Origin of the sequence: Roseateles sp., from assembly GCF_047654785.1 — a bacterium.
Lineage (GTDB): Bacteria > Pseudomonadota > Gammaproteobacteria > Burkholderiales > Burkholderiaceae_C > Pelomonas.
This window is the reverse complement of record NZ_JASGKQ010000002.1, coordinates 454,260-509,729: the sequence shown is the minus strand read 5'-3', so window position 1 is coordinate 509,729 and position 55,470 is coordinate 454,260. Positions and strand designations below refer to the sequence as shown.

At 70.7% G+C, this 55,470-nt stretch carries 52 protein-coding genes (2 of these 52 running past the window's edge); 24 read left to right on the top strand and 28 right to left on the bottom strand.

Features of this window, described 5'->3' with window-relative positions; all coding sequences use genetic code 11:
• From QM788_RS06810 to pyrF, 4 genes are all read left to right on the top strand, one after another.
• A protein-coding gene (locus QM788_RS06810) for a M48 family metallopeptidase (protein ID WP_415660726.1) crosses the window boundary here: on the top strand, positions 1–47 show its 3' portion. Its footprint begins 982 nt before the window's first position; 47 of the gene's 1,029 nt are visible here — the last part of the coding sequence; the start codon falls outside the window, past its left edge; it ends in the stop codon at positions 45–47.
• A gap of 40 nt (positions 48–87) precedes the next feature.
• A complete protein-coding gene (gene purB, locus QM788_RS06805) occupies positions 88–1,464 on the top strand; it encodes an adenylosuccinate lyase (RefSeq protein ID WP_415660725.1) in 1,377 nt (458 codons plus the stop codon).
• Positions 1,465–1,624: 160 nt separating this feature from the next.
• Entirely contained in the window at positions 1,625–3,781 is a 2,157-nt protein-coding gene (locus QM788_RS06800; protein WP_415660724.1) for a putative bifunctional diguanylate cyclase/phosphodiesterase, read from the top strand.
• Entirely contained in the window at positions 3,778–4,578 is an 801-nt protein-coding gene (gene pyrF / locus QM788_RS06795; RefSeq protein WP_415660723.1) for an orotidine-5'-phosphate decarboxylase, read from the top strand. The genes QM788_RS06800 and pyrF overlap by 4 nt, the downstream gene beginning before the upstream one ends.
• Before the next feature lie 34 nt (positions 4,579–4,612).
• Here pyrF and QM788_RS06790 read toward each other — a convergent pair whose 3' ends face one another.
• From QM788_RS06790 to QM788_RS06780, 3 genes are all read right to left on the bottom strand, one after another.
• Complete coding sequence (locus QM788_RS06790; protein ID WP_415660722.1) at positions 4,613–6,358, bottom strand: Wzy polymerase domain-containing protein; 1,746 nt, start codon at positions 6,356–6,358, stop codon at positions 4,613–4,615.
• A 41-nt stretch (positions 6,359–6,399) separates the two neighbouring features.
• Positions 6,400–7,731, bottom strand: coding sequence for an O-antigen ligase family protein (locus QM788_RS06785; protein WP_415660721.1), 1,332 nt, complete (start codon positions 7,729–7,731; stop codon positions 6,400–6,402).
• A 136-nt stretch (positions 7,732–7,867) separates the two neighbouring features.
• A complete protein-coding gene (locus QM788_RS06780) occupies positions 7,868–8,317 on the bottom strand; it encodes a pilin (protein WP_415660720.1) in 450 nt (149 codons plus the stop codon).
• Between the two features lie 300 nt (positions 8,318–8,617).
• On the opposite strand from QM788_RS06780, the gene QM788_RS06775 reads away from it, so the two are divergent.
• Entirely contained in the window at positions 8,618–8,833 is a 216-nt protein-coding gene (locus QM788_RS06775) for a hypothetical protein (RefSeq protein WP_415660719.1), read from the top strand.
• A complete protein-coding gene (locus QM788_RS06770; RefSeq protein ID WP_415660718.1) occupies positions 8,830–9,099 on the top strand; it encodes a hypothetical protein in 270 nt (89 codons plus the stop codon). Before QM788_RS06775 ends, QM788_RS06770 begins: the two co-directional genes overlap by 4 nt.
• Positions 9,100–9,127: 28 nt before the next feature.
• Here QM788_RS06770 and QM788_RS06765 read toward each other — a convergent pair whose 3' ends face one another.
• The 10 genes from QM788_RS06765 to recA form a co-directional block, all read right to left on the bottom strand.
• Positions 9,128–9,916: an MBL fold metallo-hydrolase gene (locus QM788_RS06765; RefSeq protein WP_415660717.1), complete on the bottom strand. Its 789-nt coding sequence runs from the start codon at positions 9,914–9,916 to the stop codon at positions 9,128–9,130.
• A gap of 176 nt (positions 9,917–10,092) precedes the next feature.
• A complete protein-coding gene (locus QM788_RS06760; protein ID WP_415660716.1) occupies positions 10,093–10,749 on the bottom strand; it encodes an FHA domain-containing protein in 657 nt (218 codons plus the stop codon).
• A 48-nt stretch (positions 10,750–10,797) separates the two neighbouring features.
• Positions 10,798–11,595 carry a Stp1/IreP family PP2C-type Ser/Thr phosphatase gene (locus QM788_RS06755; protein WP_415660715.1) on the bottom strand — a complete coding sequence of 266 codons (798 nt, stop codon included), beginning with the start codon at positions 11,593–11,595 and terminating at the stop codon, positions 10,798–10,800.
• The gene (locus QM788_RS06750) at positions 11,592–12,677 is read right to left on the bottom strand and encodes a serine/threonine-protein kinase (protein WP_415660714.1); all 1,086 of its coding nucleotides are present in this window, start codon (positions 12,675–12,677) and stop codon (positions 11,592–11,594) included. Before QM788_RS06750 ends, QM788_RS06755 begins: the two co-directional genes overlap by 4 nt.
• A 17-nt stretch (positions 12,678–12,694) precedes the next feature.
• The gene (locus QM788_RS06745; protein ID WP_415660713.1) at positions 12,695–13,381 is read right to left on the bottom strand and encodes a TerC family protein; all 687 of its coding nucleotides are present in this window, start codon (positions 13,379–13,381) and stop codon (positions 12,695–12,697) included.
• A gap of 63 nt (positions 13,382–13,444) precedes the next feature.
• The gene (sucD, locus tag QM788_RS06740) at positions 13,445–14,338 is read right to left on the bottom strand and encodes a succinate--CoA ligase subunit alpha (protein WP_415660712.1); all 894 of its coding nucleotides are present in this window, start codon (positions 14,336–14,338) and stop codon (positions 13,445–13,447) included.
• A 19-nt stretch (positions 14,339–14,357) separates the two neighbouring features.
• On the bottom strand, positions 14,358–15,518 hold the full coding sequence (sucC, locus tag QM788_RS06735; protein ID WP_415660711.1) for an ADP-forming succinate--CoA ligase subunit beta: 1,161 nt from the start codon (positions 15,516–15,518) through the stop codon (positions 14,358–14,360).
• 25 nt (positions 15,519–15,543) lie between these two features.
• Complete coding sequence (locus QM788_RS06730; protein ID WP_415660710.1) at positions 15,544–16,116, bottom strand: DUF2889 domain-containing protein; 573 nt, start codon at positions 16,114–16,116, stop codon at positions 15,544–15,546.
• 206 nt (positions 16,117–16,322) lie between these two features.
• Complete coding sequence (locus QM788_RS06725) at positions 16,323–16,901, bottom strand: regulatory protein RecX (RefSeq protein ID WP_415660709.1); 579 nt, start codon at positions 16,899–16,901, stop codon at positions 16,323–16,325.
• A gap of 22 nt (positions 16,902–16,923) precedes the next feature.
• Positions 16,924–17,961 carry a recombinase RecA gene (gene recA / locus QM788_RS06720; RefSeq protein ID WP_415660708.1) on the bottom strand — a complete coding sequence of 346 codons (1,038 nt, stop codon included), beginning with the start codon at positions 17,959–17,961 and terminating at the stop codon, positions 16,924–16,926.
• A gap of 176 nt (positions 17,962–18,137) precedes the next feature.
• Here recA and QM788_RS06715 point away from each other — a divergent pair, with 176 nt between their 5' ends.
• Positions 18,138–18,809 (top strand): response regulator, encoded by a 672-nt coding sequence (locus tag QM788_RS06715; RefSeq protein ID WP_415660707.1) that lies wholly within the window; start codon positions 18,138–18,140, stop codon positions 18,807–18,809.
• A gap of 3 nt (positions 18,810–18,812) precedes the next feature.
• A complete protein-coding gene (locus tag QM788_RS06710) occupies positions 18,813–20,330 on the top strand; it encodes a sensor histidine kinase (protein WP_415660706.1) in 1,518 nt (505 codons plus the stop codon).
• Here the strand turns inward: QM788_RS06710 and rodA are convergent.
• The 5 genes from rodA to QM788_RS06685 form a co-directional block, all read right to left on the bottom strand.
• The gene (rodA, locus tag QM788_RS06705) at positions 20,320–21,471 is read right to left on the bottom strand and encodes a rod shape-determining protein RodA (RefSeq protein WP_415660705.1); all 1,152 of its coding nucleotides are present in this window, start codon (positions 21,469–21,471) and stop codon (positions 20,320–20,322) included. The two genes, QM788_RS06710 and rodA, sit on opposite strands and share 11 nt — an antisense overlap.
• Complete coding sequence (mrdA, locus tag QM788_RS06700; protein WP_415660704.1) at positions 21,468–23,480, bottom strand: penicillin-binding protein 2; 2,013 nt, start codon at positions 23,478–23,480, stop codon at positions 21,468–21,470. Before mrdA ends, rodA begins: the two co-directional genes overlap by 4 nt.
• Positions 23,481–23,492: 12 nt before the next feature.
• On the bottom strand, positions 23,493–24,014 hold the full coding sequence (gene mreD / locus QM788_RS06695) for a rod shape-determining protein MreD (RefSeq protein ID WP_415660703.1): 522 nt from the start codon (positions 24,012–24,014) through the stop codon (positions 23,493–23,495).
• A complete protein-coding gene (mreC, locus tag QM788_RS06690; RefSeq protein ID WP_415660702.1) occupies positions 24,011–25,012 on the bottom strand; it encodes a rod shape-determining protein MreC in 1,002 nt (333 codons plus the stop codon). Before mreC ends, mreD begins: the two co-directional genes overlap by 4 nt.
• 61 nt (positions 25,013–25,073) lie before the next feature.
• Positions 25,074–26,117, bottom strand: coding sequence for a rod shape-determining protein (locus tag QM788_RS06685; RefSeq protein ID WP_415660701.1), 1,044 nt, complete (start codon positions 26,115–26,117; stop codon positions 25,074–25,076).
• Positions 26,118–26,329: 212 nt separating this feature from the next.
• On the opposite strand from QM788_RS06685, the gene gatC reads away from it, so the two are divergent.
• Genes gatC through gatB form a run of 3 tightly spaced genes read left to right on the top strand, consistent with a single transcriptional unit; the run spans position 26,330 to position 29,564 of the window.
• A complete protein-coding gene (gatC, locus tag QM788_RS06680) occupies positions 26,330–26,629 on the top strand; it encodes an Asp-tRNA(Asn)/Glu-tRNA(Gln) amidotransferase subunit GatC (protein ID WP_415660700.1) in 300 nt (99 codons plus the stop codon).
• Complete coding sequence (gene gatA / locus QM788_RS06675; RefSeq protein ID WP_415660699.1) at positions 26,626–28,113, top strand: Asp-tRNA(Asn)/Glu-tRNA(Gln) amidotransferase subunit GatA; 1,488 nt, start codon at positions 26,626–26,628, stop codon at positions 28,111–28,113. The genes gatC and gatA overlap by 4 nt, the downstream gene beginning before the upstream one ends.
• Positions 28,114–28,115: 2 nt before the next feature.
• Entirely contained in the window at positions 28,116–29,564 is a 1,449-nt protein-coding gene (gatB, locus tag QM788_RS06670) for an Asp-tRNA(Asn)/Glu-tRNA(Gln) amidotransferase subunit GatB (protein ID WP_415660698.1), read from the top strand.
• A 36-nt stretch (positions 29,565–29,600) separates the two neighbouring features.
• Here the strand turns inward: gatB and QM788_RS06665 are convergent, their stop codons facing one another.
• The 5 genes from QM788_RS06665 to QM788_RS06645 all read right to left on the bottom strand — a co-directional run bounded on the left by QM788_RS06665 (position 29,601) and on the right by QM788_RS06645 (position 35,202).
• Positions 29,601–30,293, bottom strand: a complete 693-nt coding sequence (locus QM788_RS06665; RefSeq protein WP_415660697.1) for a hypothetical protein — start codon at positions 30,291–30,293, stop codon at positions 29,601–29,603.
• Positions 30,293–30,967: an orotate phosphoribosyltransferase gene (pyrE, locus tag QM788_RS06660; RefSeq protein WP_415660696.1), complete on the bottom strand. Its 675-nt coding sequence runs from the start codon at positions 30,965–30,967 to the stop codon at positions 30,293–30,295. Before pyrE ends, QM788_RS06665 begins: the two co-directional genes overlap by 1 nt.
• A gap of 76 nt (positions 30,968–31,043) precedes the next feature.
• On the bottom strand, positions 31,044–32,015 hold the full coding sequence (locus QM788_RS06655) for a nucleoside hydrolase (protein WP_415660695.1): 972 nt from the start codon (positions 32,013–32,015) through the stop codon (positions 31,044–31,046).
• Positions 32,012–32,959: an alpha/beta fold hydrolase gene (locus QM788_RS06650; protein WP_415660694.1), complete on the bottom strand. Its 948-nt coding sequence runs from the start codon at positions 32,957–32,959 to the stop codon at positions 32,012–32,014. The genes QM788_RS06655 and QM788_RS06650 overlap by 4 nt, the downstream gene beginning before the upstream one ends.
• Before the next feature lie 20 nt (positions 32,960–32,979).
• A complete protein-coding gene (locus tag QM788_RS06645; RefSeq protein ID WP_415660693.1) occupies positions 32,980–35,202 on the bottom strand; it encodes a TonB-dependent receptor in 2,223 nt (740 codons plus the stop codon).
• A gap of 100 nt (positions 35,203–35,302) precedes the next feature.
• On the opposite strand from QM788_RS06645, the gene QM788_RS06640 reads away from it, so the two are divergent.
• The 3 genes from QM788_RS06640 to QM788_RS06630 all read left to right on the top strand — a co-directional run bounded on the left by QM788_RS06640 (position 35,303) and on the right by QM788_RS06630 (position 40,017).
• Positions 35,303–36,085: an exodeoxyribonuclease III gene (locus tag QM788_RS06640; RefSeq protein WP_415660692.1), complete on the top strand. Its 783-nt coding sequence runs from the start codon at positions 35,303–35,305 to the stop codon at positions 36,083–36,085.
• Positions 36,086–36,149: 64 nt separating this feature from the next.
• The gene (locus QM788_RS06635) at positions 36,150–38,363 is read left to right on the top strand and encodes a diguanylate cyclase domain-containing protein (protein WP_415660691.1); all 2,214 of its coding nucleotides are present in this window, start codon (positions 36,150–36,152) and stop codon (positions 38,361–38,363) included.
• Positions 38,364–38,457: 94 nt separating this feature from the next.
• A complete protein-coding gene (locus QM788_RS06630) occupies positions 38,458–40,017 on the top strand; it encodes a peptide MFS transporter (RefSeq protein ID WP_415660690.1) in 1,560 nt (519 codons plus the stop codon).
• A gap of 40 nt (positions 40,018–40,057) precedes the next feature.
• Here the strand turns inward: QM788_RS06630 and QM788_RS06625 are convergent, their stop codons facing one another.
• Genes QM788_RS06625 through nirK form a run of 3 tightly spaced genes read right to left on the bottom strand, consistent with a single transcriptional unit; the run spans position 40,058 to position 44,324 of the window.
• Positions 40,058–42,337: a nitric-oxide reductase large subunit gene (locus tag QM788_RS06625; protein WP_415660689.1), complete on the bottom strand. Its 2,280-nt coding sequence runs from the start codon at positions 42,335–42,337 to the stop codon at positions 40,058–40,060.
• A gap of 11 nt (positions 42,338–42,348) precedes the next feature.
• Positions 42,349–42,888 (bottom strand): hemerythrin domain-containing protein, encoded by a 540-nt coding sequence (locus QM788_RS06620; RefSeq protein ID WP_415660688.1) that lies wholly within the window; start codon positions 42,886–42,888, stop codon positions 42,349–42,351.
• Positions 42,885–44,324 (bottom strand): copper-containing nitrite reductase, encoded by a 1,440-nt coding sequence (gene nirK / locus QM788_RS06615; RefSeq protein WP_415660687.1) that lies wholly within the window; start codon positions 44,322–44,324, stop codon positions 42,885–42,887. Before nirK ends, QM788_RS06620 begins: the two co-directional genes overlap by 4 nt.
• 154 nt (positions 44,325–44,478) lie before the next feature.
• On the opposite strand from nirK, the gene norR reads away from it, so the two are divergent.
• From norR to QM788_RS06600, 3 genes are all read left to right on the top strand, one after another.
• Complete coding sequence (norR, locus tag QM788_RS06610) at positions 44,479–46,020, top strand: nitric oxide reductase transcriptional regulator NorR (RefSeq protein ID WP_415660686.1); 1,542 nt, start codon at positions 44,479–44,481, stop codon at positions 46,018–46,020.
• 328 nt (positions 46,021–46,348) lie between these two features.
• Positions 46,349–46,807, top strand: a complete 459-nt coding sequence (locus QM788_RS06605; RefSeq protein WP_415149095.1) for a hypothetical protein — start codon at positions 46,349–46,351, stop codon at positions 46,805–46,807.
• Between the two features lie 343 nt (positions 46,808–47,150).
• Positions 47,151–47,435, top strand: coding sequence for a hypothetical protein (locus tag QM788_RS06600; RefSeq protein WP_415660685.1), 285 nt, complete (start codon positions 47,151–47,153; stop codon positions 47,433–47,435).
• Positions 47,436–47,582: 147 nt separating this feature from the next.
• Here QM788_RS06600 and QM788_RS06595 read toward each other — a convergent pair whose 3' ends face one another.
• Positions 47,583–48,596, bottom strand: a complete 1,014-nt coding sequence (locus QM788_RS06595) for a transposase (RefSeq protein ID WP_415660684.1) — start codon at positions 48,594–48,596, stop codon at positions 47,583–47,585.
• An 82-nt stretch (positions 48,597–48,678) separates the two neighbouring features.
• On the opposite strand from QM788_RS06595, the gene QM788_RS06590 reads away from it, so the two are divergent.
• The 4 genes from QM788_RS06590 (at position 48,679) to QM788_RS06575 (ending at position 52,554) form a co-directional block, all read left to right on the top strand.
• Positions 48,679–49,116: a hypothetical protein gene (locus QM788_RS06590; RefSeq protein WP_415660683.1), complete on the top strand. Its 438-nt coding sequence runs from the start codon at positions 48,679–48,681 to the stop codon at positions 49,114–49,116.
• Positions 49,103–49,576, top strand: a complete 474-nt coding sequence (locus QM788_RS06585; RefSeq protein ID WP_415660682.1) for a hypothetical protein — start codon at positions 49,103–49,105, stop codon at positions 49,574–49,576. The genes QM788_RS06590 and QM788_RS06585 overlap by 14 nt, the downstream gene beginning before the upstream one ends.
• Before the next feature lie 345 nt (positions 49,577–49,921).
• Positions 49,922–51,820 carry a phosphoenolpyruvate carboxykinase (GTP) gene (locus tag QM788_RS06580; RefSeq protein WP_415660681.1) on the top strand — a complete coding sequence of 633 codons (1,899 nt, stop codon included), beginning with the start codon at positions 49,922–49,924 and terminating at the stop codon, positions 51,818–51,820.
• A 47-nt stretch (positions 51,821–51,867) separates the two neighbouring features.
• Positions 51,868–52,554, top strand: a complete 687-nt coding sequence (locus tag QM788_RS06575) for a CAAX prenyl protease-related protein (RefSeq protein ID WP_415660680.1) — start codon at positions 51,868–51,870, stop codon at positions 52,552–52,554.
• Here QM788_RS06575 and QM788_RS06570 read toward each other — a convergent pair.
• Complete coding sequence (locus QM788_RS06570; protein WP_415660679.1) at positions 52,481–53,314, bottom strand: helix-turn-helix domain-containing protein; 834 nt, start codon at positions 53,312–53,314, stop codon at positions 52,481–52,483. The two genes, QM788_RS06575 and QM788_RS06570, sit on opposite strands and share 74 nt — an antisense overlap.
• Positions 53,315–53,476: 162 nt before the next feature.
• On the opposite strand from QM788_RS06570, the gene QM788_RS06565 reads away from it, so the two are divergent.
• The 3 genes in view from QM788_RS06565 to QM788_RS06555 are tightly spaced (each overlapping or abutting the next) and all read left to right on the top strand, a layout consistent with a single transcriptional unit that may run on beyond the window.
• Positions 53,477–53,905 (top strand): hypothetical protein, encoded by a 429-nt coding sequence (locus tag QM788_RS06565; protein WP_415660678.1) that lies wholly within the window; start codon positions 53,477–53,479, stop codon positions 53,903–53,905.
• Positions 53,902–54,702, top strand: coding sequence for a DUF2145 domain-containing protein (locus QM788_RS06560; protein WP_415660677.1), 801 nt, complete (start codon positions 53,902–53,904; stop codon positions 54,700–54,702). The genes QM788_RS06565 and QM788_RS06560 overlap by 4 nt, the downstream gene beginning before the upstream one ends.
• On the top strand, positions 54,699–55,470 hold the 5' end (the start) of the coding sequence (locus tag QM788_RS06555) for an MFS transporter (RefSeq protein ID WP_415660676.1). The gene runs 1,211 nt beyond the window's last position; the window shows 772 of its 1,983 coding nt (coding positions 1–772); the start codon lies at positions 54,699–54,701; the stop codon falls past the right edge of the window. The genes QM788_RS06560 and QM788_RS06555 overlap by 4 nt, the downstream gene beginning before the upstream one ends.

Below are 55,470 nucleotides of genomic sequence, written 5' to 3'. Positions count from 1 at the left end.
CGCATCCGGCGGACGCCGAGCGGGTGCGCTTCTTCAGCGAACCGTGAAACCTAGAATCGCGGGTTTTCCACGACCCGCCGGCCCGCCATGACCACGACCGACCTCTGCGCCATCAGCGCCCTCTCGCCGCTGGACGGCCGCTACGCCGCCAAGGTCGCGCAGCTCCGCCCGCTGCTGTCCGAGTACGGGCTGATGCACCGCCGCGTGCAGGTCGAGGTGGAGTGGTTCATCGCGCTGTCGGACGCGGGCTTCAAGGAGTTCAAGCCGCTGTCCTCCGCCGCGCGCGCGCGCCTGCGCCGGCTCGTGAAGAAGTTCAGCGAGGCCGACGCGGAAGACATCAAGGCCATCGAGCGCACGACCAACCACGACGTGAAGGCCGTCGAGTACTGGATCAAGCGCAGCTTCGAGGGCCACCCCGAGCTGCTCGCCGCCAGCGAGTTCGTCCACTTCGCCTGCACCAGCGAGGACATCAACAACACCAGCCATGCGCTGATGCTGAAGGCCGCGCGCGACGAGGTGATGCTGCCGGCGCTGGACGGCATCGTCGCGACGCTGCGCAGGATGGCCCACCAGTTCGCCGCCACGCCGATGCTGAGCCGCACGCACGGCCAGACGGCCAGCCCCACGACGGTGGGCAAGGAGATCGCCAACGTCGTCGCGCGGCTGCAGGCGGCGCGCGCGCGCATCGCCGCCGTCAAGCCGCTGGCCAAGATGAACGGCGCGGTCGGCAACTTCAACGCGCATCTGTCCGCCTGGCCCCGGCACGACTGGGAGGCCTTCTCGAAGCAGGTCATCGAGAAGCAGCTCAAGCTGACGTTCAACCCCTACACGATCCAGATCGAGCCGCACGACTACATGGCCGAGCTGTTCGACGCCTTCACGCGCGCCAACACCATCCTGATCGACTGGTCGCGCGACGTCTGGGGCTACATCTCGCTGGGTTATTTCAAGCAGAAGACCCGGGCCGGCGAGATCGGCAGCTCGACGATGCCGCACAAGGTCAACCCGATCGACTTCGAGAACGCCGAGGGCAACTTCGGCCTGGCCAGCGCGGTGCTGACGCACCTCTCGCAGAAGCTGCCCGTCAGCCGCTGGCAGCGCGACCTGACCGACTCCACCGTGCTGCGCAACATGGGCGTGGGCCTGGGCTATGCGCTGCTGGGCTACGACTCGCTGGCCAAGGGCCTCGGCAAGCTGGAGGTGAACGAGGCCGCGCTGGCCGACGACCTCGACGCCGCCTGGGAGGTGCTGGCCGAGCCCATCCAGACCGTGATGCGCCGCTTCGGCCTGCCCAACCCCTACGAGCAGCTCAAGGAGCTGACGCGGGGCAAGGCCATCACGCAGGAGTCCCTCCGCGCCTTCATCGAGGGCCTGGAACTGCCCAAGGCCGAGAAGGCCCGGCTGCTCAAGCTCACGCCGGGCAGCTACACCGGCCTGGCGCAGGAGCTCGCCAAACGAGTCTGACCGGGCGCTTCGGAGCGAAGCCGCGCGAAGGCGGCGTCCAGCGGTGTGAATTCACGCCGCAGCAGGCGCCCGGCGCCCAGGCGGGGCGGGGGTCAAGACAATAGCCGGTCTCCCCGATCCGCCCTGCCGGCGCCCGCCGGCTCCCGCCCACCGAGCCTGCATGAGCCCCGCGCCAGACCCCAGTGACCCGCCCGCGCTCCGCCAGGCGCTGCGCGAGCTGGACGTCATCATGGCCAACGCCGGCGTTGGCATCGTGTTCGTGAAGGCGCGCCGGCTGGTGCGCTGCAACCAGCGCTACGCGGACATCTACGGCCTCGGCAGCCCCGAGGCCGCCGTCGGCCGCAGCACGCTGGACCTCTACATCAGCCAGGAAGACGCCCGCAGCCTGGGCGCGCGGGCCTACCCGGCGCTGGCCGCCGGCGAGACCTTCCGCTGCGAGCAGCTGATGCGCCGCCTGGACGGCGTGCCGTTCTGGGCGCACCTGACCGGCCGCCTGATCAACCCCGAGGACCCGGCCGACGGCTCGATCTGGATCGCCGACGACGTCGGCGAGCGCCGGCTGGCCGACGCCGCGCTGGCCGAGCTGCACGCCGAGCAGCAGCTCATCTTCGACCACGCGATGGTCGGCATCGTCTTCCTGCGCGACCGCCGCGTGACGCGCTGCAACCGCGCCTTCGAGCAGCTGTTCGGCTACGCGCCCGGCGAGCTGGACGGCCAGCTCTCGCGCGCCTGGTACCTGAGCGACGCGGACTGGCAGGCCGCCGGCGACGCCTGCTACGCGCCGCTGGCGCGCGGCGACGCCTTCCATGCCGAGATGGTGCTGCGCCGCAAGGACGGCAGCGCCCTCTGGTGCGAGGTGCGCAGCAAGGCCATCGTGCGCGGCGACCTGTCGTGCGGCTCCATCTGGATCACGCAGGACATCAGCGCCCGCAAGCAGGCCGAGCAGGCGCTGGTGCAGGCCAAGGCGCAGCTGGAGGCGCGCGCCGAGCGGCTGGCGCTGTTCGACGGCCTGACCGGCCTGCCCAACCGCCACCTGCTGGCCGACCGCGCCAGCCAGGCGCTGGACATCGCGCGCCGCTGCGACGAGCCGCTGGCCGTGCTGTTCCTGGACCTGGACCACTTCAAGAACGTCAACGACACGCTGGGCCACCGCGCCGGGGACGCGCTGCTGGCGCAGCTCGCCGGGCGGCTGCGCGGCGCCGTGCGCGAGCAGGACACCGTGGCCCGCATGGGCGGCGACGAATTCGTGCTGGTGCTGCCGCTGACCGACGTGGCCGGCGCCGCCCACCTCGCCACCAAGCTGATGGCGCTGGCCGGCGCGCCCTTCCAGGTCGAGGGGCAGGAGCTGACCGTCACGCCGTCGCTGGGCATCGCGATGTTCCCGACCGACGGCGACGACTTCGACACGCTGTGCAAATGCGCCGACGCGGCCATGTACCGCGCCAAGAAGGACGGCCGCAACGCCTACCGCTTCTTCACGAGCGAGATGCAGGCCCAGTCCGCCCGCATGCTGCGGCTGGAGAACGCGCTGCGCCGCGCGCTGGAGCGCGGCCAGCTCAGCCTGCACTACCAGCCGCAGCTCGCCCTCGACGCCCAGGGCGGCGCGGCCCGCATCGTCGGCGCCGAGGCGCTGCTGCGCTGGCAGCACCCGGAGCTGGGCTGGGTGTCGCCGGCCGAGTTCATCCCGGTGGCCGAGAGCAGCGGCCTGATCCTGCCGATCGGCGAATGGGTGCTGACCGAGGCGCTCTCCCAACTGCGCCGCTGGGACGACGCCGGGCTGCCCGCGCTGACGCTGGCGGTGAACCTGTCGGCCGTGCAGTTCCGCCACCGCGACCTGCCGGCGCTGGTGGCGCGCGTGCTGGCCGACACCGGCATGCCCGCCGCCCGCCTGGAACTGGAGCTGACCGAAGGCGCCGCGATGGACGACCCGGCCGCGGCCATCGCGACGATGAACGAGCTGCATGCGCGCGGCGTGCGGCTGGCCATCGACGACTTCGGCACCGGCTACTCGTCGCTCAGCCACCTGAAGAAGTTCCGCGTCAGCAAGCTCAAGATCGACCAGTCCTTCGTGCGCGACCTGACCGACGACGCCGAGGACCGCGCCATCGTCGACGCCGTCATCCGCATGGCCGCTGCGCTGGGCCTGGAGACCATCGCCGAGGGCGTGGAGACCGAGGGCCAGCTGGACTTCCTGCGCCGCCAGGGCTGCCGGGCGGTGCAGGGCTACCTGTTCAGCCGGCCGCTGCCGGCCGAGGCGTTCGCCGGCTTCGTGCGCGCCCGCGCGCCGGCCCCGACCGCCGACAATCCCGCCCCATGACCTTCCTCGCCCAGCTCCAAGCCCGCTCCGACACCCGGCTCTGCGTCGGCCTCGACCCCGAACCCGCGCGGCTGCCCGGCGCCTGGGCGGGCGACGCCTCGCGCATCTTCGACTTCTGCGCCGCCATCGTCGACGCCACGCACGACCTCGCCTGCGCCTTCAAGCCGCAGATCGCCTACTTCGCCGCGCACCGCGCCGAGGACCAGCTCGAACGCCTGATCGCCCACATCCACGCCGTGGCGCCGGGCGTGCCGGTCATCCTCGACGCCAAGCGCGGCGACATCGGCTCCACCGCCGAGCAGTACGCCCGCGAGGCCTTCGTGCGCTACCAGGCCGACGCGGTGACGCTGTCGCCCTTCATGGGCCTGGACTCCATCGAGCCCTACCTCGCCTACGAGGGCAAGGGCGCCATCCTGCTGTGCCGCACCTCCAACAAGGGCGGCGACGACTGGCAGATGCGGCGACTGGCCGACGTGCCCGGCCAGCCGCGGCTGTTCGAGCACCTGGCGCACCTGGCCGAGACGCAGTGGAACCGCAACGGCCAGCTCGGCCTGGTGGTGGGCGCCACCTATCCGGAAGAGATCGCCCGCGTGCGCGCGCTGGCGCCCACGCTGCCGCTGCTGGTGCCCGGCGTGGGCGCGCAGGGCGGCGACGCGGCGGCCGTGGTGGACGCGGCGGGCCGCAGCGCGCCGCTGGTGGTCAGCTCGTCGCGCGCCATCCTGTATGCCAGCAGCGGCGCCGACTTCGCCGAACGCGCCCGTGCCGTGGCGCAGGCCACACGGACGGCGCTGCTCTGAGCCGACCTGAGCCGGGATGCTGCGCGGCGGGTTTCTACCTTGCGCCCCTCAGCGCCCGCCAGTCGATCACCTCGGAAGCCGGCACGCACTGCGGCATCACCGCCGCTGAGGCCGCACCCTCCGCCACGGCGCACGATGCGAACCAGGTGTCGCCCGTCGGGTTGCGGAACTCGCGCAGGCGGTCCGCCACGTAGCGTGCGGCCGCCACGTCGCCGGTGGCTTCCAGCGAGCGCGACCAGTGCATCAGCAGCCGCGCGTCGATGAGGCTGAACGCCGTGCGCCGCGCCGCGGCCAGCGCCTCGGGGCCGGGGGGCAGGCTGGTGGCGGCGGCGTAGTCGGCGTGGTGGCTGAACAGCGGCGAGCGCTGCCCCGCCGCGATGCGCGCCGGCAGCGGCGCGGCGTCGTGGCCGGGGGCGTAGATGACGACGATGCGGTGGTAGTCCCACAGCGCGAACGCGCTGCCGGCAACCAGCAGGCCGCCCAGCAGCCGCCACGGCCAGGCCGGCGCGGGCGGCCGTTCCGCCGCGGACCGGCCTGCGGCCTCGGCCGGCAGCGCCAGCCCCAGCGCGAAGCACGCGGGCAGCAGGAAATAGGCGTACCACAGCGGGTACTCCAGCAGGCTGTGCAGGCCGATGGTCAGCACCAGCATCAGCGCGGCGCGGCGCAGCGGCGCGTCGCCGCCCGCAGGCAGCGCGCCGCGCCAGGCCCGCCACAGCGCCCACGCCAGCAGCGCCAGCACCGCGCCGGCTCCCGGCAGGCCCAGCTCCACGGCCAGCTGCGCGGGCAGGTTGTGCGTGTGGTCGAAGAACGCGATGGGGCGGGTGGGGAAGGGCGTCAGGCTCCATGCGAAATTGAACTCGCCCCAGCCCACGCCCAGCAGCGGGTGCGCCAGCGTCAGCGCCCAGGCGTCGCGCAGGATGGCCAGCCGCGACGGCGAGCCCGCGCCCTCCGACAGGCGCGACGCCGCGCCGAACGCATGGCCGCCGTCGGCCCACAGCGACATCAGCCACCAGCTCAGGCCCAGCATCACCGGCGTGGCCAGCAGCGCCAGCCGCGCGCTGCGCGACAGCGTGCGGTCCACCAGCCCCCACACGGCCAGCATGGCAATGCCGATGAAGCCGGTGCGCGACGCGCTCATGACCACCGTGAACACGAACGCGAACAGCAGCGGCGCCAGCAGCGCGCGCCGGCCCTGCCGCTCGGTGAGGAAGACCGCGGCCACGGCCGACCACATCATCAGGCTGGCGAGGTGGTTGGGCTGGCGAAGGTTGCCCACGGCGCGGCCGGCGATGCCCGAGCGGGCGATCAGCCCGCCGCCGGCCAGGTCCGGCGCGAACACCTGCACCAGGCCGATGGCGACGCTGCACAGGCCGCCGGCCAGCAGGCCCCAGCACAGCGCCTCGGCCGCCCGGGCGCGCGCGTCGCGCGACAGGCCCTGCGCCAGCAGCAGCGCCGCCAGCCCGGCGCCGATCACGGCCGTGGCGTTCAGGCCCAGCGACAGTGGCAGCGCCCGCCAGGCCACCGACGTCATCGGCGCGGCGAGCAGCAGCGCCAGCGCGAGCGCGGCGGGGCTGCGCAGGCCGCCGCGCCAGCCCGGCGCAGCGCGCGCCCACAGCAGCAGCGCCAGGCCCCAGCCGGCGAGGGCCAGCAACTGGTTGTAGAGCGTGGCGGCGGGGGTCTGGTTGAAGGCCAGCAGCGGCGGCAGGGCGGCCGCGGCGGCGATGACGGCCATCGGGCCGGGCGGCGCGGTGTCGGCCGGGAGGGAGGGCTGGGTGGGCATGGGCGCGGATGATGGCATGGCGCGGCCGCCCGGCCGACGCTTCAAAACCAGCCGTCGCGCCAGAAGCGTGGCCGAGGCCTTTGCTCGGCTTCCGTCGTGGGACTCGATGCCGACATGCGTGGCGGGTCTTGATGCCATTGGCGCCATGCCTGCATGCACAGCATGGCCTGCAATGCCACCAGCAGCGCAACGCCCAGGCGGTGCGGGCCTGGCCTGCGCATTCGCTGTGAAGACGGCAGGGAACCCAGCAGCAGGCCGTAGACGACGGCGATCCACACTTGGGACACAGGCATCACGAAGTTGCCGGAGAACGCGGCATCGACCAGCGCCGCCAGCACGGCGGCGCCCAGTGCTGCCGTCATGGGCGGTGCGTTGGCGGGCGATTGGCGCAGCACGGTCGATGCCCGCCACAGTGGCAGCACGAGCAGCGGCAGCAGCAACAGCAGCGCCGGGAGCCCGAATTCGGCCGCCCACTGCAGATAGAAGTTGTGCGGGTGGGCCCCCTTGGGATGCGTCAACGCTGCGAAATGCATGGGGCCCGCGCCGAGCCATGGATGTGCATGGATCAGCTCGGCCGCTGCCGCCAGCAACTGGTCCCGCGAATGGGCGCTGCCGAGTTCCTGTGCGCTGGCGAACTGGCCGGTCCAAACGCGCCCGAGCACGGCCGGCAGCGCCATGAACAAGGCGGCATGGATGGCCGCGCCCCCCACCGCGCACAGCAGCAGCCTGCGCCAGAGCGACGCCGCGCCGACCCAGGCGAGCCATGGCACCGCGATGGCGAGGGCGAGCAGGCTCGCGCGGGCCAGGTCCATGAACAGCCACGCGAAATGCAGGCTCACCATGGCCAAGGCCGCACGGCGCTGCAGCCGGCTGGGCGCCACGACGGACCAGCCCAGCAGCACCGGAACCGCGACGGTCTGCACGTGGTTGAAAAATCGCGGGTTGTCGAAGCCGAGGTGCAGAAGCCTGGCGTCCAGAGGGGAATTGCCCGCCAGCGCGGCAACATAGACGCCGGTGAGCAGCGCCAGGTGGGCGCCGCTGCCAGCCAGCAGGCTTGCATAGGCCCAGGCAGGCGCGCCTGCGCTTGCGGCCCGGCCGATTTGCAAGGCCAAGCCGGCCAGTCCTGCCATCAGCGCGAATTCCTGCGCCGAGGCCGCACGATGCGGCGAGGCGAGGACGGCCAGCACCGACAAGGCCAAGCCGCCGGAGGCACTGCCTCTGAGCCAGCCCGGCAACGGCAGCTCGCCAGATCCACGGCCCGGCAGCGCGAGCAGGGCGGCGACCGCCAGCAGGACCACCTGAAGCAGCCGGCTCGCATCGTGGGCTGACGCGGCGGCAGGCGGCACCAGCGGCACCAGGGCCAGGTAGGCCACGGCGATGGCAAGTACGGCCGTTGCCGCCAGTGGGGCCGGGGCGCATCTCATGGCGATGCCCTGATGGAGAGGGGAAACGAAGAAAGGGCCCGAAGGCCCTTTCAGGTGATGCCGGCCAAGTGTCCGGCGCGTGAGATTACGAACTCGTGTTCGTCTTTTCCAGGGCCGACTTGACAGCATCTGGGAGGGCTGTGACCGCCACGACCCAATTGATACGTGCCGCTTGGGGGTTGGGCGTCAGCTCGATTTTTCCTTCTGCGGTGTTACCGATCGCGCCGATGGGCACGGTGGCGGTGATCTTGCCGTCGGCAACGGTAACCGCGCTCAGCAGCGGCGTGGCCGTCCAGGTCGGGATGCCGTCATAACCGGTGTCGCAGTTCGTGGCGACGCCGCCTTCGTTCTGGATGCAGATGGCCACACCCTTCTTGTAGGTGTCGATGCTGGCGATGGCCGAGGCACCCTTGGACTTGTTCGTGTAGTCGCGGTACTGCGGAATCGCCACCGCGGCCAGAATGCCGATGATCGCCACGACGATCATCAGTTCGATCAGGGTGAAGCCGCGTTGGGCGCGTTGCTTGAGTTGCATGTCGGTACTCCAGGTAGTGAGGGGAGGGAGGGCAGCCCCATTGAACGCAGGGGGCGTGCCAGCCGCCCCAGGCCGCCGGCGCGTGCGAAAGCGCACGGATCGCGCCCCTGGCGCCGCCGGGATGACAAGAAACGTCACTTCGGGGTGACGCTTTGCGTCACCGCCCGGGCTCGGGCCAGAAAACGTCAGGGGCAGACATGCCGCTCCAGCGCCAGGGCGCCGGTCGAGCCTTCGGCCCGGGAGCTGGCCTGGCGCCCGGGCCGGCTTACCATTGGCGGCCGATTCCTGCGGAGCAGTTCCATGACGCACGTTCTCGAAGTCGCATTGACGGAAGTCGCCAAGTTGCCGCCTGCGGAGCAGGAGGTGCTGGCGACGCTGCTCCTGGACGAGATCAAGTCGGAGCAGCGGTGGGCGGCGTCATTGGCCGCCTCCCCGGCCGCCCTGGCATCGCTGGCCGATGAGGCGTTGGCCGAGTTCAGGTCGGGCCAGTGCCGGCCGCTTGACGAGTTGCCTTGAAGTCCGTCACGACCGAGCGTTTCCGCCGCTTGTATGCGGCGGCCGGCCTTCAGCGGCAGGCGCAGATCAAGCGGTCGTACGGGTTGTGGCGCGACAACCCGGCCCATCCGTCGATCCGGTTCAAGAAGGTTCACGACACCAGGCCGATCTATTCCGCCAGGGTGGACTTGGACTGGCGGGCGCTCGGCATCCTGGATGGCGACACCATCGTCTGGTTCTGGGTCGGCCCTCACGACGCGTATGACGCGCTGGTGAAGCGCCTGTGAGCGGGCGCTTGGGCGGGGCCGGGTCGTGTCAGAACGCCATGCCCTGCCCCGCCTCCAGCGCGGTGATGCGGTGCGGGCTGCCCAGCGCCCGCACGCCCTGCATGACGGCCTCGACCTCGCCGGGCTTGATGTGGGTGATGCGCACGTCCACGCTGCCGGCCAGGTGCGCCAGTTCGCGGCCGAGGTCGGCGGGATGCAGGTGCTGGCTGATGTGGGCGAGTTCGGCCTCGTCGTCGCTGAAGGCGGTTTCGATGACGAGGTGGGACAGGCGCAGCCCGGCCAGCCGGCGCCACAGCGCCGGGTTGGGGCCGGTGTCGCCGGTGTAGACCCAGTGGGCGTGGCCCGCCGCGGCGCCGCCGTCGACGGCGAAGCCGACGGCCGGCACGGTGTGCACGGCGGGCAGCACCTCGACGACGCGGCCGCGCGTCAGGTCCAGGCGGTCGCCGGTCTGGAAGGGGTGCAGGCTCAGCACCGGGTGCTCGCGGGTGGGCAGCCGGGTGAAGTCGGGCCAGATGGCGCCGTTGAAGATGTGCTCGCGCAGCGTGGCGAGCGTCTCGGGCAGCGCGTGGACCTGGATGGGCGGCCGGGCGGCGGCGCGGCGCAGGCGCAGCACGGCGTCGGCCAGCAGCGGGATGCCCAGCACGTGGTCCAGGTGCGAGTGCGAGAGCAGGATGTGGTCGATGGCCGCGAGGGCGTCCAGCGGCAGGTCGCCCACGCCGGTGCCGGCGTCGATGAGGACATCGTCGTCGAGCAGGAAGGCGGTGGTCTTGTAGCCGGCGGCGATGGCGCCGGAGCAGCCCAGGACGCGGATGTTCATGCGGTGCGTGGCTCGGATTCGGGTGCCGCGCGGCGGGCGAGGCTGAGCCAGGAATGTACGCAGCGGCCCGGCTCAACGGATGGTCGGATTACCGGGTTGGGGGCTTTGCGTCCGTGAGGAAATCACATGTCGCCGCGAAGCCGGCGGCCCCTGCGGCGGCGCCCGCCGGGCGGGCCCTAGCCCTGGATGAACTGCATCTGCGTGCCGGCCAGCTCGACGAGGTCGCCGCTGCGCAGCGCGATGGATTCGCCGGTCAGCGGGATGCCGTTGACGCTGGGGCGCTCGCTGCCCTCGACGTGCGCGAACACGTAGCCGGTGGGGCGCTTGGTGATGGAGGCGACCTGCACGCCGGGCTTGCCGAGCGTGGTGACGACCTTGGTCAGCGCGACTTCGCGGCCGGCCGCGGCGCCGGTGAGCACCCTGATCGTGGCCGGGCCGATGGCGCCGTTGCCGCCGCCGATCGAGCCGAAGGCGGAGGTCAGCCCGATGTTCGGCGGCGCGCCGGAGCCGGGCTTGAGGATCATGGTCTTTTCGTAGTCCCCGCCGTCGTTGAGCAGGAACTTGATCTTGTACTTGCCGATCTCGACGGTGTCGTTGTCGGCCAGCAGTTGCTTCTTGATGGCCTTGCCGTTGATGTAGGTGCCGTTGGTGGAGTTGAGGTCTTCGATGAAGACGTCGGCGCCGACCATCTGCAGCACGGCGTGTTCGCCCGACACCGCGAGGTTGTCGATGACGATGTCGTTGTAGGGACGCCGGCCGAGCGTGGTCTTGTCCTTGGTGATCTGTACCTCCTTGATCACCACGCCGTCGAGCGAAACCACCAGTTTGCCCATGAATGACCTCAAGTTCTGTTGTTCGTGCGGTGACGCTCGGGCGCGGGCTCAGAGGCCGCCGCGCCGGCCGAAGGGCCACCAGCCCCGGCCTTCGGGCCGTTGGCGGCTTTGCGCATGGGCCAGGATGAGGGCGATGTTATCGCGCCCGCCGCGGTCGTTGGCCGCGTCCACCAGCGCGCGCGCGGCCTCGGGCAGCGCCGGGTGGCCGTTGAGCAGGCCGGCGAGGCTGTCGTCGTCGAGCATGTCGGACAGCCCGTCGGAGCAGAGCAGGAAGGTGTCGCCGGGCTGCACTTCGTGCAGGTGCAGCTCCATCAGCACGGTGTCTTCCACGCCGACGGCGCGGGTGACGAGGTTTTTGTTGCTGGAGAAGGCGGCCTCCTGCGCGGTCAGCAGGCCGGCGTCGATCTGCTCCTGCAGCAGCGAGTGGTCGCGCGTGATCTGGGTGAGCCGCCCGGCGCGCAGGCGGTAGGCGCGCGAGTCGCCCACGTGGCCGATCAGCAGGCCTTCCGGGCGGAACACGCCGAGCACCAGCGTCGTGCCCATGCCGGTGTAGCGCGGGTTGGCGTTGGCGGCGTTGAAGATGGCGCGGTTGGCGTTGTCGACGCAGATGTCCATCGCGCGCCGGACTTCGCCGGCCCGCGCGTCGCGGCCGCCGTCCTTGAGCCAGCGGCCGAGCTCGGTGGCGACGAAGCTGGTCAGCATCTGGCTGGCCACCTCGCCCGCGTTGTAGCCGCCCATGCCGTCGGCCAGCACGGCCAGGCCGGCGGCGGCGTCCAGCGCGACCGAGTCTTCGTTGTTGTCGCGCGCGCGGCCCACGTCGGTGGTGCTGAAGAACTCCAGGGTCATGGGGCTGGCGGTGGCTCGTCGGGCGCGTGGGGCTCGGCAGGGGAGCGGCGATTCTGCCCTGCTTCCTCCGGCGTCAAGCGCAGTGTTTGCGCGAACGGATCGGCGGCGGCGGGCGCGGCGGCGGCGGGCGGCGCGGGCTCGGTCAGCAGGTCCATGACGAGCACGGCCTCCAGGTCGCGGGCCATCTGCTCGCCCGAGGCGTAGCGCAGCTCCGGGCGCTTTTCCAGCGCCACGGCCAGCACCAGCGCGAGCGATTCGGGCAGGCCGGGCCGGCGCGTGCGCAGGTCGGGCGCGGGCTCGGTGGCGATCTGCTGCATCAGCCGCGCCATCGAGTCGCTCTGGTGCGGCAGCGTGCCGGTGAACAGCTGGTAGAGCAGCACGCCCAGCGAGTAGAGGTCGCTGCGGCCGTCCACCGCCAGCCCGGCGAGCTGCTCGGGCGACATGAAGGACGGCGTGCCCAGCACGAGGCCGGTGCGGGTGCGGCTGCCGTCGCCGACGCGGGCGATGCCGAAGTCCATCAGCTTCAGGCTGCCGTTGACGCGGTCCAGCATCACGTTGGCGGGCTTGATGTCGCGGTGGATGACGCCGTGGCCGTGCGCATGGTGCAGCGCGCGCGCCAGCCGCACGCCGAGCTGCGCCACCTCGCGCACCGGCAGCAGCTGGCCGGGCCGGGTGAAGGCGCTGAGGTCGCGACCCAGCGCGTACTCCAGCGCCAGCCAGGCGTCGTCGCCGTCCTGGCCGGCGTCCACCACCTGCAGGATGTCGGGGTGCTGCAGCGCCCCGGCGGCGCGGGCCTCGCGCATGAAGCGCTCGCGCACGTCGGCCAGGTCCTCGGCGGAGAACTCGCGGCTCAGCGCCAGCCGCTTGATGGCGACCTGGCGGCCGGTGGCGCGCTGCGTGGCCTTGTAGACGACGGCCATGGCGCCGCGGCCGATCTCGGCGCCGAGGTCGAAGTCGCGCAGGTCGGGCGGCGCGGCGGGCCCGGGCGGCCCGGCCGGCGCCGCCGCGGGCTCGCCGGGCGGCGGCGTGCCGGCGGCGCGGCCGACCAGGCGCTGCCAGAACCCGGGCTTGCTCGTGGCCATGTGCGCGCGGCGCCCGGTCAGGCCTTGGCGGCCTTCGACCGCATCAGCCCGAGCGCCACCACGAGGATGGCGCCGGCGATGCCCACCGTGTAGCCCAGGTCGTGCAGGTTGACGCTGAACCAGGACGCCAGCGCCGTGTCGGTCACGGCCATCTCGCCGGCCACGAAGCCCAGCAGCGCCGCGCCCAGCGTGATGATGGCCGGGAAGCGCTGCATCAGCTTGAGCAGCAGCGTGCTGCCGAAGACGATCAGCGGGATGGACAGGCCCAGGCCGATGAGCAGCAGCACCGGCCGCATCGGCGCGGCCGCCGCGCTGGCGGCGGCGGCGATGGCGACGACGTTGTCCAGGCTCATGGCCAGGTCGGCCAGCAGGATGGTGCGGATGGCGGCCCACAGCCCGTTCACCTCGCCCACCTCGGCCTCCTCGTCGGCCTGGGTCATCAGCTTGACGCCGATCCACACCAGCAGCGCCGCGCCCACCAGCTTCAGCCAGGGCAGTTGCAGCAGCTGGATGGCGAACAGCGCCAGCAGCACGCGCATCAGGATGGCCGCCGCCGCGCCGCCGATGATGGCGTTGCGCTGCTGGCGCGGCGGCAGCCGGCGCGTGGCCAGCGCGATGACGACGGCGTTGTCGCCCGACAGCAGGATGTCGGCCCAGATGATCTTCAGCAGCGCGAAGAAGAAGGAGGCGTCGAGGTGGTCCATGGCAGGCAATGAAAAAGCCGCCGGGCGGTGACCCGGCGGCCTGGTCTCGGGGCGAAGCCCCGATTACAGCAGGGCCTTGAGCAGCTTGCCCATTTCGGAGGGGTTGCGCGTGACCGTGAAGCCGCACTCTTCCATGATGGCGAGCTTGGCGTCGGCGGTGTCGGCGCCGCCGGAGATCAGTGCGCCGGCATGGCCCATGCGCTTGCCCGGAGGGGCGGTGACGCCGGCGATGAAGCCGACGATGGGCTTCTTCATGTTGGCCTTGCACCAGCGGGCGGCTTCCGCCTCGTCGGGGCCGCCGATCTCGCCGATCATGATGACGGCGTCGGTGTCCGGGTCGTCGTTGAAGGCCTTCATCACGTCGATGTGCTTCAGGCCGTTGATCGGGTCGCCGCCGATGCCCACGGCCGACGACTGGCCGATGCCCAGCTCGGTCAGCTGCGCGACGGCCTCATAGGTCAGCGTGCCGGAGCGCGAGACGACGCCGACGCGGCCCTTGCGGTGGATGTGGCCGGGCATGATGCCGATCTTGATTTCCTCGGGCGTGATCAGGCCCGGGCAGTTGGGGCCCAGCAGCAGCGTCTTCTTGCCGCCGGCGGCCTCCTTGGCCTTCATCTTGTTGCGCACTTCGAGCATGTCGCGCACGGGGATGCCTTCCGTGATGCAGATGGCCAGGTCCAGGTCGGCCTCGACGGCTTCCCAGATCGCGGCGGCGGCACCGGCGGGCGGCACGTAGATGACAGACACGGTCGCGCCGGTCTGCGCGGCGGCTTCCTTGACGGTCGCGTAGATGGGGATCTCGGAGAACTTCTCGCCGGCCTTCTTCGGGTTCACGCCCGCGACGAAGGCGTTCTTGCCGTTGGCATAGGCCTGGCAGCCCAGCGTGTGGAACTGGCCGGTCTTGCCGGTGATGCCCTGGGTGATGACCTTGGTGTCTTTGTTGATGTAGATCGACATGGTGTGGAACTCCTGGGCTTTACTTGACGGCGGCGACGATCTTCGTGGCCGCTTCGGCCATCGTGTCGGCCGCGATGATGGGCAGGCCGGATTCGGCCAGCATCTTCTTGCCCAGCTCTTCGTTGGTGCCCTTCATGCGCACGACCAGCGGCACGCTCAGGTTCACGGCCTTGCAGGCGCTGATGACGCCCTCGGCGATGGTGTCGCACTTCATGATGCCGCCGAAGATGTTGACCAGGATGCCCTTCACTTCCGGGTTCTTCAGCATGATCTTGAAGGCCTCGGTGACCTTCTCGGCCGTGGCGCCGCCGCCGACGTCCAGGAAGTTGGCCGGCTCGCCGCCGAACAGCTTGATGGTGTCCATCGTCGCCATCGCCAGGCCGGCGCCGTTCACCAGGCAGCCGATGTTGCCGTCCAGGCTGATGTAGGCCAGGTCGAACTTGGAGGCCTCGATCTCGGCCGCGTCTTCTTCGTCGAGGTCGCGGTAGGCGACGATCTCGGGGTGGCGGAACAGCGCGTTGGCGTCGAAGTTGAACTTCGCATCCAGCGCCATCAGGTTGCCCTTGCTGTCACGGTTCAGCGGGTTGATTTCCACCAGCGCCGCGTCGGTGTCCATGTAGCACTTGTAGAGCTTGGCGAACAGGTCGACGGCCTGGTCCACCGTGTGGCCTTCCATGCCGATGGCCGCGGCCACCTTCCTGGACTGCTCGGCGGTGATGCCGGTCAGCGGGTCGATCATCTCGGTGATGATCTTCTCGGGCGTGCTGTGGGCCACCTCTTCGATGTCCATGCCGCCTTCGCTGGACGCGATCAGCGCAACCTTCTGCGTGGCGCGGTCGGTCACCAGCGAGATGTAGAACTCCTTGCCAATGTCGGCGCCGTCCTCGATGTACAGGCGGCGCACCTTCTGGCCTTCGGGGCCGGTCTGGTGCGTCACGAGCTGCATGCCCAGGATGGCCTCGGACTTTGCCTTCACGTCGTCGATGGTCTTGGCGACCTTGACGCCGCCGCCCTTGCCGCGGCCGCCGGCATGGATCTGGGCCTTGACGACCCAGACCGGGCCGCCCAGCTTCTGCGCCGCTTCGACGGCTTCCTGCACGGTGAAGGCCGGGATGCCGCGCGGCACCGGCACGCCGAACTGGCGCAGGATTTCTTTGCCCTGGTATTCGTGGATTTTCATGGCTGGGTCTTTCGGGTCGGGGAAGTCAGGAAGCGGTCGGGGCCGGCTCTGGGGCCAGATGCCAGCGGGGGTAGAACTTGGCGACGGTGGCGCTGTCGCGCTTCAGCGCATGGCAGCGGTCGAGCTGGAAGGGCGGGTTGCCGTCGGCGTCGCCCTCGCGCGTGTCGATGACGGCGCCGGCCAGCGCCTGGAGGACGGCCGTCGGCACCACCTGGCACAGCTCGGTGATGTGGGTGCAGCCGCGCGTGCCGCCCAGGCGCTCCTTGACGGCCTGGCGGAAGCCCTTCATCAGGTTCAGGCCGACGAGCCGGGCATAGGCATCGCCGTGCCGGTCGCAGGCGCCGGCGTAGGGCATCCAGAGCGTGTCGGACGTGGCGGCGGTGATCGTCAAGGTCGCGTCGACGGTCAGGTACAGGCGCATCTGGTGGATCGGGTCGCCGGCCCGGCGCGTTTCGCCGGCCAGCGGCACGTCGTGCGACTTGGTGTCGGTGAGGCTGGCTTCGACGTCGAACAGGCCGTCATCGCGCATGAACACCTGCACATCGAGGGCGCGGCGATGGAGCGGGCGGCGCGTGATGGACGGGTGGGCGGCGGGCATGCGAAGGGGGATGGGGCGAATCAACCCGGCCGTTGCCGGGACGGTGGTGCACCGGCGCCACCGCCGCCGTGCCGGAAGAGGCTGGGGCTGGCGACCGGACGAACCGCCGTTTTTGGGCAGGCGGCAATGTAGCACGGAGGGTCGCCCCGCCCCTGCGCCCGGGGTGACATCGCCCTGGGGCCGGCCGGGTGCCGTGGGGCAGGGCTTCAGGCCGCCCGCAGCAGTCGCCGCACGACGTCGGCGGCGAATCCGCGGGCCAGCAGGAAGCGGGCCTGGCGCGCCTGCTCGGTGGCGTCCTGCGCCGGCTCGGGGCCGAAGCGCTTCAGCCACACCTCGCGGGCGCGCTCCAGCTCGGTGGCGCGCAGCGCGGCCTGCTGGTCGGCGCCCAGCCTCAGCCCGTGCCGGGCCAGCTCCTGCTGGATGCGCTGCGCACCGAACCGGCCGGCGCGCAGGTGCAGCCGGGATTCGACGAAGCGGGCGTCGTCGAGGTGGCCATCGGCGGCGAGCGTGGCCAGCAGCGCGTCCACGGTGGCGGCGGCGCTGCCGGCGTCGTCGGCGTCGGCGTCGGCGTCGGCTTCCTCGGCCTCGGGCCGCGGGCCGGGGGCGTCGTCAAGGCCGGCACCGGCTTCTCCGCGGGCCGCAGCTGCTGCGGCCGACACGGCGGCGGCGCGCAGGCGCTGCTGCTCGATGCGCAGCAGCTTGCGCCGCAGTTCCGTGTGGCTGTGTTCGCGCTGGGCCAGCAGCCCGATGGCCCGGGCCTTCAGCGACAGGGGCGCACGCGCCATGGCTGGCGGGCCGCTGCCGGGCTCATTCCGCTGCCGGGGCGTTCAGCGGCGCGACGCCCAGTGATTCCCGGATCTTGTTCTCGATCTCGTGGGCAATGTCGGGGTTCTCGCGCAGGAACTCGCGGGCGTTGTCCTTGCCCTGGCCGATCTTTTCGCCCTGGTAGGCGTACCAGGCGCCGGACTTGTCGACGACCTTGGCGACGACGCCCATGTCGACGATCTCGCCCTCGCGGCTGATGCCCTCGCCGTAGAGGATGTCGAACTCGGCCGTCTTGAAAGGCGGGCTGACCTTGTTCTTGACGACCTTGACCTTGGTCTCGGAGCCGATGACCTCGTCGCCCTTCTTGATCGAGCCGATGCGGCGGATGTCCAGGCGCACGGAGGCGTAGAACTTCAGCGCGTTGCCGCCGGTGGTCGTCTCGGGGCTGCCGAACATGACGCCGATCTTCATGCGGATCTGGTTGATGAAGATGACGGTGCAGTTGGTCTTCTTGATCGTGGCGGTCAGCTTGCGCAGCGCCTGGCTCATCAGCCGGGCCTGCAGGCCGGGCAGGCTGTCGCCCATCTCGCCTTCGATTTCGGCCTTGGGCGTCAGCGCGGCGACGGAGTCGATGACGATCAGGTCCACCGAGCCGGAGCGCACCAGCGCGTCGACGATTTCGAGCGCCTGCTCGCCAGTGTCGGGCTGGCTGATGAGCAGATCGGTCAGGTCGACGCCGAGCTTCTGCGCGTACTGCACGTCCAGCGCGTGCTCGGCGTCGATGAAGGCGCAGACGCCCTGCAGCTTCTGCATCTCGGCGATGACCTGCAGCGTCAGCGTGGTCTTGCCGGAGGACTCGGGGCCGTAGATCTCGATGACGCGGCCGCGCGGCAGGCCGCCGACGCCCAGGGCGATGTCCAGGCCCAGCGAGCCGGTGGAGACGACCTGGATGTCCTCCAGCGCCTCGCCTTCGCCGAGCCGCATGATGGAGCCCTTGCCGAACTGCTTTTCGATCTGGGCGAGGGCGGCCTGCAGGGCCTTGGCTTTTTCGGTGTTCAGGGCTTTGACCGGGGCGTCCATGCGAATCTCCGTGGGTATGGGTGAATTATGGGGCAATCTGTATGTTTGTACAGTAGTTTTGTCCACCCGATCCGCGGCGGTCGCCGGATCAGGATTGATGAGCATCGTAGGCGCCTGGTGGCTCATGGGGTGAGCCAGAACGGCAGCGCCTAACATCCGCCCAGGAGACAAGAGACATGCGCATCCTGATTGCCGAAGACGACCAAGTGCTGGCCGATGGCCTGTTGCGTGCGCTGCGGGCGTCGGGCTATGCGGTGGACCGCGTGAGCAGCGGCACGGAGGCCGACACGGCGCTGGCGACGCACGAGTTCGATCTGGTCATCCTGGACCTGGGCCTGCCGCGGCTGCACGGGCTGGAGGTGCTGCGCAAGCTGCGCGCGCGCGGCTCGACGATGCCGGTGCTGATCCTGACGGCGGCGGACAGCGTCGAGCAGCGCGTCAAGGGGCTGGACCTGGGCGCGGACGACTACATGGCCAAGCCGTTCTCGCTGCAGGAGCTGGAGGCGCGCGTGCGGGCGCTGACCCGGCGCGGCCTGGGCACGGCCAGCAGCGTCATCAAGCACGGGCCGCTGAGCTTCGACGCCACCGGCCGCGTGGCCTACATCCACGAGCAGATGCTGGAGCTGTCGGCGCGCGAGCTGTCGCTGCTGGAGGTGCTGCTGCAGCGCGCCGGGCGGCTGGTCAGCAAGGACCAGCTCGTGGAGCGGCTGTGCGAGTGGGGCGAGGAGGTCTCGAACAACGCGATCGAGGTCTACATCCACCGGCTGCGCAAGAAGATCGAGCAGGGGCCGATCCGCATCGCCACCGTGCGCGGCCTGGGCTACTGCCTGGAAAAGATTCCCTCGTAGCCGATGCCGGGCAACGACGGCAGCCGCCAGCAGGGCTCGCTGTTCGGCGAGATCCTGGACTGGATGCTCGCGCCGCTGCTGCTGATCTGGCCGATCAGCGTGGCGCTGACCTGGCTGGTGGCGCAGGGCATCGCCGGCCGGCCCTATGACCGTGAGCTGGGCGAGGTGGCGCGCAGCCTGGGGCTGCAGGTGGCGGCGGCGGCCGCGTCGGCGCCGGCCGGGCCGGGCCGGGTGCGCGACCGCTACGCGCTGGTGCCCGAGGCGGCGGCGCTGCTGCGGGCGGATGCGTCGGACACGGTCTTCTACCAGGTGCTGGGCCTGCGCGGCGAACTGCTCAGCGGCGACGCGACGCTGCCGGTGCCCACCGAGGACGCGCCGCCGGTGCCGGGGGAGCTGCACTTCCGCGACGACGAGGTGGGCGCGGACGCGGTGCGCGTGGCCTACCTGTGGGTGGCGCCGGAGGGCACGCCCGGCGCGGGCCGGACGATGCTGGTGCAGGTGGCCGAGACGCTGGGCAAGCGCGCGCGGCTGACCAACGAGATCATCAAGGGCGTCATCCTGCCGCAGTTCGTCATCCTGCCGCTGGCGGTGCTGCTGGTGTGGCTGGCGCTGGCGCGCGGCATCGCGCCGCTGAACGAGCTGCAGCGGCGCATCCGCTCGCGCGAAAGCTCGGACCTGTCGCCCATCGACGAGCAGCGCGTGCCCGACGAGGTGGCGCCGCTGGTGCAGGCCATCAACGACCTGCTGGCGCGACTGGACTCGTCGATGAGCCGGCAGAAGCATTTCCTGGCCGACGCGGCGCACCAGCTGAAGACGCCGCTGGCCGGGCTGCGCACGCAGGCGGAGCTGATCCAGCGCGAGATCGACGCCGGCCGCGCGTCGCCCGACGAGCTGAAGCGCTCGCTTGCGCACATCGCCCGCGCCAGCGAGCGGGCGGCGCACATGGTCAACCAGTTGCTGGCGATGGCGCGCGCGGAGGACGCCGAGCAGGCCATGCGGCGCGAGCCGCTGAACCTCGCGGAGATCGCCATCGACACCGTGCGCGACTTCGTGCCGCGCGCGCTGGAGCGGCGCATCGACCTGGGCTACGACGGCGTGCTGCCGGACGCCAGCCGGCTGCGCGTGCAGGGCCAGCCGGTGCTGCTGGGCGAGCTGATCCGCAACCTGGTCGACAACGCGCTGCTGTACACGCCAGCCGGCGGGCTGGTGACGGTGCGGGTGGTGGAGGACCCGTTCGGCCAGGTCGTCGTGCTGCAGGTGGAGGACACCGGGCCGGGCATCGCGCCGGGCGAGCGCGAGAAGGTGTTCCAGCCGTTCTACCGGGCCCTGGGCAGCGGCGCGGAGGGCTCGGGTCTGGGCCTGGCCATCGTGCGCGAGATCGTGCAGCAGCACGACGCCGAGCTGGCGCTGGACGACACCCGCGTGCGCCGCGCGGCCGGGGGCGAATCGCCCGACGGCCAGGGGCCGGGGGCACGCTTCACGGTGCGCTTCCCGGCGGCGGCCACGGCCGCTACGTCTTGACCAGCTTGCGCGCCCGCGCGATCGACATCAGCAGCCCCAGGCTCAGCCCCAGCGTCACCATGGCCGTGCCGCCGTAGCTGATGAAGGGCAGCGGCACGCCCACCACCGGCAGGATGCCGCTGACCATGCCCATGTTGACGAACACATAGGTGAAGAAGGACAGCGTCACCGCGCCGGCCAGCAGGCGGCTGAAGAGGGTGGGCGCGTCGGAGGCGATCACCAGCCCGCGGAAGATCAGCGCCGTGAAGCCGGCCATCAGCGCCAGCGCGCCCGCCAGGCCGAACTCCTCGCCGAAGGCGGCGAAGATGAAGTCGGTCGTGCGCTCGGGGATGAATTCCAGGTGGGTCTGCGTGCCCTGCATGAAGCCCTTGCCGGTCACGCCGCCGGAGCCGATCGCGATCTCGCCCTGGATGATGTGGAAGCCCTTGCCCAGCGGGTCCTTCGACGGGTCCAGCAGCGTGCAGACGCGGTGCTTCTGATATTCCTTGAGCACGGGCCAGGCCACGTCGGGCTCGCAGATGCGGTCCTCGCTCGCCACCAGCGCGGTGATGCCGGCGGCAGCCAGCACGAAGGCCGGCACGATCAGCTTCCACGGCAGGCCGGCGAAGAAGATCACGTACAGCCCCGCGGCCAGCACCAGCAGGCTGGTGCCCAGGTCGGGCTGCTTGGCGATCAGCAGGAAGGGCAGCAGCAGCAGGCCGAACGCGGCGATGAAGTCCGGCCAGCGCAGGATGCCCTCGCGCTTCTGGAACCACCAGGCCAGCATCAGCGGCGTGGCGATCTTCAGCAGCTCCGACGGCTGGATGACGATGCCCACGTTGAGCCAGCGCGTCGCGCCCTTCTTGGTGATGCCGAACGCGGCGGTGGCCAGCAGCAGCGCCACGCCCGCCGCGTACAGCGGGATCGCCACCGCCATCAGCCGCTGCGGCGGCACCTGGGCGACGATGAACATCAGCCCCAGGCCCAGCGCCATGTTGCGCGCGTGGTCGACGAAGCGGGTGCCGTGGTCGAAGCCGGCGGAGTACATGCACAGCAGCCCCCAGCCGCACAGCCAGCCGATGGCCAGCAGCAGCGGCAGGTCGAAGCCGCTGAGCCAGGGCTTGAGGCGGCTCAGCAGCGGCGCGCGGGCGATGACGGTCATCGTGAGGCTCCTGACGCGGGTGCCGGCGCCGAGCCCGCCGCGGAGGCGGCCGATGCCGCGGCGGCCGGGGCGCCCTGGCCGGGCAGCGGCACGTCGGCCGCGCGGCGCGGCGTGCCGATCGGCGCGAAGGTCTGGCCGAGCTGGGTCTTGGCGATGTCTTCCTCGCTGGGGTAGATGTCGGCGAGCAGGTAGTCGAACACGCGGCGCGCGATCGGCGCGGCCGAGGCATTGCCCCAGCCGGCGTTCTCGACGATGACGGCCAGCGCGACGCGGGGCTGGCCGGTCGGCGCGAAGCCGACGTACAGCGAGTGGTCGCGCTTGCGCTCGTCGGCCTTGATGGCGCTGTAGCGCTCGCCCGCCCGCAGGCCCACGGCCTGGGCGGTGCCGGTCTTGCCGCCGCTCAGGTAGGGCGCGTTGGCGAACACCTGGCGCCCGGTGCCTTCCTGCGTCACGCCGGTCATCGCGTTCTGGATGACGGCCACGTCGGCGGGCCGCAGCGGCAGCGGCTCCAGCGCGTCGCTGGCGACGCGGCGGCGCTCGTGCTTCACCACGTCCTCGATCTCGCGCACCAGGCGCGGCTTGAAGCGCTGGCCGCCCGAGGCGATGGTGGCGTAGGCGTTGGCCATCTGCAGCATCGTGAAGTTGTTGTAGCCCTGGCCGATGCCCAGCGAGATGGTCTCGCCGGCATACCACTTCTGGTTGAAGCGGCGCCGCTTCCAGTCGGTGGACGGCAGCACGCCGGTCACCTCGCCCAGCATGTCGATCTCGGTCTTGCGGCCCAGGCCGAACGGCTCCAGCTCGTCGTGGATCAGGTCCACGCCCATCTCGTTGGCGAGGCTGTAGAAGTAGACGTTGCTGGACGACACGATGGCCAGCCGCATGTCCTTGGGGCCGGGCCGGTCGGTCTCCGGGCTGCCGAAGCTGCGGCCGCCGAAGCTGTAGGTCAGGTTGTCCATGATGACCGTGCCCGGCGCGCGCTTGCCGCTGTTCAGCGCGGCCATGGCCATCAGCGGCTTGAAGGTCGAGCCCGGCGGGTAGGTGCCGCGCAGCGCGCGATTCAGCAGCGGCTTGTCGATGTCCTCGTTGAGCTCGCGCCAGCTGTCCGCGTCGATGCCGTCGACGAACAGGTTGGGGTCGAAGGTGGGCTTGGAGACGAAGGCCAGCACCTCGCCGTTGCGCGGGTCGATGGCCACCAGCGCGCCGCGCCGCTCGCCGAACAGCTGCTCCACCAGCGCCTGCAGCTTGATGTCGATGGACAGGTTCAGCGTGTTGCCGGGCGTGGGCGGCCGGTGGTCCAGCCGGCGCACCGCGCGGCCGCCGGCGCTGGTCTCCACCTGCTCGAAGCCGGTCGTGCCGTGCAGCTCGCGCTCGTAGGCCTGCTCCAGCCCCAGCTTGCCGATGTACTCGGTGCCGCGGTAGTTGGCGAGGTCTTCCTCCTCCCAGTCGTCCATGGCCTTCTTCTCGGCCTGGTTGATGCGGCCGATGTAGCCGATCAGGTGGGCGCCGATGTCGCCCAGCGGGTAGGAGCGGAACAGCCGCGCCTTGATCTCCACGCCCGGGAAGCGGTAGCGCTGCGCGGTGAAGCGGGCCACCTCCTCGTCCGTCAGCTTGGTGCGGATGGGCAGCGAGTCGGTGTGCTTGGCCTCGTCGGCCAGGCGCTTGAAGCGGCGCCGGTCGCGGGGCTGGATGTCGATGAGCTGGCCCAGCGCCTCGATGGTGGCGTCCAGGTCCGCGACCTTCTCGGGGTTGATCTCCAGCGTGTAGGCCGAGTAGTTGCTGGCCAGCACGACGCCGTTGCGGTCCTTGATGAGCCCGCGGTTGGGCACGATGGGCACGATGGCGATGCGGTTGGACTCGGCGCGCTCGGCGAAGCTGTCGTGCTGCACCACCTGCAGCCACACCAGCCGCGCCACCAGCAGCCCGAAGCAGAACAGCACGAACGCGCCCGCCGCCAGCACGCGCAGCCGGAAGCGCGACAGCTCCTGGTGGAGGTTCTTGAGGACGAGCACGTGGACCCGGGCTTACAGAGGGCGGTGCGCGTCGCGGTCGGGCGCGCGCCGCTGCGGCGCCAGCAGCAGCAGGCTGGCGAGCGGCCACAGCGCGGCCTCGAACACCGGCGCCAGCAGCACGCTCCAGCCCGGCCACATGCCGCCGACCGCCATGCGCACCGCCAGCGCCAGCACATGGGCGGCGAAGAACAGCGGCAGCACCTGGATGGTCTGCGCGCCGATGCTGAACCACGGCAGGCGGCGGTGCAGCGAGATGGCGCCGAAGCTCAGCGCGCTGTAGGCCAGCGCGTGCTGGCCCAGCACCGCGCCGTCGTGCACGTCCACCAGCAGTCCGAACGCGAACGCCCACAGCACGCCCACCCGGCGCGGCTGGTGCACGCCCCAGAACACCAGCACGACGGCCAGCGCGTCCGGCATCGCGGCGACGCGGCCGACCGGCACCATGTCGATCATCAGCGCCACGGCCAGCGTGAAGGCGATGAACCAGGGGTTGGCGGGAAGCAGCAGCTTCTCGGCGGCGCGCGGCATGATCATGGCGAGCCTCCCGTGGCCGCCGACGCCTTCGCGGCCGCCTTGGCGGCGCGCTCCTCCTTCTTCGCGGTGCGCAGCGCCGCCTTCGCCTCGGCCGCCGACGCCGCCTCCGCCGCGGCGACCGCCTCGGCCTCCTGCTTGGCCGCGAGGTGCCGGTCCATGGGCTGCAGCACCAGCACGTGGCGGGCGCCGTCGGGCTGGGCGATGGGCGCCAGCAGCACCTGCGCGAAGCTGGAGTCGCCGCGCCGGCTCACCGCCTTGACCCGGGCCACCGGCAGGCCCGGCGGGTAGACGCCGTCCAGGCCCGAGGTGGTCATCAGGTCGCCCACCTGCACGTCGGCGCTGGCGGTCACGAAGCGCAGCTCCATGCCGGCGCCGTCCGCGCGGCCGGCGGCGGCGTTGCGCATCTGCGTGCGCGCGTTCAGCAGCGGGATGGCGGCGTCCTTGTCGGTCAGCAGCGTCACCTCGGCGGACAGCGGGTACACGCGCGTCACCTGCCCCAGCACGCCGGCATCGTTGATGACGGGCGAGCCGGCGGCCACGCCCTGGGTCGTGCCGCGGTCGATGACGACGCGGCGCGAGAACGGGTCCGGCGCCTCGAACAGGATCTCGGCGGCCAGCGCCGGCACGGTCAGCGATGGCTGCAGGCCCAGCAGCCGGCGCAGCCGGTCGTTCTCGGCCTGCAGCGCCGCCGCGCGCGACAGGCGCTCCGCCTGCGCGCTGAGCTGGCGCCGGGCGAGGTCCTCCGCGGCCATCGCGCGCTGCGTGCCGCGCAGGTAGCCGCCGGCCGTCTCCCAGGCGTCCACCGGCGCCAGCAGCAGGCGCTGCACCGGCTGCAGCACCAGCGCCAGCGCGGCGCGGGCGGGCTGCATCAGCTTGAAGCGCGTGTCCGCCACCATCAGCAGCAGCGCCAGCGCCGAGCACAGCGCGAGCTTGGTCAGCGCCGACGGACCCTGGCGGAAGAACGGCGGCGGGGAGCGGTCGAGGGTGCCGAGGGGCATCGGGAACGGGCGAGGGTGGGGACTCAGCCGGGCGCCGGGCCGCCCCGGGCCGGGTGCGGCATCACTCGGAGGTGAAGATCGAGCCCAGGCGCTCCATGCGCTCCAGCGCCATGCCGCAGCCGCGCACGACGCAGGTCAGCGGGTCCTCGGCCACCAGCACCGGCAGGCCGGTCTCCTCGCCGAGCAGGCGGTCCAGGTCGCGCAGCAGCGCGCCGCCGCCGGTCAGCATCATGCCGCGCTCGGCGATGTCGGCGCCCAGCTCGGGCGGCGTCTGCTCCAGCGCGTTCTTGACGGCGGAGACGATCTGGTTCAGCGGGTCGGTCAGTGCTTCCAGGATCTCGTTGGACGAGATCGTGAAGCTGCGCGGCACACCCTCGGCGAGGTTGCGGCCCTTGACCTCCATCTCCTTGACCTCGGAGCCGGGGAAGGCCGAGCCGATGTTCTTCTTGATGGCCTCGGCGGTCTGCTCGCCGATCAGCATGCCGTAGTTGCGGCGGATGTAGTTGATGATGGACTCGTCGAACTTGTCGCCGCCGACGCGCACGCTGCCCTTGTAGACCATGCCGCCCAGCGAGATGACGCCCACCTCGGTCGTGCCGCCGCCGATGTCCACCACCATCGAGCCCGAGGCCTCGGACACCGGCAGGCCGGCGCCGATCGCGGCGGCCATGGGCTCCTCGATCAGGTAGACCTCGCTGGCGCCCGCGCCCAGCGCCGCGTCGCGGATCGCGCGCTTCTCGACCTGCGTGGAGCCGCAGGGCACGCAGATGATGATGCGCGGGCTGGGCTTGAAGGTCTTGCTGTCGTGGGCCATCTTGATGAACTGCTTGATCATCTGTTCGGTCACGACGAAATCGGCGATCACGCCGTCCTTCATCGGGCGGATCGCCTCGATGTTGCCGGGCACCTTGCCCAGCATGGCCTTGGCCTCGCGGCCGACGGCCTGGATGGTCTTCTTGCCGTTGGGGCCGCCCTCGTGGCGGATCGACACCACCGAGGGCTCGTCCAGCACGATGCCTTTGCCGCGTACGTAGATCAGGGTGTTGGCGGTGCCGAGGTCGATGGCCAGGTCGGTCGAGAAGTAGCGGCGCAGGGAGGCGAACATGGTGGGGGGCGCGGGAGGAGCCTCGCCGGCGCGGCGCGGCTCGAAATCGGGGGGGCTGGAAAGCCGAGAGGCCGCCCGGGCGGCGACGCCTGGCATCGCCGGAGGGCAGCCTCGAAGGCCATGAAGATGGGCGGCGATAATAACCGATCACCTCTGTTTTGAGCCCGTCTGCATTGGCTTTTCGGCTCAATCCTTACACCTGAAAACGCACCATGAGCCTCACCCCAGACGACGTGAGCCGCATCGCCCACCTGGCCCGCCTGGAGCTGCGGCCGGACGAGTCCGCCAGCCTGCTCGGCAACCTGAACGACTTCTTCGAGATCGTCGCGCAGATGGGCGCCGTCGACACCGCCGGCGTCGAGCCGCTGTACACGCCGCTGTCGGCCATCCAGCAGGTGCAGCTGCGCCTGCGCGACGACGCCGTCACCGAGAGCAACCAGCGCGAGCTGAACCAGCGCAGCGCCCCGGCCGTCGAGGACGGCCTCTTCCTCGTTCCCAAGGTCATCGAATGAAGCCCGTTCACGACATGGGCGTGGCCGAGCTGGCCGCTGCCCTGAAAAGCCGCGCGCTGTCCAGCCGCGAGGCCACGCAGGCGCTGCTGAGCCGCATCGCCGCGCACGAGGCGCTGGGCGCCTTCCTGCACGTCGACGCCGACGGCGCGCTGGCCCGGGCCGACGCGGCCGACGCGCAGCTCGCGGCCGGCACGGCCGGCGCGCTGGCCGGCGTGCCGATCGCGCACAAGGACGTCTACGTCACCGCCGACATGCCCACCACGGCCGGCTCGAAGATGCTGGCCAGCTACCGCAGCCCGTTCGACGCGACCGTGGTGGCCCGGCTGAACGCGGCCGGCGCCGTGTCGCTGGGCAAGCTGAACTGCGACGAGTTCGCGATGGGCTCGGCCAACGAGAACAGCGCCTGGTTCCCGGCGCGCAACCCGTGGGACGCGGCGCGCGTGCCGGGCGGCTCGTCCGGCGGCTCGGCGGCGGCCGTGGCCGCGCGCCTGGTGCCCGGCGCCACCGGCACCGACACCGGCGGCTCGATCCGCCAGCCGGCCAGCTTCACCGGCATCACCGGCATCAAGCCGACCTACGGCGTCTGCTCGCGCTACGGGATGATCGCCTTCGCGTCCAGCCTGGACCAGGCCGGCCCGATGGCCCGCTCGGCCGAGGACTGCGCGCTGCTGCTGTCCAGCATGAGCGGCTTCGACGAGCGCGACGCGACCAGCGTCAACCAGCCGCCGCAGGACTTCCATGCGCAGATGCTGGCGGCCCGCGAGGGCGCCACCGCCGCCCAGCCGCTGAAGGGCCTGCGCATCGGCCTGCCGCGCGAGTTCTTCCCCGTAGCGCTGTCGGGCGACGTGAACGCCGCCGTGCGCGCCGGCCTGGCCGAGCTGGAGAAGCTCGGCGCGACGCTGGTGGACGTGAGCCTGCCGCGTACCGAGCTGGCCATCCCGGTCTACTACATCATCGCGCCGGCCGAGGCCAGCTCGAACCTGTCGCGCTTCGATGGCGTCAAGTTCGGCCATCGTGCCGCCAAGTACGACGATCTGCTCGACATGTACAAGAAGACCCGCGCCGAAGGCTTTGGCGCCGAGGTCAAGCGCCGCATCATGATCGGCACCTACGTGCTCTCGCACGGCTACTACGACGCCTACTACCTGCAGGCCCAGAAACTGCGCCGCATGATCGCGGACGACTTCCAGCAGTGCTTCGCGCAGTGCGACCTGATCGCCGGCCCGGTGGCGCCCACCGTCGCCTGGGCGGCCGGCACCGGCGCGGACGACCCGACCCAGGCCTACCTGGCCGACATCTTCACGCTGCCCGGCTCGCTGGCCGGCCTGCCCGGCATGAGCGTGCCGGTGGGCCTGGGCGACGGCGGCATGCCGGTGGGCCTGCAGCTGATCGGCAATTACTTCCAGGAAGGGCGGCTGCTGCATGCCGCGCATGCGCTGCAGCAAGCCACCGACTGGCACCGCGCCGCGCCCTCGGGACTCTGAATATGCCAACTTCTCAACTCATCCGCGGCTATGAGGTCGTCATCGGCCTCGAAAACCACGTCCAGCTCTCCACGCAGAGCAAGATCTTCAGCGGCAGCTCCACCGCGTTCGGCGCCGCGCCCAACACCCAGGCCTCGCCGGTGGACCTGGCGCTGCCCGGCACCCTGCCGGTGTTGAACCGCGCGGCCGTCGAGCGCGCGATCCGCTTCGGCCTGGCCGTGGGCGCCAAGGTGGCGCCGCTGTCCATCTTCGCGCGCAAGAACTATTTCTACCCGGACCTGCCCAAGGGCTACCAGATCAGCCAGTTCGAGATCCCGGTGGTGCAGGGCGGCAAGGTGGAGTTCTTCGTCGGCGACCGCAAGCACGTCGTCAACCTGACCCGTGCCCACCTGGAGGAAGACGCGGGCAAGAGCCTGCACGAGGACTACCACGGCCAGTCGGGCATCGACCTGAACCGCGCCGGCACGCCGCTGCTGGAAATCGTCTCGGAGCCCGACATGCGCTCCGCCGCCGAGGCGGCCGAGTACGCCAAGACGCTGCACGCGCTGGTCATGTGGCTGGGCATCTGCGACGGCAACATGCAGGAAGGCTCGTTCCGCTGCGACGTGAACGTGTCGGTGCGCAAGCCCGGCGAGCCCTTCGGCACGCGGCGCGAGATCAAGAACCTGAACAGCTTCCGCTTCCTGGTGGACGCGGTGAACTACGAGGTCAACTGGCAGATCGACGAGATCGAGGACGGCCGCCGAATCAGCCAAGCGACCGTGCTCTACAACCCGGACACCGGCGAGACCCGCGCGATGCGCAGCAAGGAAGACTCGGCCGACTACCGCTACTTCCCGGACCCCGACCTGCCGCCGCTGGTCATCGCGCCCGAGTGGGTGGCGCGCGTGAAGGGCGAGATGCCCGAGCTGCCAGCCGTGATGGCGGCGCGCTTCGAGAGCGCCGACGGCCTGCCCGCCTACGACGCGACCATGATGACGCAGAGCCTGGCCACGGCCCGCTACTACGAGGCCGCCAAGGCCGCGGGCGCGGTGCCCAAGCTGGTCGCCAACTGGGTGATGGGCGAGGTCAGCAAGCGGCTGAACAGCGAGGGCATCGACATCGGCGCCGCGCCGGTCGGCCCGGCGCTGCTGGCGACGCTGATCGCCCGCATCAGCGACGGCACCATCTCGAACAACGCCGCCAAGCAGGTGTTCGAGGCGCTGTGGAGCGGCGAAGCGACGGACGTTGACGCGGTCATCGACGCCCGGGGCCTGAAGCAGGTCAGCGACACCGGCGCCATCGAGGCCATCCTCGACGAGGTGCTGGCCGCCAACCCGAAGTCGGTGGACGAGTACCGCGCCGGCAAGGACAAGGCCTTCAACGCGCTGGTCGGCCAGGCGATGAAGGCGACCAAGGGCAAGGCCAACCCGGCGCTGGTCAACGAGCTGCTGAAGAAGAAGCTGGGCTGAGCCCGGGGCGGCCGGCCGGGCCTGGCCCGCCGCCGGCTACTTGGCGGCTGGCTTGGGCGTGGCGGGCGGCAGGGTCCGGGGCAGCTCTTCCAGCGGCGGCAGCGACCCCGGGGCGGCACCCGCCCACAGCTTGCGCAGCCGGGCCAGCTCGGCGTCGAAGCGCGCGTTGATGCGCACCAGCTCGGCCTTCTGGTTCTCGATGAGCTGCTGCTGCGCCTCGACGGCGGCGTCGTTGGCGTCCAGCGCCTGCTTGAGCTTGGCCGGCAGCGGCCGGCCCTCGTAGAACTCGGCCTCGTCGGTCAGCGGCTTGCGCTCGGTGCCCAGGTCCTTGATGCGGCGCTCCGACAGCCTCAGCGCCTTGCTGGCGTCGTCCAGCGCCCCGTGGCGCGCGCGCTGGTGGGCGGCCTCGTTGGGGTAGCGCAGCATCAGCGTGCGGTCGCGGCGGATGGCGTCCTGCTGGGCGATGCGCAGGGCCGCGGCACGGCGGTCGGCGGCCTCCTTGGCGGCGCGCTCCTCGGGGCTGAGGAAGGGCGGCAGCGTGGCGCGGTGCGAGCCGTCGGTGTTGAGCACGCGCTGCTCGCGCGCGGTGCATTCGGGGATGGGGCGGTCGCTGGTCAGCCGCCGGCCGTCGGCGGTCGTGCAGGCGTAGATGCCCTTGCCCGGCAGGCCGTCCTGGGCCCAGGCGGCGGTGGCGAGCAGCAGGCTGGCGGCGACGACCGGCGTGCGCATCAGACCCCGTAACGCTCGCGGTAGGCCAGCACGGCCGGGCGGTGGGCGGCCAGCTCGGGCGCGCCGTCCAGGAAGGCCAGCAGGTCGGCCAGGCCGGCGATGGCGACCACGGGCAGGCCGTAGCGCTGCTGCACCTGCTGCACGGCGGACTGCGGGCTGTCCACGCCGCCTTCGGCCGCCTTTTCCTGGCGGTCCAGCGCGATGGCCACGCCGCAGGGCGCGGCGCCGGCGGCCTGGATCATCTGGATGGACTCGCGCACCGAGGTGCCGGCGGAGATCACGTCGTCGATGATGAGCACGCGGCCCGCCACCGGCGCGCCGACCAGCGTGCCGCCCTCGCCGTGGTCCTTGGCCTCCTTGCGGTTGTAGGCGAAGGGCACGTTGCGGCCGCGCCGGGCCAGCTCCACCGCCACCGCGGCGGCCAGCGTGATGCCCTTGTAGGCCGGGCCGAAGATCATGTCGAAGGCCAGGCCCGACGCGATCAGCCGCTCCGCGTACAGGCCGGCGAGGCGGCCCAGCTTGGCGCCGTCGTCGAACAGCCCGGCGTTGAAGAAGTAGGGGCTGAGCCGGCCGGCCTTGGTCTTGAACTCGCCGAAGCGCAGCACGCCGGCCTCCACGGCGAAGGCGACGAAGGACTGGGCGAGGGCGTCGGAAGCGGCGGCGGGAGCGGTCATGGCGGGGCGGCGGCGAGCTGGCCTGGTGCCCGCGATTGTAGGAAGGCTTTGCGGCCGGATTTCCCGGCCCCCGGAATCAGCGCAGCAAGGCCTGCATCAGCCGCTCCAGCACCCGGGGCTTGTCGGCCGCCAGGCAGACGGCGGCATTGGGCGCGCCCGCCGCCTCGCGGGTGTAGCCCTCGGCGTCGACCTCGATGCGCAGCGGCGTGGTCGGGCACAGCGCCGGGTCGAGCAGCCAGGCCACCGGCACCACGTCGAACAGCGTCGGCGTCGCGCTGGCCCAGGGCTGGTCGGCGTGGGTCCACTGCAGGTACATCAGCGCCAGCGCGTCGGTCAGCGTCGAGCCGTGGCTGAAGAGGGCCGCGCGCCTCTGGTCGTCCAGGCGCAGCGCGGTGGCGTCCAGCGGCATCATGACCAGGGGCACGCCGGACGCGAACAGCGCCTGCGCGGCCGGCGTGTCCGCGACGATGTTGTATTCGCGGTCCGGCGGCCGCGCCGGCCGGTAGTCGGACTTGCTGTAGCCCGCGCGCACCGAGCCGCCCATCAGCACCACCTGCTTGAACTGCCGGAAGCCCTGCGGGTCGCGCCGGAGCGCCGCGGCCACGTTGGTCAACGGCCCCAGCGCCAGCAGCGTGACCTGCCCCGGCTGCCGGCGCGCCTGCCGGAGCAGGAACTCGACCGCGTCCGGCTGCGCGGGCCCGGGCGGCGGCGCTTCGGCCGCGCCGGGCAGGCGCGGGCCGGCGGCCCAGCGCGCCTGGCTGAAGGCGATCTGGCTGGCCGTGCGCAGGCCGGCATGCACCGGAATGCCCTCGCGGCCGCTCTCTTGGAGCAGGCGCCGCACCATCCGGGCGCGCAGCGCGGTGTCGCCCCAGGCGGTGGTGATGCCCCGCACCTCCAGCGCCGGGCTGGCCAGGACCAGCGCCAGCGCGAAGCCGTCGTCGATGTCGTCGCCGATGTCCAGGTCGACGACGACCGGCAGCGGGGCGGCCCGGGCCGCCGCGGCCAGCAGCAGCGCCGCGAGGACGGCCAGGGGGCGGCGCGGCCTCACGGGCGGGTCAGGAAGTCGCCCAGCGCGGCGAGGAAGGCGGCCGGCGTTTCGATCATCGGCGCATGGCCGGCCTCGGGCACGACCACCAGCCGCGCGCCCGGGATCTCGCGCGCGTAGCGCTCGCCCAGCGCCAGCGGGATCAGCTCGTCGTGCTGGCCCCAGACCACCAGCGTCGGGATGGTGATGCCGGCCAGCTGGCCGTCGATGGCCTCGTTCAGGATGGCCGGGTTGGCGTGGACGGCGGCGATGGTGAAGCTGTCGCCCTTGGAGATGCTCCAGCCCAGGCCGTTGCGGATGGCGGCCTCGGTGTTGAAGGCCGGCGCGCGGAAGATGCGCGCCAGCAGCGCCTTCTGGCCGGCCAGGCTGGGGCCGGCGCCGCCCTTGCCGGGCGCGGGCTTCTCGAACTGCGCGGCCATCACCTCGCGGAAGCCGGCCGCGTCGGCCAGCACCAGTCGGCCCGGCTTGCGCAGCGTGAAGCTCTCGCCGGCCGCCTCGCCGCGCAGCGCCTGCAGCGTGTACTGCGCGGCGATCCAGCCGCCCAGCGATTCGCCCATCAGCTGGAAGCCGTCGGCCACCCGCTTCTCGCGCAGGAACTCGCCGAGGAAGTCCACCCAGGTCTGGATGCCGTACTGGATGAAGGGCTTGTCGGACTGGCCGAAGCCCAGCTGGTCCGGCGCCAGCACGTGGTGGGTGCGGGCCAGCTGGGGCATGACCTGGCCCCAGTCGCCGGCGGCGCTGCTGCCCAGGCCGTGCAGCAGCACCAGCGTCGGCTTGCCGGCGCCGGGGCGGCCGAGCTCGTGGTAGCGCAGGGTCGCGCCGAAGAGCTGGAGGCTCTTCTGCGCCGGCAGCCGGGGGGTGGCGCTGGCCGCGCGGGCGGCAGGCGCGGGGCCGGCGAGCGTGGTGGCGGCGGCCAGGGTCAGCAGTTGGCGGCGGGTGGGGGTCATCGGGCGGGCTTTCCTTGCGGTCAGAAGTTGGCGCGGAACTGGGCGCCGACGGTGCGCGGGTCGTTGATGAAGCCGGTCAGGTTGTTGAAGTCGATGCCGCCGGTGGCGCGGACCTGGCCGGTGCAGTTGCGGCAGAACAGCGAGGCCTCGTACTGCCCGCCGCCCCAGTTGTAGCCGAGCTTCAGGCCGCCTTCGAGCAGGGATTTGCCGGTGAACTCGACCGACTCGTACAGGAAGAAGTTGATCTTGCTGCGGTAGGACCAGTCGGTGTAGAGGTAGAGCTCGTCGCCGTTGGCCAGCGGGATGCCCCAGCGGGCGGTCGCGGTGGTGATCCACTTGGGCGCCTGCGGCAGCGGGTTGCCGTCGATGCTGGCGTAGCGGCCGGTGCCGATGGTGCTGATCGGGTCCAGCGGCGTGCATTTGCCGCTGCCGCAGACGGGCACGCGCAGCGAGGGGTCCTCGATCTTCGTGTCGTTGTAGCTGACGCCCAGCGACACGCGGAAGTCGCGGGTGAGCAGCGCCTCGCCCTCGAACTCGAAGCCCTGGCCGTGCGACTTCTTCGCGTTGATGAGCGCGGTGACGTTGGACGCGCCGCCCACGGCCGTGAGCTGCTGGTTCTTCACGTCGTAGCTGAACACGCTGAAGGACAGCCGGGCGCGGCGCTCCAGCAGGTCGGCCTTGACGCCGGCCTCGTAGGAGGTGTTGGTCTCGGGGTTGGCGGACGTCAGGTCCTGGCCGCTGGTGGGCGTGCCGAAGCTGGCGCCGCGGAAGCCCGTGGCGACGCGCGCGTAGACGCTGGTGTCAGGGCTCACCCGGTAGTTCAGGCTGAGGTCGCCGGTGGCCTTGGCGCCGGAGATGGCCTTGCTGCGCGGGTCGGCGAAGCCGTCCCGCATGTCGAAGCGCTTCTCGTCCCGGGTGTAGCGCAGGCCGGCGCGCAGCTTCAGGTCGGCGCTCAGGTCGTAGGCCAGCGAGCCGAACACGGCCCAGGCGTCGTTCTTCTGGCGCGACAGCGTGTAGCTGGTCTGCGCGGCGGTGGCGCTGTTGTAGCCGTAGCTCTCGCCCTGCAGCGACTCGTTGAAGTAGTAGACGCCGGCCTGGTAGTTCAGCGGGCCCTTGAACTTCGACGCGATGCGCAGCTCCTGGCTGAACTGGCCGTGGTCCTTGACGCCGCCGGCGGTCTCGACCGGGAAGGGCGTGTTGGTCGCGTCGCCGCCGTCGATGTCGCCGCGGGTGTAGTACTTGCCGATGGCCTCGTAGCCGGTGATCGCGTGCAGGCTGTGGTCGCCCAGGTCCCAGCTCAGGTTGGCGCTGCCGCCCCAGGAGCGGAACTGCTGGGTGTTGGCGCCGTTGGTGGCGACCGTCTTGGGGTCGAAGCCGTCGACCAGGTCGTTCGTGCCCTGCTTGATGATGTTGGCGCGGAACACGCGGGCGCTGCCGTCCAGGTCGCGGGCATGCAGGTTGAACAGCGCGTTGAAGCGGGCGTCGGGCCGGTAGAGCAGCTGCACGCGGGCGGCGCGATCGTCGTAGCCCTCGGTCTTGCGGCCGTTGTAGAGGTTGGCGGGGTCGGCGCTGCGGACCGTCACCCAGTCGCCGCGGTGCTGCGCCAGCGCCGACACGCGCAGCGCCCAGGCCGTGCCCAGCGGCAGGTTGACGGCGGCGTCGGCGTTGAACGTCGAATGCGTGCCCGCGGACAGGTTCACATAGCCCTCCGTGCCGTCCAGCGACGGCCTGGCCGAGCTGAACTTGACGACGCCGGCCGGCGTGTTGCGGCCGAACAGCGTGCCCTGCGGGCCGCGCAGCACCTCGACGTTCTCCAGGTCGAAGATCGGGAAGCCCTTCAGGATCGCGCTCTCCTGCACCACGTCGTCGTAGACCAGCGAGACCGGCTGCGAGGCGTAGGTCGAGAAGTCGGTGTTGCCGTAGCCGCGGATGTAGAAGCGCGGGAAGGTGCGGCCGTTGGACGACTCGATGTTCAGGCTGGGCACCTTGGCGGCCAGCACGCGCACGTCCTGGCCCGAGGTGGCGATCGCCTCCAGCTGCTCGGGCTTCATCAGCGTCACCGAGACGGGCACGTCCTTGGCGTTCTCCTGCTTGCGCTCGGCGGTGACGACCACCGTGCCGAGCTGCGCCTTGTCCTGGGCCTGGGCCCCGGCCTGGACGGCGGGCCAGGCCGCGAGGATCAGGACGACGGCCCGCGCCAGCGGCTGCGGGCGGCGGGAGGACAGGGCTTCGGGCGGGCGCATCGGCGGCTCCTGGAGGGGGGATCGCCGGTGTCTAGCAAGATGCGGGCCCGGCCCCGCTGGGATACTCCGGCCTTCACTTTCTTTCGGGGGCCGCGCCGGCATGCGTTTCATCACCGCCAACCTCAACGGCGTGCGTTCCGCCGCCAGCAAGGGCTTTTTCGAGTGGCTGGACCGGCAGCGGGCCGACGCCGTGGGCGTGCAGGAGCTCAAGGCCCAGGCGGACGTCGTGGAGGACAAGTTCCGCCGCTGCGACAGGCTCGACGGCCACTTCCACTACGCCGAGAAGAAGGGCTACTCCGGCGTCGGCCTGTACACCGCCGAGGCGCCCAGCGACGTCGTCACCGGCCTGGAGCTCCCCGAGTTCGACCAGGAAGGCCGCTGGGTGGAAAAGCGCTTCGACAAGCCCGGCCGCAAGCTCAGCCTGATCAGCGTCTACTTCCCCAGCGGCAGCAGCGGCGAGGAGCGCCAGGCGGTCAAGTACCGTTTCCTGGACGCGATCTACCCGCACCTGCTGGCGCTCAAGGCCGAGCGCGAGTTCATCCTGGTCGCCGACGTGAACATCGCGCACAAGGAAATCGACCTGAAGAACTGGCGCGGCAACCAGAAGAACAGCGGCTTCCTGCCCGAGGAGCGGGCCTGGATGACCCGGCTGCTGGACGAAGGCGGCCTGGTGGACGTGTTCCGCACGCTGAACGACCGGGCCGAGCAATACACCTGGTGGAGCAACCGCGGCAACGCGCGCGCCAACAACGTCGGGTGGCGGCTGGACTACCACCTCGCCACGCCCGGCCTGGCCGCGCTGGCCCGCGCCGAGTCCATCTACACCGGCGAGCTGTTCAGCGACCATGCGCCGCTGACGATCGACTACGACTTCAAGCTGTAAAACTGCGCATCCGGCACCCGCCCGGCCCGTGCCGGGCGCGGCGCGCCCCCGCAGAATGCGGCGCATGTCCCGCCCGCTGCGCCAGCTCATCGAGTCGCCCGGCTCGCCGCAGCACCAGCACGCCGCGTGGCGCTGGGTGGCGGGCGTGCGCTGGCGCCACCCCAAGCTGCTGGGTGCGCTGCTCGGCACGCTGCTGGACGACCCGCGCGCGCAGGCGCTGGGGCGCACCCGGCTGGGCCTGCTGCATGCGCGCTTTTGCTGCCTGGAGGTGCTGGGCCGCGGGCCCGAGCTGCTGGCCGGGCTGCTGGACGCCCAGGCCCAGGCGCGCGCGCAGGGCTGGCACCCGGAGAACGCCCGCCTGCTGTGCGCCGTCGGCCGCATCGCCTATGCCCATGCGGATTACCAGGACGCCGTGCAGCGCTGGGCGCTGGCGCTGGACGTCGCCCGGCTGTGCGGCGCGACCGACGCCGAGATCGAGGCCCGCATCGGCCTGGGCCAGGTCCACGACGCGATGGGCGACCGCCAGCGCGCCGCCCGGCTGCACGGCGACGCCCGCGCGCTGGCCGACGCGCTGCAGGACGACTACCTCGTCAGCAAGGCCGCCATCAACCAGGGCGTGAACCTGCGCGCCCTCGGCGAGCTGGACGCCGCGCGCAGCCAGCTGCGGCACGCCCACGCCACCGCCCGGCGCGGCGGCGTGCGCCACTACGTCGCCGAGAGCGGCTGGCAGCTGGCCGACCTCGGCCTGCTGCAAGGCCGGCTCGACGAGGCGCTGGACGAGGCCCAGCTGGCGCTGCGCCTGGCCCGGGCCGCCGGCAACGGCTGGCTGCTGGGCGGAGCGCACCGCACGCTGGCGGACATCCTGCAGCGGCAGGGGCGGCTGCCCGAGGCCCAGGCCGCCTACGAGCGCGCGCTGCAGCAGGCGCAGCGCACCGGCGCGCGCCGCCAGCTGATGGAATGCCACGAGGCGCTGGCGCGGCTGCACGAGCGCACCGGCGACTTCGCCGCCGCGCTGGGCCACACGCGCGCCGCCATGCAGCTGCAGGCCGAGGTGCTGCGGCAGCTGCACGTCGTCGAGAACCTAGAGGCGCTGCGCCAGCACGACCTCAGCGAGCGTCCGCCGCTGGAGCGGCTGCTGCTGCTCAGCGAGGAGCTGCAGCGGCTGGACACCGACAAGGCCGGCAGCCTGGCCCGGCTCTGCGCGTCCGGCCGCGACATCCTGCACGCCGACGCGCTGATGCTGTGGGAGTGGGACGAGCAAGCGCCGTCGCCGCACTGCGCGGCCCGCGCGGGCGACGCCGACGCCGCGCTGGCGGCGCGCTACGTGGCCGTCGTGCAGTGCCGGCTCGACGACCGCTCCGAGCTGCGCGCGCTACACGACCTGCACAACCACCCGGACTTCCTCGACCTCGCGCCCACGCTGGCCGCGCTCGGGCTGAACGCCGCCATCGAGGTGCCGCTGCGCCAGCAGGGCCGGCTGGCCGGGCTGCTGCTGGCGCTGCGCCGCGGCCAGGAAGGCGGCTGGAGCCGCGACGAGGTGCTGTTCGCCGCCCACCTCGCGGCGCTGGCCAACCAGCTCGAAAGCGCGCGCCGCACGCGCCAGTCCTGCGAGGCGCTGCAGGTCGCCAACGAGACGCTGGAGCAGCGCGTCGCCGAGCGCACGGCCGCGCTCGAACTCAGCAACCGGGCGCTCAGCCTGGCCAACGAGGCGCTCAACGAGGCCAGCCTCACCGACCCGCTGACCGGCCTGCGCAACCGCCGCTACCTGCTGCAGCACATCGAGGCCGACGTGGCGCTGGCGCGCCGCCACGCGGCCGCCGGCCAGAACGAGGGGCTGGCCTTCTTCCTGATCGACATCGACCACTTCAAGCGCATCAACGACGAGCACGGCCACGACGCGGGCGACCAGGTGCTGCAGCAGGTCGCGCAGCGCCTGGGCGAGGTCAAGCGCGCCGCCGACCACCTGGTGCGCTGGGGCGGCGAGGAGTTCCTGCTGGTGGCGCGCCGCCCGCCGGCCGCCGCCGCCGCGCAGATCGCCGAGCGCCTGTGCCAGGTGCTGCGCGAGCGGCCGTTCCCGCTGCACGGCGGCCGCGCGCTGGCGGTCAGCGGCTCGGTGGGCTGGGCGGTCTTCCCGGCGCACGCCGCCCGCGACTGGACCGAGGTGCTGGCGCTGGCCGACCGGGCGCTCTACCGCGCCAAGCAGCAGGGCCGCGACCGCTGGGCGGGGGCCGGCGAGGGCGGGCCGCCCCTGCCACAAGTCATGGCGCGTCGGGGCTAACCCGACCCTGATGGCGCCATCGCGGACGGGACAATCCGCGCCGCTTCCTGCGGGCCACCGCCCGCGCCCCCGAGTCCACCCTGGAACGAACCACGTGACCACCTCGTCCACCCCGACGGCCTACCCGGCCGCCCACGCCCCGGGCGGCGCCCAGATCCTGGGCCAGCCGCACCAGCTCTTCGTGCTCTTCTTCACCGAGATGTGGGAGCGCTTCTCCTACTACGGCATGCGGGCGCTGCTCGTGCTGTTCCTGATCACCGAGGCCAGCAAGGGCGGCTGGGGCTGGAGCCGCGCGGACGCGACCAGCCTGTACGGCTGGTACACCGGCCTGGCCTACGTGACGCCCATCCTGGGCGGCTACATCGCCGACCGGCTGCTGGGCACGCGCCGCTCGGTGCTGCTGGGCGGCTTCATCATCGCGGCCGGCCACATCGCCCTCTTCATGGAGACGGTGCCGACGTTCTACCTGGGCCTGGGGCTGGTGGTGCTCGGCACCGGGCTGTTCAAGCCCAACATCTCGGCCATCGTCGGCCAGCTCTACGGCAAGGACAACGAGAACGCCCGCGACAGCGGCTACACGCTGTTCTACATGGGCGTCAACGCGGGCGCCTTCTTCGGCATCTCGCTGTGCGGCTACATCGGCGAGAAGGTGTCCTGGAACCTCGGCTTCGGCCTGGCGGGCGTGTTCATGATCCTGGGCGCGATCCAGTTCTGGCTCAGCCAGGGCGTCTTCGGCCGCATCGGCGACAAGGCCGACGCCGCCGCCAAGGCCGAGCGGCAGGCGCTGGACGACACGCCCCAGCACGTCGTCGCCGACCGGCTGAAGGCGATCTTCGTGTTCTCCTTCTTCACGATCTTCTTCTGGTTCGCCTTCGAACAGGCCGGCGGCTCGATGACCATCTTCGCGGCCGACTACACCGACCGCGCGCTGGTCGGTACCAGCGGCCTGGTCTTCAAGATCGTCAACACCGCGATGACGCTGGTGCCCGCGGGCATCCTGACCTGGCTGCTGTTCAGGCTCTACCGCGCCACCGGCGGCCGCTACGCGCTGGCCAACCTGTCGCTGGCCGCGGCCTTCGCCATCGTCTGGGGCCTGAGCCTGTGGATGCTGGGCCGCGAGTTCGGCATGGACCAGAGCGAGGTGCCGGCCACCTGGTTCGGCGTGCTGAACTCCTTCTTCCTGGTCATCCTGGCGCCGATGTTCTCCAAGATGTGGGAGAAGCACTGGAACCCGTCCGGCCCGGTCAAGTTCGGCACCGGCCTGGTGCTGCTGGGGCTGGGCTTCGCGGTGCTGTCCTATGGCGCGGCGGGCATCCCGCAGGGCGCCAAGACGGCGCAGGTCAGCATGGTCTTCCTGTCGCTGGCCTACCTGCTGCACACGATGGGCGAGCTGTGCCTGTCGCCGGTGGGCCTGTCCTACATCTCTCGGCTCGCGCCGACGCGGCTGCTGGGCCTGATGTTCGGCGTGTGGTTCCTGAACGCCGCCATCGCCAACAAGATCGCCGGCTCCACCGGCGCCTACATCGACCAGATCTCGTCGACCTACTCGATGTCGGTGTTCTTCCTGATCTTCACGATCATCCCCATCGGCGCCGGCGTCATCCTGATGGCGCTGACGCCGCTGATGAGGAAGTGGATGCACGGCGTGCATTGAGGCTGCGGCCCGGCGGCCTCGCCGCCAGGCCGCGCGGGCCTCAGCCCGCCAGCGCCTCGGCGCTCCGGGGTGCCGCAGGGGCACGGGCGCCGAACACGCCCAGCACCACCTGCCAGGACAGGGCCACGGCGCCGACGATGAACACCACGTCGCCGAAGGTGCGCACCCAGCGCAGCGTCACCAGGATGGGCTGCTGCATGAACGCCTCGCTGCGCGCCCACCACAGGCCCTCGCTGACGCTGGCGTGGAACTGGATGATGCCGATGGGCAGCAGGCTGGTGGCGATCATCAGCACCAGGCCGGCGTTCAGGCCCCAGAAGCCGACCGTCATCAGCCGTGCGTTGAACACCAGCCCGGGCCGGATGTAGCGCAGCACCAGCAGCGTGAAGCCCAGCGCCAGGAAGCCGTACACCCCGAACAGCGCGGCGTGCGCGTGGACCGGCGTGGTGTTCAGGCCCTGCACGTAGTACAGCGAGATCGGCGGGTTGATCATGAAGCCGAAGACGCCCGCGCCCAGCATGTTCCAGAAGGCCACGGCGATGAAGCACATCAGCGGCCACTTGAGGCTGGCCATCCACGGCGCGCGGTTCTTCAGGCGCCACTGCTCCCAGGCCTCGTGGCCCAGCACGATCAGCGGCACCACTTCGAGCGCGCTGAACGCCGCGCCCACGGCCATGACCGGCGTGGTCGTGCCCGCGAAGTACAGGTGGTGGAAGGTGCCGGGGATGCCGCCCAGCAGGAACAGCGAGGCCGAGGCCAGGCTGGCGGACGTTGCCATGGGGCGCGAGACGAGTCCCATGCTGCTGAACACGAAGGCCAGCGCCGTGGTGGCGAACACCTCGAAGAAGCCTTCCACCCACAGGTGGACGACCCACCAGCGCCAGTACTCCATGACCGACAGGCTGGTGCGCTCGCCGTACATCAGGCCGGCGCCGTAGAACAGGCCGATGGCGCCCACGGAGGCGGTGAGCAGCGCGAGCAGGTTCTTGTCTTCCTTGTTGCGTGCGAACAGCGCGGGCAGCACGCCACGCAGCATCAGCACCAGCCACAGCAGGATGCCGACCCACTTGAGGATCTGCCACAGGCGGCCCAGGTCGATGAACTCATAGCCCTGGTGGCCCAGCCAGAAGTTCCATTCGGCGGGCATCACCTGCGCGATGGCGAGGTAGTTGCCCGTGAACGAGCCCACGCAGACGAAGACCAGCGCCCAGAAGAGCACGTCCACGCCGAGCTTCTGGAACTTCGGATCCTTGCCGCCGTTGATGACCGGCGCGAGGAACAGGCCCACGGCGAGGAAGCCGGTGGCGATCCAGAACAGCGCGCTCTGGATGTGCCAGGTGCGCGTGAGCGAGTACGGGAACCACTGCGACACGTCGATGCCGTAGAACTGCTGGCCCTCCAGCGTGTAGTGCGCGGTGAAGCCGCCGATGAACACCTGGAACACGAACAGCGCCACGACCAGGAACAAATACTTGCCCAAGGCGCGCTGCGAGGGCGTGAGGGCGAAGGTGGTGAGCGGGTCGCGCTTGGGCGCTTCGAGATCGGGCGCATCGTGCGAGCGCAGGAAGGACCAGCCCCAGACCAGGAAGCCCACGCCCGCCAGCAGCACCACCACGCTGGCGATGGACCAGACCACGTTCTCGCTGCTGGGCACGTTGCCGATCAGCGGCTCGTGCGGCCAGTTGTTGGTGTACGTCACCTTGCTGCCCGGGCGTTCGGTGCCGGCGGCCCAGGCGGTCCAGAAGAAGAAGTGCGTCATCTGCCGGCGGCGCTCGGCGCTGGGCAGGGTGTTCTCCTTCATCGCGAAGTTCTCGCGGCTCTTCTTCAGCGCGGGCGCGTCGGAGAAAAGCTGGTCGTAGTACGCCGCCGTCTGCGCGATGGCCTGGGCGCGGCGTTCGCTGACGACGAGCCTGTCCTGCGCGTCCACGCGGTTGCCGCGGTACTCGGCCTGCAGCTCGGCGCGCAATGCGCCCTGCTGGCTTGCGGGCAGCTCGGCGAAGGGCTGGCCGTGGCGCGCCTTCGCGGCCAGGTCCAGCCAGGCCGTGAGTTCTCGGTGCAGCCAGTCGGCCGTCCAGTCGGGGGCCTGATACGCGCCGTGGCCCCAGATGGAGCCCAGCTGCATGCCGCCCACCGACTGCCAGGCGGTCTGGCCGTCGAGGATGTCCTCCTTGTCGAACAGCGCCTTGCCCTCGGCGGTTGCCACCTGCGCCGGGATGGGCGGGGCGGAGCGGTAGATGTCCGCGCCGAAATAGCCCAGCAGCGAGAACATCACGATGCACAGCGCGATCAGCGTGTACCAGTGCTTCTTGTACGGACCCATGGTCTCTCTCCTCAGTGCGCCTGCGCGGGCGCGAAGCGCGCGAACAGGACGTCGTTTTCGATCTCGATGTGTGCCGCCAGGTCGTCGCGGAAGACGCGCAGGCCCTGGCAGAGCGCCTGCCAGCTGGCGCAGGCGCCGGGCGGCGTGATGAAGCCGCCGGCCAGCGCCTCCAGGCGGCGCAGCTCGGCGCCGTGGCCGTCGTGCTCGGCGCGCATCACGGCCATGGGCATGGCCGCCAGCGCGCCCTGGCCGCGCAGGATCAGCGGGAACAGCACCGCCTCCTCCTTGCGCATATGGCTCTCCAGCGCCTGCGCCATGGCCTCCAGGTGGTCGGCCAGGCCCGCCGGGCAGTCCTCGCGGTCGCCGTGCACCTGCTCCACGCGCCGCGCCAGGCGGATCAGCTCGGGCAGCTGCGCGCGGTGCGCCGCGTGGTAGCGGGCCAGGATGTGCGCCACCAGCTCGGCGTCGCTGGCGGTGCGCCAGTCCCCGGCGCGCGGGCGCGGGCGTGGCGGCTCCGGCATGTCCATGATGACCCGCACCGCGGCGTTCATGACTTGCCGGCCTTGTAGACGCCCGGCACGCCGTCGCCCGTCACCTCCAGCACGCCCACCGCGCCCTTGCCGGTGCGCGACAGCGCGTGGTCCACCAGCAGGTAGCTGCCGGGGTGCTCCACCTTCAGCTCGACGATGGTCGCGCCGCCGGGCGCCACCAGCGTGGTCTGCACGTCGGTCTTGACGGTGTTGAGCGCCGCCTCGCTGTACACCTTGTCGAAGATCTCGCCAATGATGTGGAAGGACGCCACCTTGTTCGGCCCGCCCACGCCGAAGTAGATGCGCACCGTCTCGCCCACCTTGGCCTGCAGCTTGTGCGTCTTGGTCAGCGCGCCCACGGCGCCGTTGAACACGTAGTACTCGGGCAGCTCGTTGGCCATCTTGTCCAGGTCGGGCTCCTGGTGCACCTTGGCGCCGATGGGGCGGTGCGTGTACATGTCGCCCTGCATCACGTAGTACTCGCGGTCCACCTTGGCCAGGCCCTGCTCGGGTTCGACCAGGATCATTCCGTACATGCCCGCCGCGATGTGCTGCGGCACCAGCGGCGTGGCGCAGTGGTACACGAACAGGCCCGGGTTCAGCGCCTTGAAGGTGATGGTCTTCTCGGTGCCGGGCGCCACCTGCGTGTGCTCGCCGCCGCCGTGGCCGCCGGTCACCGCGTGCAGGTCGATGGAGTGGATGGCCTTGCTGCCCTTGGCGTTGGCCAGCGTCAGCTCGATGGTGTCGCCCACCCGGGCGCGCAGCATGGGGCCGGGCACCTGGCGGTCGAAGGTCCAGTAGGTGAAGCTGGTGCCGTCGTCCAGCTGGCCGGGCAGCTCCACCGTCTCCATGCGCACCTTCTGCGTCTGCGGCGCGCGCGGGCCGATGGCCGCCGGCACCTTGGCCGGGTCGGCCACCACACTGACGGCGGCCGGGTCGGCACCGCGCTGCGCGACCGGCGCCGGGGTGTACAGCGCCAGCGCCGCGTCGGTGGACGCGCCCGCCGGGCTGGCCGCCACGGCGGCCTTGCCGCTCACGCGCAGCTTGCCCTCCATGCCGATCTGGCGGTGGCCGGGGATCGAGCAGAAATAGGTGAACTCGCCTGGCTTGGCCACCTTGAAGCGCACGCTCTTGCGCCCCGTGCCGGCGCTGAACTTGGGCGAGGCCACGCTCAGCTCGGGGATCACCAGGTCGTGCTCGGCGCCCTCGCCGCTGTCCAGCAGGATCTCCACCGTGTCGCCCACGGCGGCGTTCAGCGTCGGGTTGACCGCGCCCTTGTCGTCCACGTAGACCATCTTGCCGTCGACGATGTTGGTGTGCAGCACGAAGCGCTTGACCGCCGCCTGCGCGGCTGCGGCCGGCGCGCCGCCGCCGCTGGGCTTCTGGGCGGAGGCCGCCGGGGCCAGCGCAAGCAGGCCCAGGGCCAGGACGAGGGGGAGAAGGCGGGGTGTTGTCATGAAGGGCTCCTCTGAATGCCGTGATTGGCATCCTCAGCAACGCAAGGCCCGGGCCAGAAAAAATTCCCCAACCATTCAATGACTTGCAAGATGAATGGTAAAAATGACCGCCACGAAAAATGGTTTCAATGACCATGAAAGGGTATTTGTCACCATGAATGCCGTCGTCGCCCTGCTGCTGGCCGACCTGGCCGCCGACCTGCCGCTGGCCGTGCGCCAGCAGCGGCTGGTGGAGACGCTGCGCTTGCACTTCCGCTGCGGCGCCGTGGCGCTGCTGCGGCTGGACGAGGACGGCGAGCTGCTGCGCCCCGTGGCCGTGGACGGCCTGGTCAGCGACGCGCTGGGCCGCCGCTTCGCCATCAAGGAGCACCCGCGCCTGGCCGCCATCCTGCAGCGGCGCGAGGTCACCTGCTTCCACCACGACAGCGGCCTGCCCGACCCCTACGACGGCCTGGTCATCGAACACCCCGGCGAGCCGCTGCACGTACACGACTGCATGGGCGTGGCGCTGGACCTCGAAGGCCGGCGCTGGGGCGCGCTGACGCTGGACGCGCTCACCGTCGGCACCTTCGACGACGCCGCGCAGCGCGGGCTGGCCCAGCTGCAGCCGCTGGTGGAGGCCGCCGTGCGCGTGTCGCAGCTGGAGGGCGCGCTGCGCGCCGCGCGCCAGGCCGCCGGCGGCGTGCCCGGCACCGCCGCGGCGCGCGACGAGGGCGAGATCGTCGGCCGCAGCGACGCCATGGCCCGCCTGCTGCACGAACTGCAGGTGGTGGCCGACACCGACCTGCCCGTGCTGCTGCTGGGCGAGACCGGCGTGGGCAAGGAACTGTTCGCGCACCGCCTGCACCGCCAGTCGCGCCGCGCCGCCAAGCCGCTGGTCCACGTCAACTGCGCGGCCCTGCCCGAGACGCTGGCCGAGAGCGAACTGTTCGGCCACGTGCGCGGCGCGTTCTCCGGCGCGGTCAGCGACCGGCCCGGCCGCTTCGAGGCCGCCGACGGCGGCACGCTGCTCCTCGACGAAGTGGGCGAACTGCCGCTGACCATCCAGGCCAAGCTGCTGCGCACGCTGCAGAACGGCGAAATCCAGCGCCTGGGCGCCGACCGCCCGCGCAAGGTGGACGTGCGCGTCATCGCCGCCACCAACCGCCACCTGCACGAGCGGGTCGCCGAAGGCAGCTTCCGCGCCGACCTGTACCACCGGCTGTCCGTCTACCCGCTGCCCATCCCGCCGCTGCGCGAGCGCGGCGGCGACGTGCTGCTGCTGGCCGGCCGCTTCCTGGAGCTCAACCGCGCCCGGCTGGGCCTGCGCAGCCTGCGCCTGTCGGCCGAGGCCCAGGCCGCGCTGTGCCGCTACCGCTGGCCCGGCAACGTGCGAGAGCTGGAGCACGTCATCAGCCGCGCCGCGCTCAAGGCCCTGAGCGGCGGCGCGGGGCGCAACGACATCGTCACGCTGGCACCCGGCCTGCTCGACCTGGACGCGCCGCACAGCCCCGCGCCGCCGCCCGCGGCCGCAGCGCTGCCGCCGCCGGACGCGGCCGCCGCCACGCTGCGCGACGCCGTGGACACCTGCCAGCGCCAGGCCATCGCCGACGCGCTGCAGCGCCACCACGGCCGCTGGGCCCAGGCCGCGCGGGCGCTGGACGTGGACCCGAGCAACCTGCACAAGCTGGCGCGGCGCTTGGGGTTGAAGGGTTAACGATGCCCGGGGGCACCTGGTATCGAGGCTGTAATGCCGCCGAGTGCGGAAAGGCTGCGTGCTCGATCCGGCGGCTTGGGAAAATCTCCAGAGGCGGAAGGATGGTGGAGCATCCGCAGATTTTTAGGTTTGCCTAAACGGTAGCGAGGGGCGATTTCAGGGGGGAGGGGATGCTCTGGCTTGTCTTAGCCGACTGCACACCGTAGCATGGGCGTCGTCCAATCCTAGTTAGGCCGCACAAGTGGCACAAATCAGTCTTCGTCTCACGCAGTCAGACTACTCACGAGCTTCGGCGTTTGTCGTCGACAGGCTTCGCCGAGCGGGTGCGATGCCAACGTCGCTCAAGCCTTTGGCGCTGTTGGCTTATGTGCTGTATACCGTTCCATTGTTCGTCATCTTGGTAGCTCCGAACCACCAAGATGAAGCCATCCGTTCGGTGCTCCGCTGGTCTGTACTAGCTCTGTTTATCGTTCCCGCTTTCTTCGTCGTCGGGATCAGCCGCCTTCGCCTTGCGGACGCCAAGGCCTTGGCCAGTTTGGCACCACACGCCGAGGAGCCTCTCACCCTTGAGGCCACGGCTTCCAACCTGACGGTCACTACAACCTCAATGACCGCTGTCTTTCACTGGTCCGCAGTCTCAGTCTTCGTCATTGATGCCGAGTTCGCCGTCCTGCTGGCCACGCGAACTGCTCCCATTCCTGTCACCAAAGTGGGAAGTACCTCAGAAGAGGAGTTCTTCGCCTTCCTTCGCCACGCACAGCAATACAAAGCAGCGAGTGCGGCCTAACCCTTCGCTGGAGGGGACGGCCACCGGCAAGCCGCCTTGGCCGCGAGGCTCTCGCTGTCTATCATCCGCCTCGCGGCCAAGCCGTCTCACCGGCGTCCGCCCCTCAGCTCAAACGTTAGGTGCACGCGGTTTGCCCATGCAAAGTTCAGTGCTAAATCAGGCTCCAGCGCCCGTCCAGCAAGCGCTGGCAGCTATGGTTTTGGTAGTTCAGGGCGCTCGGGTGCTGCGGGCAGCGCTGGCCCCAGCGCTGTGCGCTCAGTCAGCCTCGCGCCTAACTCTGCGCTCAAGCCGACCGCCTACGGCGGCGGCTTACCTTGGCCGTTAGGCTTTCAATGGAGGAACCATGCACAACCGTCTGATTGCAAAAAAGCTATGCAATTTTCTTATCCAAGATGCAGAGGCAAATTTCTCATTTGCAGGAAAGCTTGCTGACGTCACAGGAATTGACTTCCAAGAAAAAACAACCGGATTTGTCTTGGACCAGTTCAAGAAAGCCTACGGTGGATTGTGGGTGGGTGGCACTGCATTTTTGACAGAGAATGATCTGACATTCAAACCAAATTCGCTTAATAAAATGTTCCACAGCGGAGACAATTCGCTTAGTGTTCCGCTTGCGGACATCATATAGGCTGAAGATCAATTCGGATTCTTCACTCGCATTATTCACCTAACCACTGCCAATTCCACCCTCAAGTTGCGCTGCTACGGAGCCAAGGCATTTGTCGCATCCATACAAAAGGCGATTTCCGACGCAAAAGCCTAACAATTCTAGGACTTACGCAAAACGCATCAAAACCGAAGGACTTCGCAGCTCCTGGCGCATCCGCTCGGAAAGCCAACTGGTCTTGATCTGATACATCGAAGAGAGTTTCTCCTTGGCCACCGCCCGCAGCCGCAGCCAAACCAAGATCGCGCAGGCGATGTGGTTTCTCTGCATTCGCGCCTTGCGGCACTGACATTTCTCGACGCCCGTCAGCTGCTTGAGTTCTCGATGAAACTGCTCGATCTTCCAGCGCAGCGCACACGCCTTTTGCGTGCCCTGCGTCGAATCTTGAGCCAGATCGTTCGTCACGATCCAATCCGTGCGGTGGGAAGACACCGTCACCCGGAAGAGCTTCACCTTGTAGTCCCTGGGGAACCCCTTGATCTTGATCAGCTTGCCGCGCTCAGCCTCTTGTGCCGTCCAGCACAAGCCGCTCACTGCCCGGTACGGCGTTTGGCCGGCGCTGTCATCGACCAGCCGGTTGGCCTTGATCGGGCAGTAAAAGCGTTTGCCCAGGCTGTCCACCAGCAGCATCAGCTCCATCGTGGCGTACCAGGTGTCGAACAGCACCCGGGTGAAGGGCAGCGCTTTGTTGCCTGCAGCGCTGACCAACATGTCGCGCACGTGCTCCAGCTTGGTCTTGCCGTCCTGCTCGGGCGCAAACAATCGATAGTCGATGGGCCAATACTCGCCGGTGTCGGGGTTGACGTAGAGGCAGTTCACCAGGCCGATCCCTTTGATGATGCCGTGGGCATTGCCGCTGTACTGCCGGCGAACCAACTCGATCTGGTGCGAATGGCCTTTGTCGAGGATGGTGTCGTCAAACACGATGCATCCCCGGGGGGATGGAACGCTGTCACGCTGCGCATGCTCCCAAACCAAGCTGGCCGACAGCTTGTCGCCTTGCAGGTATCGCTTCACCGCATCGTGGCTGAATCCCTGGCCGTGATCCGCAAAGTTCGTCAAGGTGAAATTGGTCTGGCTGGTCAGGATGAACTGGCAGTAGTCGATTCTTTTGATGGACAATTTGCATGCTGAGGTCGATGCGGCAAATTATCCAACAAATACCCTGCGGGGTCTATTAATTTAAACATTTGCGTAAGTCCTAATGAATTTTGGTAAGGCCGTACTCATCATCTCGGCGGCGGTGGCGGCATGTGCTGCGTTGTGGGCATGGATGCCTGGCGATGCCGAAGAGCATCAGCTTGCGAAAGACAATCCCAATACGGATTTCGCCCCTTCGGAAACCAGGGCGACCACCTCGGCAACAGGCGCTGCGGCGGGCCATGAGGGTGGCAACACAAGCCCAGCCAGCAAGGGCCCACCGTTAGCGGCGGTCAACAGCAAGATGGCTGCCGACTATTTGTCCAGAAAACCTTTGGGCGTGCTCATCCACGAAGCCATCATTTCCAATTCGCAGATCGCCGTGGATTACGGCCGGACCTATTTTTCCCGCTGCATGGCCTCTCAGCATTTCCGGGCCGAGCGACCCCGAGGTCTGGCAACGGTGGACGGCGCTATGCGGACATTTCATGAATGGCCTTGACAGGAACACGGCGACCGCGTTGGCTGCGGCCAGCAAGAAGGTTGATCTGCCGGACCGCCGCGCAACCACCCTCGAGGATCTGGCGCTTGTCGTGAAGAGCGGTGATGGCGAGTTGGTGATTGGGCGGTATGAGAAGCTCCCGGTCAAAGATCGGGGGCAGCTCTTCCGCGATCATGGATTCGACGGGGCGCAACACCAGCTGAAACCCCAGAAATGGCTGGCGCTCATCGACCTCGCGGCGATATCCGCCGTCTGCGGTTCGATGGGCTGCGACAAGGAATACAGGTCGATGTCGTTCTGCGACACCATGGACCTGTGTGGCCGGCAATCATTTGAGGCGCAGGCCGACCGGCTGGCGAAGATGGTGATCGGCTGGTCCGGCGATGAAGAGGCCAGGATCCTGTGGAATTCGTCGCGGGCGGCAATGAATCGCGCCCTCGCCGATCTCGCGGGCCGTTGAATTTCGGGTTGCATTGATCGGCGGCCCGGAACCTGGGTATGCACCCGGCAGCAGCCAAGGGCAAGCGTTCAACTCCACGAACTTCGACAGCATGCGCCGCCGCCGCGGCAGCCGCAGTTGCACGGAGTTTCACGCCGCTTCGCCACGGGCGCAGGCTCGCTTCGCCGCCGATGACGCCAGAACCCCCGATCAGCATGGGCTTATTCATGTTTTGCATGACGCCTGCGGCCTCGCCAGTTACGTCTTGATTACATTGGCGCCGACCATGCCGGCCCCGGGCCCGGTGTGCTTGGGCCAGCGCCGGCCGCGCTGCCCCAAACACATCCCCATGATCGGAGCTTTCCCATGAACCAACCCGTGATGCAGGGCCTGCGCCTGAACCTGCCTGCCTACGTCAAACACCCCCGGCTGATCGCCTGGGTCGCCGAGATCGCGGCACTGACCGAGGCGGCCGACGTCCACTGGTGCGACGGCAGCACAGAGGAATACCAGCGCCTGTGCGGCCAGCTCGTCGCGGCCGGCACCTTCAAGCAGCTCAACCCGGCCAAACGGCCGGGCTGCTACCTGGCCAATTCCGACCCCAGCGACGTGGCCCGCGTCGAGGACCGCACCTTCATCTGCTCCGCGCGCCAGCAGGACGCCGGCCCCACCAACAACTGGATGGCCCCGGCCGAGATGCGCGCGCTGCTGCAGACCGGCGACCAGGCCCTCTTCAAGGGCTGCATGAAGGGCCGCACGCTGTACGTGGTGCCGTTCAGCATGGGCCCGCTGGGCAGCCCCATCGCCCACATCGGCGTGGAGCTGAGCGACAGCCCCTACGTCGCCGTCAACATGCGCACGATGACGCGCATGGGCCGCGCCGTCATCGAGCTGCTGGGCAGCGACGGCGACTTCGTGCCCTGCGTCCACAGCGTCGGCGCGCCGCTGCAGCCCGGCCAGGCGGACGTGCCCTGGCCCTGCAACGCCACCAAGTACATCGTCCACTACCCCGAGACGCGCGAGATCTGGAGCTACGGCTCCGGCTACGGCGGCAATGCGCTGCTGGGCAAGAAGTGCTTCGCGCTGCGCATCGCGTCCACCATGGGCCGCGACCAGGGCTGGCTGGCCGAGCACATGCTGATCCTGGGCGTCACCTCGCCCGAGGGCAGGAAGTACCACGTCGCCGCCGCGTTCCCGAGCGCCTGCGGCAAGACCAACTTCTCGATGCTGGTGCCGCCCGCCGGCTTCGCGGGCTGGCAGGTGACCACCATCGGCGACGACATCGCCTGGATCAAGCCGCAGGCCGACGGCTCGTTGCGCGCGATCAACCCGGAGGCGGGCTATTTCGGCGTCGCGCCGGGCACCAACCTGCTGACCAACCCGAACTGCATGAAGAGCCTGGACCGGGACGTGATCTTCACCAACGTCGCGCTGACCGACGACGGCGACGTCTGGTGGGAGGGCATGGAGAAGGACCAGGGCGACCAGCTGCCCGCCCACCTGATCGACTGGCAGGGCCGGGACTGGACGCCCGAGATCGCCCGGGCCGCCGGCGAGAACGGCAAGCTGCGCCCGGCCGCCCACCCGAACGCCCGCTTCACGGTCGCCGCCACCAACAACCCGGCGCTGGACCCGGCCTGGGACGACCCGGCGGGCGTGAAGATCGACGCCTTCATCTTCGGCGGCCGCCGCTCCACCACCGTGCCGCTGGTGACCGAGGCGCGCGACTGGACCGAAGGCGTCTACATGGCCGCGACCATGGGCTCCGAGACGACCGCCGCGGCGGCCGGCCAGCAGGGCGTCGTGCGCCGCGACCCGTTCGCGATGCTGCCCTTCATGGGCTACAACATGGCCGACTACTTCCAGCACTGGCTGGACCTCGGCGCCCGGCTGCAGGCCCAGGGCGCGACGCTGCCGCGCATCTACTGCGTCAACTGGTTCCGCAAGGGCGCGGACGGCAAGTTCGTCTGGCCCGGCTACGGCGAGAACATGCGCGTACTGAAGTGGATGCTGGACCGCCTCGAAGGCCAGGGCGGCGGCCGCGAACACGCGTTCGGCGTGACGCCGGACTACGCCGACCTGAACTGGACCGGCCTGGACTTCAGCCGCGAGCAGTTCGACACCGTGACCCGCATCGACGCCGCCGAGTGGCAGGCCGAGATGGCGCTGCACGACGCGCTGTTCGCCCAGCTCGCGCAAGGCCTGCCGGCCGCGCTGCCGGCCACCCGGGCGCGCATCGCGGCGCGCCTGGCCGAGGCCGGCTGAGCGCGCCGCATCCCGGCGCACCTCCCGCGCCGGGATAAGCTGGCGCGATGCCTGCCGACAACACTCCCTTCCTCAGCCCCGCGGCGCTCGCGCGCTGCGTCCCGTTCGTCGTCTTCATGGCGCTGCTGGCGCTGCGCGGCCACCTGCCGGACGGTCTGGGGCTGGATGCCCGCTGGGTCTACGGCGCGCAGGCCGCCGTCGTCGCCGGCCTGCTGACCTTCTACTGGCGCGGCTACGGCGAGCTCGCGCGCCAGAACCTGCCCGACGCCCGCGAGACCGGCTGGGCCGTCGCCGTGGGCGCCGTCGTGTTCGCGCTGTGGGTGCAGCTGGACGCGCCGTGGATGCAGCTCGGCGAGGCCACCGCCAGCTTCGTGCCGCTGGACGCCGACGGCCGGCCTGTCTGGCCGCTGATCGCGCTGCGCCTGGCCGGCGCGGCGCTGGTGGTGCCGGTGATGGAGGAGCTGTTCTGGCGCTCGTTCCTGATGCGCTGGATCGAGCACCCCGGCTTCGAGCGCGTGGACCCGCGGCGCGTGGGCCTGCGCGCGATCGCGCTGTCCACCTTCGTCTTCATGCTGGCGCACACGCTGTGGCTGGCCGCCATCGTCGCGGGCCTGGCCTACGCGGGGCTGTACCGCTGGACCGGCAAGCTGTGGACCGCCGTCATCGCCCACGCGGTGACGAACGGGATGCTGGGCCTGTGGGTGGTCTGGACGGGGCGCTGGGAATTCTGGTGAGCTCGCCCTTGCGCTGGCCCAGCCCCGGCCGCTCCAGGTCGCGGAACGCCTCGAACACCCAGGAGCGCAGCCCGATCACCACGCTGTAGGGCCGCTTCTCGGCAGCCGGCAGCTTCTGGTCCAGCAGGTGCTGGCGGGCGAAATCGTCGGCGGCGCGCTGCAGCCGCTCGGCCAGCTCGCGCGCATGGCCGGCGCCGAACTCGCCGTGGACCAGCGTCAGCAGCTCGCCCTCGCCGTCGAAGCCGCCGGCGAAGAAATCGGCCATCACGCGCTCGCGGAAGAACTGCATCACCGGCCCCTGCGGGCGCCAGCGCAGCGTCTTGGCCACCTTGAGCTTGTAGCGGTTGTGCGGCCGCAGCTCGATGACGCCCAGCCGGTCCAGCCTCACCAGCGCCGCCACCGCGTCCGCCTCGCTGAGCCGGTAGCGCGCCAGCACGTCCTCCAGCGTCCACAGGCTCAGGCAGCAGATGGCCACCAGCAGCAGCACCGGCGACGCGACGACGGCGCGCTCCTGCTCCAGGCTCAGCTCGCGCTGCGCGGGCGCCTCGCGCGCCAGCCGCGCGGCCAGCTCGGCGAAGTCCAGCTTCAGCACGCGGCAGATCTCGTCCACGCGCGACAGCGGCATCTCGCCGCCCGGCGCCAGCATGCGCTTGACGCTGGACTCGGACAGCGCCAGCGCCCGCGCCAGTTCGGCATAGCTGATGCCCCGGCCCTTCAGTTCGGCCTTGATCAGGGCCACCAGCGATTGCGTGCTCGACATGGGCGCGAACGGTAGCGCATGCAGGAGGGCGCGCCGCCGGCAGTCGCATCAAACGCTACCGCCCGGCGCTCGCCGCGCGCCCGGCCCGGGTCGCCGTGGGCGCCACCACCGCGATGGCGGAACATCGCGGCCGGCACCCCACGCCATGAACCGGAGTTCCCCATGACCCTGAAGCCCCTGCTGGCCGCGCTCGCGCTGTCCCTGGCCCTGTCGGCGCAGGCGCAGTCCGCGCTGAGCGCGGTCTCGGCCGCGCCCGTCGTGCTGTCCGTGACGGCCGCCAGCGCCACCGGCGCCACGCTCGCCGCCGCGCCCGCGGCCCTGCTGTCGGCCGGCGCGGCGCTGACCGTCGTCAGCGTCGCGGCGGCCGGCGACGCCACCGTCTGGGTGCTGGAGCGCGCGTCGGACGGCGCGCGCCTGAGCCTGCGCACCGCCGGCCGGCTCGCCCAGGGCGCCGCCGTGTCGGCCGGCACGGCGGTGTCGGTGACCGTGATCGGCGCCGGCATCGTGCTGTCCGCGCTCGGCGAGGCCATCGCCTTCCTCCCCAACGAGATCGGCCAGGCCCTGCTCCACAACGAGCAGGTGAGCCGGTGAGGCGCCCGCCGGCAGCGCTCGCGGCAGCCGCGGCGCTCGCGCTGGCCGCCCCGGCCGCGCACGCGGGCCGCCCCTGCGAGGAAAAGCCGCCGACGCTGCGCCAGATCGAGCAGGGCCTGGACCTCGCGCAGGCCACGGCCCGCCAGCTCGACGCGAGCGGCGCGCAGGTCGTGGTGCTGGCCCGCGCCGGGCAGGACCTCTCCCGGTACGGCCTGCAGTGGTCGCACCTGGGCTTCGCCTACAAGGACGGCTCGCAGCAGCCCGCCGTCTGGCGCGTGCTGCACAAGCTCAACCAGTGCGGCACCGACCACGCCGCGCTGTTCCGCCAGGGCCTGGGCGAGTTCTTCCTGGACAACCCGCACCGCTACGACGCCGCCTTCGCGGTGCTGCAGCCCGCGCTGCAGCAGGCGCTGCTGCCGGTGCTGGCCGACAACGCGCGCGCGGCGCGCTTCCACGAGCGGCGCTACAGCATGGTGGCCTACGCCTTCGGCACCCGCTACCAGCAGAGCAACCAGTGGGTGCTGGAGACGCTGGCCGGCGCCGCCGCGCCCGCCGTCGCCAGCCGCCGCGCCGCGCAGGACTGGGCGCGCGCGCAGGGCTACCAGCCCACCGACCTGCGCCTGTCGGCGCTGACGCGGCTGGGCGGCCGCCTGACCCAGGCCAACATCGCCTTCGACGACCACCCGGCCGCGCGCCGCATGACCCGGCACATCGACACCGTCACCGCCGACTCGATGTTCGCCTGGCTGCCGCGCGCCGGCCTCGCGCACCCGCCGCAACCCGTCGCCCAGCCATGACTGAATCCACGGCACCCAAGGGCCCGGCGCCGGGCCGCTCCCAAGCGGGCCCGCATCCCCCCGGGGCATCGGCCGACGTACCCGTCGGACGAGGGGCGCCCCTCCACCCCAACCAGTTCGCGCTGCTGAAGCAGCGCCGCTTCGCGCCGTTCTTCTGGACGCAGTTCCTCGGCGCCGCGAACGACAACGTCTTCAAGTTCGCGCTGACGCTGATGGTGACCTACCAGCTGCAGCTGGCCTGGCTGCCGCCCAGCCTGGCGGGCCTGGTGATCGGCGCGCTGTTCATCCTGCCCTACGTGCTGTTCTCGGCCACCAGCGGCCAGTTGGCCGACAAGCACGACAAGGCGCGGCTGATGCGGCTCGTCAAGAACCTGGAGATCGCCATCATGGCCATCGCGGCCTGGGGCTTGCACGCCGCGAACGTGCCGGCGCTGCTGGCCTGCGTGTTCCTGATGGGCCTGCACTCCACGCTGTTCGGCCCCGTCAAGTACGCCTACCTGCCGCAGCACTTGAGCGAGCGCGAGCTGACCGGCGGCAACGGCATGGTGGAGATGGGCACCTTCGTCGCCATCCTGCTGGGCCAGCTGCTGGGCGGCCTGCTGGTGGATGCGCCCGGCGCCGGCCCGCGGCACGTGGCCTGGGCCGGCCTGGCGCTGGCCGTGCTGGGCCGCGCGGCGGCGCAGGCCCTCCCCGCCAGCCCGTCCACCGACCCCGGCCTGCGGATCAACTGGAACCCCGTCACCGAGACCTGGCGCAACCTCCGGCTCG

Excerpts from the sequence above, each read along its gene's own strand:
- QM788_RS06600 (WP_415660685.1), top strand. The coding sequence starts at position 47,151 with ATGCACAACCGTCTGATTGCAAAAAAGCTATGCAATTTTCTTATCCAA.
- QM788_RS06755 (WP_415660715.1), bottom strand. The coding sequence starts at position 11,595 with ATGACCCTGGAGTTCTTCAGCACCACCGACGTGGGCCGCGCGCGCGAC.
- rodA (WP_415660705.1), bottom strand. The coding sequence starts at position 21,471 with ATGACCGTCATCGCCCGCGCGCCGCTGCTGAGCCGCCTCAAGCCCTGG.
- QM788_RS06645 (WP_415660693.1), bottom strand. The coding sequence starts at position 35,202 with ATGCGCCCGCCCGAAGCCCTGTCCTCCCGCCGCCCGCAGCCGCTGGCG.
- QM788_RS06580 (WP_415660681.1), top strand. The coding sequence starts at position 49,922 with ATGAACCAACCCGTGATGCAGGGCCTGCGCCTGAACCTGCCTGCCTAC.
- QM788_RS06640 (WP_415660692.1), top strand. The coding sequence starts at position 35,303 with ATGCGTTTCATCACCGCCAACCTCAACGGCGTGCGTTCCGCCGCCAGC.
- QM788_RS06590 (WP_415660683.1), top strand. The coding sequence starts at position 48,679 with ATGAATTTTGGTAAGGCCGTACTCATCATCTCGGCGGCGGTGGCGGCA.
- QM788_RS06745 (WP_415660713.1), bottom strand. The coding sequence starts at position 13,381 with ATGGACCACCTCGACGCCTCCTTCTTCTTCGCGCTGCTGAAGATCATC.
- QM788_RS06725 (WP_415660709.1), bottom strand. The coding sequence starts at position 16,901 with ATGGCGCGTGCGCCCCTGTCGCTGAAGGCCCGGGCCATCGGGCTGCTG.
- QM788_RS06750 (WP_415660714.1), bottom strand. The coding sequence starts at position 12,677 with ATGGCCACGAGCAAGCCCGGGTTCTGGCAGCGCCTGGTCGGCCGCGCC.
- purB (WP_415660725.1), top strand. The coding sequence starts at position 88 with ATGACCACGACCGACCTCTGCGCCATCAGCGCCCTCTCGCCGCTGGAC.
- QM788_RS06570 (WP_415660679.1), bottom strand. The coding sequence starts at position 53,314 with ATGTCGAGCACGCAATCGCTGGTGGCCCTGATCAAGGCCGAACTGAAG.
- QM788_RS06790 (WP_415660722.1), bottom strand. The coding sequence starts at position 6,358 with ATGCCCACCCAGCCCTCCCTCCCGGCCGACACCGCGCCGCCCGGCCCG.
- QM788_RS06775 (WP_415660719.1), top strand. The coding sequence starts at position 8,618 with ATGACGCACGTTCTCGAAGTCGCATTGACGGAAGTCGCCAAGTTGCCG.
- gatA (WP_415660699.1), top strand. The coding sequence starts at position 26,626 with ATGAAGCCCGTTCACGACATGGGCGTGGCCGAGCTGGCCGCTGCCCTG.
- mreD (WP_415660703.1), bottom strand. The coding sequence starts at position 24,014 with ATGATCATGCCGCGCGCCGCCGAGAAGCTGCTGCTTCCCGCCAACCCC.
- QM788_RS06715 (WP_415660707.1), top strand. The coding sequence starts at position 18,138 with ATGCGCATCCTGATTGCCGAAGACGACCAAGTGCTGGCCGATGGCCTG.
- QM788_RS06650 (WP_415660694.1), bottom strand. The coding sequence starts at position 32,959 with ATGACCCCCACCCGCCGCCAACTGCTGACCCTGGCCGCCGCCACCACG.
- QM788_RS06710 (WP_415660706.1), top strand. The coding sequence starts at position 18,813 with ATGCCGGGCAACGACGGCAGCCGCCAGCAGGGCTCGCTGTTCGGCGAG.
- gatB (WP_415660698.1), top strand. The coding sequence starts at position 28,116 with ATGCCAACTTCTCAACTCATCCGCGGCTATGAGGTCGTCATCGGCCTC.
- QM788_RS06565 (WP_415660678.1), top strand. The coding sequence starts at position 53,477 with ATGACCCTGAAGCCCCTGCTGGCCGCGCTCGCGCTGTCCCTGGCCCTG.
- QM788_RS06635 (WP_415660691.1), top strand. The coding sequence starts at position 36,150 with ATGTCCCGCCCGCTGCGCCAGCTCATCGAGTCGCCCGGCTCGCCGCAG.
- QM788_RS06730 (WP_415660710.1), bottom strand. The coding sequence starts at position 16,116 with ATGCCCGCCGCCCACCCGTCCATCACGCGCCGCCCGCTCCATCGCCGC.
- pyrF (WP_415660723.1), top strand. The coding sequence starts at position 3,778 with ATGACCTTCCTCGCCCAGCTCCAAGCCCGCTCCGACACCCGGCTCTGC.
- gatC (WP_415660700.1), top strand. The coding sequence starts at position 26,330 with ATGAGCCTCACCCCAGACGACGTGAGCCGCATCGCCCACCTGGCCCGC.
- pyrE (WP_415660696.1), bottom strand. The coding sequence starts at position 30,967 with ATGACCGCTCCCGCCGCCGCTTCCGACGCCCTCGCCCAGTCCTTCGTC.
- recA (WP_415660708.1), bottom strand. The coding sequence starts at position 17,961 with ATGGACGCCCCGGTCAAAGCCCTGAACACCGAAAAAGCCAAGGCCCTG.
- mreC (WP_415660702.1), bottom strand. The coding sequence starts at position 25,012 with ATGCCCCTCGGCACCCTCGACCGCTCCCCGCCGCCGTTCTTCCGCCAG.
- QM788_RS06780 (WP_415660720.1), bottom strand. The coding sequence starts at position 8,317 with ATGCAACTCAAGCAACGCGCCCAACGCGGCTTCACCCTGATCGAACTG.
- QM788_RS06665 (WP_415660697.1), bottom strand. The coding sequence starts at position 30,293 with ATGCGCACGCCGGTCGTCGCCGCCAGCCTGCTGCTCGCCACCGCCGCC.
- nirK (WP_415660687.1), bottom strand. The coding sequence starts at position 44,324 with ATGACAACACCCCGCCTTCTCCCCCTCGTCCTGGCCCTGGGCCTGCTT.
- QM788_RS06585 (WP_415660682.1), top strand. The coding sequence starts at position 49,103 with ATGAATGGCCTTGACAGGAACACGGCGACCGCGTTGGCTGCGGCCAGC.
- sucC (WP_415660711.1), bottom strand. The coding sequence starts at position 15,518 with ATGAAAATCCACGAATACCAGGGCAAAGAAATCCTGCGCCAGTTCGGC.
- QM788_RS06575 (WP_415660680.1), top strand. The coding sequence starts at position 51,868 with ATGCCTGCCGACAACACTCCCTTCCTCAGCCCCGCGGCGCTCGCGCGC.
- QM788_RS06605 (WP_415149095.1), top strand. The coding sequence starts at position 46,349 with ATGCCAACGTCGCTCAAGCCTTTGGCGCTGTTGGCTTATGTGCTGTAT.
- norR (WP_415660686.1), top strand. The coding sequence starts at position 44,479 with ATGAATGCCGTCGTCGCCCTGCTGCTGGCCGACCTGGCCGCCGACCTG.
- QM788_RS06685 (WP_415660701.1), bottom strand. The coding sequence starts at position 26,117 with ATGTTCGCCTCCCTGCGCCGCTACTTCTCGACCGACCTGGCCATCGAC.
- QM788_RS06800 (WP_415660724.1), top strand. The coding sequence starts at position 1,625 with ATGAGCCCCGCGCCAGACCCCAGTGACCCGCCCGCGCTCCGCCAGGCG.
- QM788_RS06625 (WP_415660689.1), bottom strand. The coding sequence starts at position 42,337 with ATGGGTCCGTACAAGAAGCACTGGTACACGCTGATCGCGCTGTGCATC.
- QM788_RS06620 (WP_415660688.1), bottom strand. The coding sequence starts at position 42,888 with ATGAACGCCGCGGTGCGGGTCATCATGGACATGCCGGAGCCGCCACGC.
- QM788_RS06765 (WP_415660717.1), bottom strand. The coding sequence starts at position 9,916 with ATGAACATCCGCGTCCTGGGCTGCTCCGGCGCCATCGCCGCCGGCTAC.
- sucD (WP_415660712.1), bottom strand. The coding sequence starts at position 14,338 with ATGTCGATCTACATCAACAAAGACACCAAGGTCATCACCCAGGGCATC.
- QM788_RS06760 (WP_415660716.1), bottom strand. The coding sequence starts at position 10,749 with ATGGGCAAACTGGTGGTTTCGCTCGACGGCGTGGTGATCAAGGAGGTA.